At 48.6% G+C, this 56,010-nt stretch carries 61 protein-coding genes and 1 riboswitch; of the genes, 30 read left to right on the forward strand and 31 right to left on the reverse strand.

The features are described from left to right. Window positions 1–73 precede the first annotated feature (73 nt). The 7 genes from ACKFKH_RS05905 to ACKFKH_RS05935 all read left to right on the forward strand — a co-directional run bounded on the left by ACKFKH_RS05905 (window position 74) and on the right by ACKFKH_RS05935 (window position 5,746). Complete coding sequence (locus ACKFKH_RS05905) at window positions 74–541, forward strand: restriction endonuclease (protein WP_446857545.1); 468 nt, start codon at window positions 74–76, stop codon at window positions 539–541. Window positions 542–667: 126 nt separating this feature from the next. Then, window positions 668–997, forward strand: coding sequence for a DUF433 domain-containing protein (locus ACKFKH_RS05910; protein WP_446857323.1), 330 nt, complete (start codon window positions 668–670; stop codon window positions 995–997). Window positions 998–1,068: 71 nt separating this feature from the next. After that, window positions 1,069–1,344 carry a DUF5615 family PIN-like protein gene (locus tag ACKFKH_RS05915; protein ID WP_446857546.1) on the forward strand — a complete coding sequence of 92 codons (276 nt, stop codon included), beginning with the start codon at window positions 1,069–1,071 and terminating at the stop codon, window positions 1,342–1,344. A gap of 177 nt (window positions 1,345–1,521) precedes the next feature. Then, on the forward strand, window positions 1,522–2,943 hold the full coding sequence (locus tag ACKFKH_RS05920; RefSeq protein WP_446857324.1) for an amidohydrolase: 1,422 nt from the start codon (window positions 1,522–1,524) through the stop codon (window positions 2,941–2,943). A gap of 351 nt (window positions 2,944–3,294) precedes the next feature. Then, a complete protein-coding gene (locus tag ACKFKH_RS05925; RefSeq protein ID WP_446857325.1) occupies window positions 3,295–4,593 on the forward strand; it encodes a TIR domain-containing protein in 1,299 nt (432 codons plus the stop codon). 11 nt (window positions 4,594–4,604) lie between these two features. Then, complete coding sequence (locus ACKFKH_RS05930) at window positions 4,605–5,420, forward strand: tetratricopeptide repeat protein (protein WP_446857547.1); 816 nt, start codon at window positions 4,605–4,607, stop codon at window positions 5,418–5,420. A gap of 68 nt (window positions 5,421–5,488) precedes the next feature. Further along, window positions 5,489–5,746 (forward strand): hypothetical protein, encoded by a 258-nt coding sequence (locus tag ACKFKH_RS05935; protein ID WP_446857326.1) that lies wholly within the window; start codon window positions 5,489–5,491, stop codon window positions 5,744–5,746. A 95-nt stretch (window positions 5,747–5,841) separates the two neighbouring features. On the opposite strand, the gene ACKFKH_RS05940 is transcribed toward ACKFKH_RS05935, so the two are convergent. Both ACKFKH_RS05940 and ACKFKH_RS05945 read right to left on the reverse strand, forming a co-directional pair. Beyond that, the gene (locus ACKFKH_RS05940) at window positions 5,842–6,102 is read right to left on the reverse strand and encodes a type II toxin-antitoxin system RelE family toxin (protein ID WP_446857327.1); all 261 of its coding nucleotides are present in this window, start codon (window positions 6,100–6,102) and stop codon (window positions 5,842–5,844) included. Continuing rightward, on the reverse strand, window positions 6,099–6,317 hold the full coding sequence (locus ACKFKH_RS05945; RefSeq protein ID WP_446857328.1) for a hypothetical protein: 219 nt from the start codon (window positions 6,315–6,317) through the stop codon (window positions 6,099–6,101). Before ACKFKH_RS05945 ends, ACKFKH_RS05940 begins: the two co-directional genes overlap by 4 nt. A 222-nt stretch (window positions 6,318–6,539) precedes the next feature. On the opposite strand from ACKFKH_RS05945, the gene ACKFKH_RS05950 reads away from it, so the two are divergent. Next, window positions 6,540–6,701 carry a hypothetical protein gene (locus ACKFKH_RS05950; protein ID WP_446857329.1) on the forward strand — a complete coding sequence of 54 codons (162 nt, stop codon included), beginning with the start codon at window positions 6,540–6,542 and terminating at the stop codon, window positions 6,699–6,701. On the opposite strand, the gene ACKFKH_RS05955 is transcribed toward ACKFKH_RS05950, so the two are convergent. The 3 genes from ACKFKH_RS05955 to ACKFKH_RS05965 are packed head-to-tail and all read right to left on the reverse strand — an operon-like array spanning window position 6,698 to window position 7,493. Further along, on the reverse strand, window positions 6,698–7,045 hold the full coding sequence (locus ACKFKH_RS05955; protein ID WP_446857330.1) for a type II toxin-antitoxin system RelE/ParE family toxin: 348 nt from the start codon (window positions 7,043–7,045) through the stop codon (window positions 6,698–6,700). The genes ACKFKH_RS05950 and ACKFKH_RS05955 overlap by 4 nt on opposite strands. Beyond that, window positions 7,042–7,296, reverse strand: a complete 255-nt coding sequence (locus ACKFKH_RS05960; protein ID WP_446857331.1) for a hypothetical protein — start codon at window positions 7,294–7,296, stop codon at window positions 7,042–7,044. Before ACKFKH_RS05960 ends, ACKFKH_RS05955 begins: the two co-directional genes overlap by 4 nt. 32 nt (window positions 7,297–7,328) lie before the next feature. After that, window positions 7,329–7,493, reverse strand: a complete 165-nt coding sequence (locus ACKFKH_RS05965) for a hypothetical protein (protein ID WP_446857332.1) — start codon at window positions 7,491–7,493, stop codon at window positions 7,329–7,331. A gap of 7 nt (window positions 7,494–7,500) precedes the next feature. Between ACKFKH_RS05965 and ACKFKH_RS05970 the strand changes: the two genes are divergently transcribed. After that, window positions 7,501–7,674, forward strand: a complete 174-nt coding sequence (locus tag ACKFKH_RS05970; RefSeq protein ID WP_446857333.1) for a hypothetical protein — start codon at window positions 7,501–7,503, stop codon at window positions 7,672–7,674. 79 nt (window positions 7,675–7,753) lie between these two features. Here the strand turns inward: ACKFKH_RS05970 and ACKFKH_RS05975 are convergent, their stop codons facing one another. The 7 genes from ACKFKH_RS05975 to psaK form a co-directional block, all read right to left on the reverse strand. Then, entirely contained in the window at window positions 7,754–10,594 is a 2,841-nt protein-coding gene (locus tag ACKFKH_RS05975; protein WP_446857334.1) for a methyl-accepting chemotaxis protein, read from the reverse strand. 231 nt (window positions 10,595–10,825) lie between these two features. Then, complete coding sequence (locus ACKFKH_RS05980) at window positions 10,826–13,876, reverse strand: hybrid sensor histidine kinase/response regulator (RefSeq protein ID WP_446857335.1); 3,051 nt, start codon at window positions 13,874–13,876, stop codon at window positions 10,826–10,828. 168 nt (window positions 13,877–14,044) lie between these two features. Continuing rightward, on the reverse strand, window positions 14,045–16,846 hold the full coding sequence (locus ACKFKH_RS05985) for a methyl-accepting chemotaxis protein (protein WP_446857336.1): 2,802 nt from the start codon (window positions 16,844–16,846) through the stop codon (window positions 14,045–14,047). A 162-nt stretch (window positions 16,847–17,008) separates the two neighbouring features. Continuing rightward, window positions 17,009–17,506, reverse strand: a complete 498-nt coding sequence (locus ACKFKH_RS05990; RefSeq protein WP_446857337.1) for a chemotaxis protein CheW — start codon at window positions 17,504–17,506, stop codon at window positions 17,009–17,011. 4 nt (window positions 17,507–17,510) lie between these two features. After that, on the reverse strand, window positions 17,511–17,888 hold the full coding sequence (locus ACKFKH_RS05995; protein WP_446857338.1) for a response regulator transcription factor: 378 nt from the start codon (window positions 17,886–17,888) through the stop codon (window positions 17,511–17,513). 101 nt (window positions 17,889–17,989) lie between these two features. Then, on the reverse strand, window positions 17,990–19,009 hold the full coding sequence (locus tag ACKFKH_RS06000) for a response regulator (RefSeq protein WP_446857339.1): 1,020 nt from the start codon (window positions 19,007–19,009) through the stop codon (window positions 17,990–17,992). 1,554 nt (window positions 19,010–20,563) lie between these two features. Continuing rightward, window positions 20,564–20,824 carry a photosystem I reaction center subunit PsaK gene (psaK, locus tag ACKFKH_RS06005; RefSeq protein WP_446857340.1) on the reverse strand — a complete coding sequence of 87 codons (261 nt, stop codon included), beginning with the start codon at window positions 20,822–20,824 and terminating at the stop codon, window positions 20,564–20,566. Between the two features lie 150 nt (window positions 20,825–20,974). Between psaK and ACKFKH_RS06010 the strand changes: the two genes are divergently transcribed. Further along, window positions 20,975–21,265, forward strand: coding sequence for a DUF4365 domain-containing protein (locus ACKFKH_RS06010; RefSeq protein ID WP_446857341.1), 291 nt, complete (start codon window positions 20,975–20,977; stop codon window positions 21,263–21,265). A 47-nt stretch (window positions 21,266–21,312) separates the two neighbouring features. On the opposite strand, the gene ACKFKH_RS06015 is transcribed toward ACKFKH_RS06010, so the two are convergent. From ACKFKH_RS06015 to ACKFKH_RS06030, 4 genes are all read right to left on the reverse strand, one after another. After that, window positions 21,313–21,468, reverse strand: a complete 156-nt coding sequence (locus ACKFKH_RS06015) for a hypothetical protein (RefSeq protein ID WP_446857342.1) — start codon at window positions 21,466–21,468, stop codon at window positions 21,313–21,315. 62 nt (window positions 21,469–21,530) lie between these two features. Beyond that, window positions 21,531–22,745: a bifunctional phosphopantothenoylcysteine decarboxylase/phosphopantothenate--cysteine ligase CoaBC gene (gene coaBC / locus ACKFKH_RS06020; protein ID WP_446857343.1), complete on the reverse strand. Its 1,215-nt coding sequence runs from the start codon at window positions 22,743–22,745 to the stop codon at window positions 21,531–21,533. A 53-nt stretch (window positions 22,746–22,798) separates the two neighbouring features. Next, window positions 22,799–23,011 carry a protein IsiD gene (isiD, locus tag ACKFKH_RS06025; RefSeq protein WP_446857344.1) on the reverse strand — a complete coding sequence of 71 codons (213 nt, stop codon included), beginning with the start codon at window positions 23,009–23,011 and terminating at the stop codon, window positions 22,799–22,801. 134 nt (window positions 23,012–23,145) lie between these two features. Further along, complete coding sequence (locus tag ACKFKH_RS06030) at window positions 23,146–23,778, reverse strand: alpha/beta hydrolase (RefSeq protein ID WP_446857345.1); 633 nt, start codon at window positions 23,776–23,778, stop codon at window positions 23,146–23,148. Between the two features lie 268 nt (window positions 23,779–24,046). On the opposite strand from ACKFKH_RS06030, the gene purH reads away from it, so the two are divergent. Beyond that, a complete protein-coding gene (gene purH, locus ACKFKH_RS06035; RefSeq protein WP_446857346.1) occupies window positions 24,047–25,621 on the forward strand; it encodes a bifunctional phosphoribosylaminoimidazolecarboxamide formyltransferase/IMP cyclohydrolase in 1,575 nt (524 codons plus the stop codon). A 51-nt stretch (window positions 25,622–25,672) separates the two neighbouring features. Next, complete coding sequence (locus ACKFKH_RS06040) at window positions 25,673–26,143, forward strand: DUF4079 domain-containing protein (protein WP_446857347.1); 471 nt, start codon at window positions 25,673–25,675, stop codon at window positions 26,141–26,143. 272 nt (window positions 26,144–26,415) lie between these two features. On the opposite strand, the gene ACKFKH_RS06045 is transcribed toward ACKFKH_RS06040, so the two are convergent. Then, window positions 26,416–27,348, reverse strand: coding sequence for a manganese catalase family protein (locus tag ACKFKH_RS06045; RefSeq protein ID WP_446857348.1), 933 nt, complete (start codon window positions 27,346–27,348; stop codon window positions 26,416–26,418). A 770-nt stretch (window positions 27,349–28,118) separates the two neighbouring features. Between ACKFKH_RS06045 and glcD the strand changes: the two genes are divergently transcribed. Then, complete coding sequence (gene glcD / locus ACKFKH_RS06050) at window positions 28,119–29,582, forward strand: glycolate oxidase subunit GlcD (RefSeq protein ID WP_446857349.1); 1,464 nt, start codon at window positions 28,119–28,121, stop codon at window positions 29,580–29,582. A 45-nt stretch (window positions 29,583–29,627) separates the two neighbouring features. On the opposite strand, the gene ACKFKH_RS06055 is transcribed toward glcD, so the two are convergent. Beyond that, window positions 29,628–30,083 carry a hypothetical protein gene (locus tag ACKFKH_RS06055; RefSeq protein WP_446857350.1) on the reverse strand — a complete coding sequence of 152 codons (456 nt, stop codon included), beginning with the start codon at window positions 30,081–30,083 and terminating at the stop codon, window positions 29,628–29,630. 95 nt (window positions 30,084–30,178) lie between these two features. Here ACKFKH_RS06055 and ACKFKH_RS06060 point away from each other — a divergent pair, with 95 nt between their 5' ends. The 3 genes from ACKFKH_RS06060 (at window position 30,179) to ACKFKH_RS06070 (ending at window position 34,680) form a co-directional block, all read left to right on the forward strand. Then, window positions 30,179–33,856 (forward strand): tetratricopeptide repeat protein, encoded by a 3,678-nt coding sequence (locus tag ACKFKH_RS06060; protein ID WP_446857351.1) that lies wholly within the window; start codon window positions 30,179–30,181, stop codon window positions 33,854–33,856. A gap of 120 nt (window positions 33,857–33,976) precedes the next feature. After that, window positions 33,977–34,360, forward strand: coding sequence for a hypothetical protein (locus ACKFKH_RS06065; protein WP_446857352.1), 384 nt, complete (start codon window positions 33,977–33,979; stop codon window positions 34,358–34,360). Then, window positions 34,360–34,680, forward strand: a complete 321-nt coding sequence (locus tag ACKFKH_RS06070; protein WP_446857353.1) for a hypothetical protein — start codon at window positions 34,360–34,362, stop codon at window positions 34,678–34,680. The genes ACKFKH_RS06065 and ACKFKH_RS06070 overlap by 1 nt, the downstream gene beginning before the upstream one ends. Window positions 34,681–34,683: 3 nt before the next feature. On the opposite strand, the gene ACKFKH_RS06075 is transcribed toward ACKFKH_RS06070, so the two are convergent. The 3 genes from ACKFKH_RS06075 to ACKFKH_RS06085 are packed head-to-tail and all read right to left on the reverse strand — an operon-like array spanning window position 34,684 to window position 35,589. After that, window positions 34,684–34,821 carry a hypothetical protein gene (locus ACKFKH_RS06075; protein ID WP_446857354.1) on the reverse strand — a complete coding sequence of 46 codons (138 nt, stop codon included), beginning with the start codon at window positions 34,819–34,821 and terminating at the stop codon, window positions 34,684–34,686. Then, window positions 34,802–35,188: an element excision factor XisI family protein gene (locus ACKFKH_RS06080; protein ID WP_446857355.1), complete on the reverse strand. Its 387-nt coding sequence runs from the start codon at window positions 35,186–35,188 to the stop codon at window positions 34,802–34,804. The genes ACKFKH_RS06075 and ACKFKH_RS06080 overlap by 20 nt, the downstream gene beginning before the upstream one ends. Further along, the gene (locus ACKFKH_RS06085) at window positions 35,167–35,589 is read right to left on the reverse strand and encodes an element excision factor XisH family protein (protein ID WP_446857356.1); all 423 of its coding nucleotides are present in this window, start codon (window positions 35,587–35,589) and stop codon (window positions 35,167–35,169) included. The genes ACKFKH_RS06080 and ACKFKH_RS06085 overlap by 22 nt, the downstream gene beginning before the upstream one ends. Before the next feature lie 36 nt (window positions 35,590–35,625). Here ACKFKH_RS06085 and ACKFKH_RS06090 point away from each other — a divergent pair, with 36 nt between their 5' ends. The 5 genes from ACKFKH_RS06090 to ACKFKH_RS06110 all read left to right on the forward strand — a co-directional run bounded on the left by ACKFKH_RS06090 (window position 35,626) and on the right by ACKFKH_RS06110 (window position 37,446). After that, window positions 35,626–35,889: a hypothetical protein gene (locus tag ACKFKH_RS06090; protein WP_446857357.1), complete on the forward strand. Its 264-nt coding sequence runs from the start codon at window positions 35,626–35,628 to the stop codon at window positions 35,887–35,889. Continuing rightward, the gene (locus ACKFKH_RS06095; protein ID WP_446857358.1) at window positions 35,837–36,241 is read left to right on the forward strand and encodes a hypothetical protein; all 405 of its coding nucleotides are present in this window, start codon (window positions 35,837–35,839) and stop codon (window positions 36,239–36,241) included. The genes ACKFKH_RS06090 and ACKFKH_RS06095 overlap by 53 nt, the downstream gene beginning before the upstream one ends. Continuing rightward, window positions 36,231–36,566 (forward strand): type II toxin-antitoxin system PemK/MazF family toxin, encoded by a 336-nt coding sequence (locus ACKFKH_RS06100; protein WP_446857359.1) that lies wholly within the window; start codon window positions 36,231–36,233, stop codon window positions 36,564–36,566. Before ACKFKH_RS06095 ends, ACKFKH_RS06100 begins: the two co-directional genes overlap by 11 nt. Window positions 36,567–36,717: 151 nt before the next feature. Beyond that, the gene (locus tag ACKFKH_RS06105; RefSeq protein ID WP_446857360.1) at window positions 36,718–37,050 is read left to right on the forward strand and encodes a hypothetical protein; all 333 of its coding nucleotides are present in this window, start codon (window positions 36,718–36,720) and stop codon (window positions 37,048–37,050) included. 9 nt (window positions 37,051–37,059) lie between these two features. Next, complete coding sequence (locus ACKFKH_RS06110) at window positions 37,060–37,446, forward strand: hypothetical protein (protein ID WP_446857361.1); 387 nt, start codon at window positions 37,060–37,062, stop codon at window positions 37,444–37,446. Between the two features lie 226 nt (window positions 37,447–37,672). Here ACKFKH_RS06110 and ACKFKH_RS06115 read toward each other — a convergent pair whose 3' ends face one another. From ACKFKH_RS06115 to ACKFKH_RS06125, 3 genes are all read right to left on the reverse strand, one after another. Beyond that, window positions 37,673–37,810 carry a hypothetical protein gene (locus ACKFKH_RS06115; RefSeq protein WP_446857362.1) on the reverse strand — a complete coding sequence of 46 codons (138 nt, stop codon included), beginning with the start codon at window positions 37,808–37,810 and terminating at the stop codon, window positions 37,673–37,675. A 12-nt stretch (window positions 37,811–37,822) separates the two neighbouring features. Then, window positions 37,823–38,149 carry a DUF5678 domain-containing protein gene (locus tag ACKFKH_RS06120; RefSeq protein ID WP_446857363.1) on the reverse strand — a complete coding sequence of 109 codons (327 nt, stop codon included), beginning with the start codon at window positions 38,147–38,149 and terminating at the stop codon, window positions 37,823–37,825. A gap of 198 nt (window positions 38,150–38,347) precedes the next feature. Beyond that, complete coding sequence (locus ACKFKH_RS06125; protein ID WP_446857364.1) at window positions 38,348–38,728, reverse strand: nuclear transport factor 2 family protein; 381 nt, start codon at window positions 38,726–38,728, stop codon at window positions 38,348–38,350. 120 nt (window positions 38,729–38,848) lie between these two features. After that, window positions 38,849–39,042: riboswitch (cyclic di-AMP (ydaO/yuaA leader) on the forward strand. An 89-nt stretch (window positions 39,043–39,131) separates the two neighbouring features. On the opposite strand from ACKFKH_RS06125, the gene ntrB reads away from it, so the two are divergent. The 7 genes from ntrB (at window position 39,132) to ACKFKH_RS06160 (ending at window position 43,886) form a co-directional block, all read left to right on the forward strand. Further along, the gene (gene ntrB, locus ACKFKH_RS06130) at window positions 39,132–39,980 is read left to right on the forward strand and encodes a nitrate ABC transporter permease (RefSeq protein ID WP_446857365.1); all 849 of its coding nucleotides are present in this window, start codon (window positions 39,132–39,134) and stop codon (window positions 39,978–39,980) included. 298 nt (window positions 39,981–40,278) lie between these two features. Then, window positions 40,279–41,682 carry an ABC transporter substrate-binding protein gene (locus tag ACKFKH_RS06135; RefSeq protein ID WP_446857366.1) on the forward strand — a complete coding sequence of 468 codons (1,404 nt, stop codon included), beginning with the start codon at window positions 40,279–40,281 and terminating at the stop codon, window positions 41,680–41,682. A 246-nt stretch (window positions 41,683–41,928) separates the two neighbouring features. Continuing rightward, complete coding sequence (locus ACKFKH_RS06140) at window positions 41,929–42,765, forward strand: ABC transporter ATP-binding protein (RefSeq protein WP_446857367.1); 837 nt, start codon at window positions 41,929–41,931, stop codon at window positions 42,763–42,765. A gap of 42 nt (window positions 42,766–42,807) precedes the next feature. Further along, entirely contained in the window at window positions 42,808–43,083 is a 276-nt protein-coding gene (locus ACKFKH_RS06145) for a hypothetical protein (RefSeq protein ID WP_446857368.1), read from the forward strand. Between the two features lie 15 nt (window positions 43,084–43,098). Next, on the forward strand, window positions 43,099–43,299 hold the full coding sequence (locus ACKFKH_RS06150) for a hypothetical protein (RefSeq protein WP_446857369.1): 201 nt from the start codon (window positions 43,099–43,101) through the stop codon (window positions 43,297–43,299). A gap of 44 nt (window positions 43,300–43,343) precedes the next feature. Beyond that, window positions 43,344–43,640 carry a hypothetical protein gene (locus ACKFKH_RS06155; RefSeq protein ID WP_446857370.1) on the forward strand — a complete coding sequence of 99 codons (297 nt, stop codon included), beginning with the start codon at window positions 43,344–43,346 and terminating at the stop codon, window positions 43,638–43,640. Window positions 43,641–43,655: 15 nt separating this feature from the next. Then, window positions 43,656–43,886 (forward strand): hypothetical protein, encoded by a 231-nt coding sequence (locus ACKFKH_RS06160; RefSeq protein WP_446857371.1) that lies wholly within the window; start codon window positions 43,656–43,658, stop codon window positions 43,884–43,886. 99 nt (window positions 43,887–43,985) lie between these two features. Here the strand turns inward: ACKFKH_RS06160 and ACKFKH_RS06165 are convergent, their stop codons facing one another. Beyond that, a complete protein-coding gene (locus ACKFKH_RS06165; protein WP_446857372.1) occupies window positions 43,986–46,796 on the reverse strand; it encodes a DNA methyltransferase in 2,811 nt (936 codons plus the stop codon). 363 nt (window positions 46,797–47,159) lie between these two features. On the opposite strand from ACKFKH_RS06165, the gene ACKFKH_RS06170 reads away from it, so the two are divergent. Next, on the forward strand, window positions 47,160–47,309 hold the full coding sequence (locus ACKFKH_RS06170; protein ID WP_446857373.1) for a hypothetical protein: 150 nt from the start codon (window positions 47,160–47,162) through the stop codon (window positions 47,307–47,309). Here the strand turns inward: ACKFKH_RS06170 and ACKFKH_RS06175 are convergent. The 4 genes from ACKFKH_RS06175 to ACKFKH_RS06190 form a co-directional block, all read right to left on the reverse strand. Next, window positions 47,306–47,545 (reverse strand): hypothetical protein, encoded by a 240-nt coding sequence (locus tag ACKFKH_RS06175; protein WP_446857374.1) that lies wholly within the window; start codon window positions 47,543–47,545, stop codon window positions 47,306–47,308. The genes ACKFKH_RS06170 and ACKFKH_RS06175 overlap by 4 nt on opposite strands. A 658-nt stretch (window positions 47,546–48,203) precedes the next feature. Beyond that, window positions 48,204–50,432: an alkaline phosphatase family protein gene (locus ACKFKH_RS06180; RefSeq protein WP_446857375.1), complete on the reverse strand. Its 2,229-nt coding sequence runs from the start codon at window positions 50,430–50,432 to the stop codon at window positions 48,204–48,206. A 293-nt stretch (window positions 50,433–50,725) separates the two neighbouring features. After that, complete coding sequence (locus ACKFKH_RS06185; protein WP_446857376.1) at window positions 50,726–52,243, reverse strand: UDP-N-acetylmuramoyl-L-alanyl-D-glutamate--2,6-diaminopimelate ligase; 1,518 nt, start codon at window positions 52,241–52,243, stop codon at window positions 50,726–50,728. 35 nt (window positions 52,244–52,278) lie between these two features. Then, the gene (locus ACKFKH_RS06190; protein WP_446857377.1) at window positions 52,279–52,593 is read right to left on the reverse strand and encodes a glutaredoxin family protein; all 315 of its coding nucleotides are present in this window, start codon (window positions 52,591–52,593) and stop codon (window positions 52,279–52,281) included. Between the two features lie 120 nt (window positions 52,594–52,713). Between ACKFKH_RS06190 and ACKFKH_RS06195 the strand changes: the two genes are divergently transcribed. Continuing rightward, window positions 52,714–53,049: a hypothetical protein gene (locus tag ACKFKH_RS06195; RefSeq protein ID WP_446857378.1), complete on the forward strand. Its 336-nt coding sequence runs from the start codon at window positions 52,714–52,716 to the stop codon at window positions 53,047–53,049. Between the two features lie 228 nt (window positions 53,050–53,277). Here ACKFKH_RS06195 and ACKFKH_RS06200 read toward each other — a convergent pair whose 3' ends face one another. Together ACKFKH_RS06200 and ACKFKH_RS06205 are read right to left on the reverse strand one after the other, a co-directional pair. Beyond that, entirely contained in the window at window positions 53,278–54,036 is a 759-nt protein-coding gene (locus ACKFKH_RS06200) for a hypothetical protein (protein WP_446857379.1), read from the reverse strand. 9 nt (window positions 54,037–54,045) lie between these two features. After that, a protein-coding gene (locus ACKFKH_RS06205) for an IS1 family transposase (RefSeq protein WP_446857380.1) occupies window positions 54,046–54,737 on the reverse strand; the annotation gives its coding sequence in 2 pieces (ribosomal slippage) (window positions 54,046–54,413 and window positions 54,413–54,737; 693 coding nt in all). Window positions 54,738–56,010: the final 1,273 nt, after the last annotated feature.

Genomic DNA, 56,010 nt, shown 5'->3' on the forward strand with positions numbered 1-56,010 from the left:
AGGGAACTCTTCTCCCCTAGAATGACCGGGATTCTATTTCTTGGCAAGTCCCTAAGCTATTCGATCTGAATTAATCGTTCTTTATCAGGAGAGTGAGACCAAGAAGCGAGGGAAGCAACTAGAAGTAATTTTGAATAGCCTGTTTGAGAGTGAGGGAATTTTGATCAGAGAATCTTTCACTATAAAAGGTGAAAACAATGAAGGAGTAATTCAGCAAGTTGATGGAGCTATTGAGGTGAACAGCCATCTTTATCTTGTTGAAATGAAGTGGTGGAAAGAAGCTTTGGGTGCTGGTGATGTTGCACAGCATGTCATGCGCCTTTTTGAGAGGACTGATGTTCGCGGTATCTTTATCTCAGCTTCTGGTTATACTGATGCAGCAATCATCAATATTCAGAAGGCACTTAATCAGAAAATTATTGTGCTTTTTACCTTAAAAGAACTTGTTCTTCTTTTAGAAGGAGAAAACTCTTTCGAGTCTCTTTTGAAGTCCAAGGTTGAGGCTATTCAGCTTGAGGGGAAGCTTGTGTATGACCTTTAAAGAGTGGATTTGCTTATTCTCTAAGTCATTGGAGGCAAACTAAAATATGCCCTAAAGCCGGATAAACGTCATCGTCAACTTTGTCAGGTTCATCTATGATTTAGATAGTTGAGTCAAAGCCAATCTATGCCAGTCTTAGCACCAAAATCTTATGTAGAGTACCGAAACGAGAGTTACTGGGTAGAAGGAACTCGGATTTCTCTTGACTCGATTGTCTACGTTTTCCAGAAAGGGTTATCACCTGAAAGTATTGTTCAGTCTTTTCCGTTGTTAACCCTTGAGCAGGTTTATGGTGCGATCGCCTTCTATCTTGCCAATCGTACTGAGATTGACGCTTACTTGGCAGCAGAGGAGGAGGCGTTTGACGCTATGTCCCAGCCGCTACAAACCACTGATCCTGTTTTGTATAACAAGCTTATGGCAGCGAAGGCAGCGAAGCGGCAGGTAGAATTGTGACCATACGTTATCAGGCTGATGCTGATTTGAATCAGGCGATTGTAACGGGTGTTTTACGGTGAGAACCTACAATTGATTTTCAAACCGCTTTTGCTGCTGGATTGGAAGGTGTTAAAGATCCAGAAGTGTTGGCAATCGCAGCAGAACAAGGGCGTATTCTCGTCAGTCATGATCGCAGAACGATGCCATTGGAGTTCGCCACGTTTATTACCAGCAGTCAAAGCTCAGGAGTTATCATCGTTTCGAGAAAACTATCGATTGAAGTTGTTATTGAGGAATTGCTGCTAGTTTGGGCAGTATCCAGTGCAGAGGAGTGGGTAAATCGCATTGCAAAGTTACCCCTTTGACGCAGGCTAACAACCTTGGTGCAGCGGACGGTATCAAGATCTTGTTGGTGATACAAAGGTGATCTGCCGCCGCTGACTAGGAACGGTAGCAGACATAGCGGATGCCCGATCGTTCCCAAGTACAAACTATTCACGAGCTACATTCGACACCTCCTCCCTCCTCACCTCCTTCCCTGCATGACTTTTACCATTCAAAACGCTCTGATCCCAGTTGACCAAGGCTATGAGACGACAGACATTTACATTGAACACGATCGCATCCAAACGATCGCGCCTCACCTTGAACCGATCGGCACCCTGATCGACGGGCGCAACAAATTACTCCTTCCTGGCTTTGTCAATGCTCACACCCACTCTTCAGAAATGTGGCAACGGGGGATCATTCCTCCCACACCGTTAGAGCTTTGGTTAGCCGAACTGTATGACTTCTCACCACTCGATCCTGAGCAAGCCTATCTGAGCGCCGTTGGCACCGCCGTCGAAACCTTGCTGACTGGGGGAACGAGCGTTGTCGATCATTTGGTGTTGATTCCGGGGAAGGAGTTGGAGACGATCGCGGCTGCGGTTCGGGCTTATCGTCAGGTTGGAATTCGGGCATTTGTGGCCCCGCTGATTCAGGATGAGGCGATGTCGAGCGGCATTCCCACGGGGGGCGGTGAGTCAGAACGCGAGACCTATGTGCGACCGACGGAGGCGACTTTGGCCTTGATGCAAGAAGCCGTGACGCAGTTTCACCGCCCGGATCAGGGGGTCAATATTCTCGTCGCGCCCACGGGCACCCAGCTTTGTTCGGATGCGTTGTTTGAGGGCTGTATTGAGTTGAGCGATCGCTACAATCTTTGTCGTCACGCGCACCTACTCGAAACCAAAGCGCAGCAGCTTCTCGCTCAAGAAAAGTATGGCTGTAGCGCGGTTGAACATCTGAAAAAAATTGGCTATCTCAGTCCTCGCACCTCACTGGCTCACTGCGTTTGGCTAGACGATGCCGATATTGAAATCATGGCCGCTACGCAATCGACCGTGGTTCACAATCCGCTGAGTAACTTGCGTCTGGGCAGTGGCATCGCTCCCATTCTCAAATATCGTCAGGCGGGGGTGAATGTCGCGATCGGCTGTGACGGCTCCGCCAGCAACGATTCGCAAGACTTGTTAGAAGCGATCAAAGTCGGCTCAATTTTGCACAATGTGACTGACCTGGATTATCACCATTGGATCACGCCGAGGGAAGCGATCGCAATGGCCGCGTTAGGCGGTGCGAAAGGTTTAAATCTAGCCGACGACATGGGATCGTTAACGGTTGGCAAGAAAGCAGATTTAGTGTTGTATGACTTGATGAGTCTATCGTTGTTACCGCGAACTGATCCAATTGGGTTACTGGTTTTAGGTCGTCCGGTCAACGCTGTCGCACACGCCTGGGTGAATGGGAATCTAATTGTCAAAGATGGCGAAATGTGCAACGTCAACGTCAACGAATTGAGACAAAATTTGTTCCATCGCAGCGAATGGAGTACCAAACGCCAGGCTCCCTCGGTCGCTCAAATCGAAGCCAAGTATCGATCGGTCATGGGGTTACCCAGCGTCACACAGGGCTACTCCTAATTGACTTTCAAGACAATCGCTACAGAAGTCAATGTTATTTGGTTTTCGTTCCTAAGACTCACTTCTTAACGTCAGTTCGATGAGAGTGACTCGCTTCGTTCCAATCGGCTTCAGCCCCCTAAATCCCCCACAAGTGAGGGACTTTGAACGAGAAATATTGTCTCAAAGTCTCCCAAAATTGGGGGGTTGGGGGGCAGAAGTGCTGAATAACGAAGTGAGAAAACTCCATCGAATTCACGTTAAATCAGGACATCTTCTAACCGTCAATGAGTCAACAGGGATGCGTAGTTTTCCTTCTGGTAAATCTTTCTGTTAATCTGGGCACAGCGATCGCGTAAAGGAAACACGGGCATGAGCGAGAGTGCCGTTTTGATCTCCGGTTCTGCTAGAAATCGAGTTGACCATGATGTGTTTATCTCCTACTCGCGGCGAGATGGTGAGTTTGCTCGGCGGTTGCTGGGGGCGCTCAAGGGTGAAAATCGGGATACCTGGGTCGATTGGCAGTCAATTCAGGCGGCGGAAGATTTTTGGCAGGCGATCGAGACGGGCATTGAGGCGGCCAATACGTTCATTTTTGTGATCAGTCCCGATTCGGTGGCATCTGAGTATTGCAACAAAGAAGTTGACTACGCGGTTTTGCACAAAAAGCGGTTGATTCCTGTGGTGTGTCGAGAGGCAGACAATGTTCATTCGGCACTGCGATCGCTGGACTGGATTTTTTTGCGAGAACAGGACGACTTTGAGCCTGCGTTTGCGCGATTGGTAAAGGCGATCGACACCGATCTGGAGCATACGCGATCGCATACTCGATTATTGGTGAAGGCAATCGAATGGAACAAACGGGGACGAGATGACAGCTTTTTGTTGCGAAAAATTGACCTGACAGATGCAGAATATTGGCTGACGGCCAGTGCAGAAAAGGAGCCGATTCTGACTGAGTTGCATCGAGACTATATTACTACCAGTCGTCAGGTTGAGGATGACTATAATCTACTGCTGGCAAAAGGGGAACGCGCACAGCGATGGGTGAAGCTGGCGGCGATCGTGGTGCCTGTTGCGGTGGCGATCGCGACGATCGCAGGAATTTATGCCTTCTCTCAAGCTCAAAGTGCGAAAGATGCAGATCAGAAGGCGACATTTGCAATTCAGAAGGCGGAAGGTGCAGAAAAAAGGGTGACATTTGCAGATCGGAAGGCAACGTTTGCAGATCGGAAGGCGAAAGATGCAGAAAAAAGGGTGACGGTTGCAGATCAGAAGGCGATCGTTGCAGTTCAGAACGCGAAAGATGCAGTTCAACAGGCAGATCGCGCTAAACAGGCTCAAATAACGATGCAAGAACTGCTGAAGCGACAAGAAGCAAAGCTCAACACGACCAACACGAACTTAGCCGAAAAACAAAAGAATATTCGAGATGTGTGGCAGTTCAGCGATGCCTTAGCTGAAAGCGCAAAGGGAAATTACGACAGTGCCTTAGATATTCTGAAAAGAGTGATTGATAAAAATTCTCGCAACACGTTCGCCTTAATGGGTCGCGGAGTTGTCTATCAGCAGAAGAAAGATTACCCAGCAGCCGAGGCAGAGTTCTGGCGGGCGATCGAGATCGATCAGAGTGATCCAACTGCCCGGTATGGCTTGGGCAATGTGCTATAAACCAAAACAAGCTGGATGAGGCAGTCAGTGCCTACCGCAAAGCTATTGAGCTTGACTCCAAATATGCCGCAGCTTACTACAATCTGGGACTGGCGCTGTATAACCAAAACAAGCTGGATGAGGCAGTCAGTGCCTACCGCAAAGCCATTGAGCTTGACCCAAAATATACCAAAGCTCACACCAATCTGGGCACTGTGCTATCTGACCAGAAGAAGCTGGATGATGCAATCATTGCCTACCGCAAAGCCATTGAGCTTGACCCAAAAAATGCCTTAGCTTACAACAATCTGGGCAATGCGCTGAGGAACCAAAACAAGCCGGATGATGCAATCATTGCCTACTGCAAAGCCATTGAGCTTGACCCCAAAGATGTCAAAGCTTACTACAATCTGGGCACTGTTCTATATAACCAAAACAAGCCGGATGATGCAATCATTGCCTACCGCAAAGCCACTGAGCTTGACCCCAAAAATGCCAAATCTCACTACAATTTGGGCATTGCGCTGGGGAACCAAAACAAGATTGATGAGGCAGTCAGCGCCCTCCGCAAGGCCACTGAGCTTGACCCCAAAGATACCTTAGCTTATACAGGTCTAGGCTATGCGCTGTATAGACAGAACAAATTGGAGGAAGCGATCGTAACTCTCAACCAAGCCATCCAAATCAATTCCAACTATGCACTGGCTTATGCCAATCGGGGGTTAACTTACTTCAAAAAGCAGCAGTACGATCGTGCCCTTGCAGATCTCGATCGTGCGATCGGACTTGGCTACAAAGAAGATTGGGTGATGAAGTTGCGAGAGCGGGTGAGAAAACAGATGAAATGAGGAGCGTTTTGAGTTGGGGAGGATGAGGAGCGATCGGCTGCTCTCGGTATAGGTGTTAGGGTAAAATCATGAAACCAGCAGAAGGAATTTTAGTCATGTCGTCTCCAACGATCGCCACCGTAGTCAAGATGATGGAATCTCTGCCTGAGAACCTACAAGAGCAGGTTATCGATCATCTTCGCGAATACATCGACGACCTGCAAGACGAACTTCAGTGGGATGACTCATTCAAGCAAACTCAGACAAAGCTCATCGAAGCGGCTCGACGTGCCAAACAAGAGATTGCTCAAGGGCTTTCTAGCCCACTAGACTACGACCAGCTATGAACTCGACAGCCCTGCCCTCTTTTTGGGATGCCTATCAACCCCTTGATGAAAAGACCAGGCGCAGCGCCAGAACTAATCTCAACCTTCTTACGGAATCAACCATAAACTTCTCGTCGATGCCTAATCCGGTTGATAAAAATGACTCTTTCCTCCTGGCTATATTCATAAATCACTCGGTAATCACCGACTCTTAGTTTAAAGAAGCCCGATAGATTAGCGGTCAAAGGCTGTGGCGTAATTTGGTCAAAATTCTCAGCCAGCCAATGAATCTTACTAACGATTCGCTCTCGAAGTGTCTGAGTTAGCCGCTCTAAATCAGCAAACGCTTCTGACTCATATTCAACCCAATAGCTCATTGGCGACTCAGTCCCAATTTTTGCATCACCTCATCTGCTGGAATGCCACGAACTCCCAACGCTCTACGCTTGCGAATCTCCAAAAGCTCTTGTTGAAGTTCCTCTTTAACCGTTGCGCCTTCATCGGGGTCTGGCAAAAACTCGTCCAAAGCTTCCATGACCGTTTCTCGAATCAGAGTTTTCAGTTCGTTAATCGTAAGGTCTTTAACTTGCATAGCCGTTCCATCTAGCATTGCTCATTTAGTTTAAGCGATCGCCCCACTTCAGAGAACCCTACACTCAACGATCGCGCTTTGACAAAGGTTCGATCGACCATCCGTGAAGCGTTAGACTAAACTCAAACAATTCTGAACGGTATGAGAACGACCCCTTGCGGGTAACTCGAAGAGATCGAAGCTACCGCAACAATCACCGAAGATGGGCAACTCATTCTACAAGTGCCGCCTGATATTTCTCCCGGTCAGCATCAAGTCGTGATTGTGATTGATGAGCAATCTGCCTCTACTTCACAGCGATCGTCCCTGCAATTTTCAACCTATCCTGTTGGGTTAGCTTCCCCTGATCTAACCTTCCGTCGAGAAGACCTCTATGGCGGTTAAGTCGCTTTGGGTTCTTCTGGATCTTCACCAAGCGTCTGTTGTGTGCCGTGTCGAATGTGCAAAATCCGAACGGTAGAAACTTCTTGCCCTTCTAAAATCGTAAAGATAATGCGGTATGAGTTGCGTCCACGACCGTAAAGCAGTTGTCGAATTTCTTGACTAAAATACTCATTCTCACGCGCAGGGGGGCAGCGTCTTGGCATTTGAGATAAAGAAGCGATCGCTTGCAGCAACTCTGAATACCATTGGCTTGCCCTCCTTAGATCTGTAACTTGAGACAACCGCAGAAACGCGCTATCTGCTTCAGCTTCTGCCAAGCTAGAAATCTCAATGCGATACTTCATAGATCAGATGACAGACCATACTTGCGGTGTTGATCTTCTGCAAACTCCCGAAACGATCGCGATCGACCCGCCTCAAAATCATCTAGGCCCTGCTGAATTCCAGTCTTCGCTTCTTCCAGGTCTTGCGCTTCCCATTCCAAAACGCTTGCCAATAGCTCAGATGCAACAAGATTGACATTTTGACCTTGCCGAGCAGCCCGCTCACGCAGCAATGCTTCTAAATCTGGACTCAGGGTGACAACAATCGCCATAGTCTGCCTCGTTATCCTGTAACGTCGCTCATCTAGTCTAATCGATCGCCCGACCTCAAAGAACCCCGCGCTGCGCGATCAGGCATCTCTGAAGCGTTATGGCTTGCCCTCCTTGGGTCTGTAACTTGAGACAACCGCAGAAACGCGCTATCTGCTTCAGCTTCTGCCAAGCTAGAAATCTCAATGCGATACTTCATAGATCAGATGACAGACCATACTTGCGGTGTTGATCTTCTGCAAACTCCTGAAACGATCGTGCCTTTCAGATTTCGATCGCACGATCAAACTTGGCTACAAAGAAGATTGGGTGATGAAGTTACGAGAGCAGGTGAGAAAAGAGATGAAATGAGGAAGAGCGATCGCTTGCAGCAACTCTAAATAGGGAGCGATCGCCACAACGCAACTCAATTCATTAGCGTCACATCAGCCATATACTTCTCGACGATGCTTAATTCGATTAAATCAATCTCTCATCCCTCCCGCTCCCCACCTCAAACATCCCCACCGAAGACTGCAACTCCTGAGCCACCTGCACCGTTTCCCGCAGCACGCCAGAGACGCGGCGCGACGAATCAGAAGTTTTGGCAGAAGTTTGGGCGACCTCTTGAATCAAACTCGTCACCGATCGCGAAGTCTCCACTTGAGAAACCGTTGCCTCAGAAATTGACTGTACCAGTTCATCAATCTGGCGTGACACATGCACAATGTGAATCAAACTTTGCTTGGCATTTTTGACCGAATGGGCACCCTTGACGACCTGAGCCGTCCCTTGCCCCATGACTTCGACCACCGATCGCGTCTCCAATTGGATCGCCTCCACAATCTGCCCAATTTCTCGTGTGGCCGCCGCCGATCGCGCCGCGAGTTCTCCCACTTCTGAAGCCACGACCGCAAAACCCCGCCCATGCTCCCCGGCACGAGACGCTTCGAGACTGGCGTTGATAGCGAGCAGGTCAGTTTGGACAGCAATCTCATTGATCAGCGACACAATTCTAGAAATCTGCTGAGACGCTTCGCCCAATTGTTTGACTTTTTTAGCAGCTTCTTCGATCGTTTCTCGCAGCTTGAGAATATTTTTCACCGTTAAATCCATTTCAGACTCACCCAGTTCTGCGACATTGGAGGCTTTGCGGGCGACTGTAGCGGCCTGAGTAGCGCGTTCGGCGACCGTTTGAATCGATCGCGTCATCTGCTCTACTGAGTTGAGAATGCGAGTCGTTTCCTCTGTTTGCTGAAGGGCGTTTTCGGCTAGTTGTTTCATTTCGCCTTCATTTTCGCCCAAAAGACGACTGACCTGAGTAGCAGACTGCTTGACTTGAAGAACGATTTGGCGCAGATTTTCGACGATCGCATTAAAGAAATCGGCCACCGTGCCAATGTCACCGGATGTCACTTCGGCGCGCACCGTCAAATCGCCCCGTGATGCCCCTTCTACCTCTTCAAGGAGCGCGACAATTTGAAGCTGAAGCGACTCTTTGAGCGTCTCGGAAGAGTGCAGCGCAGCTTGCTTTTCTTGCAAAAGTTGAGCTTGATCCAGCGTGTACCCAATTTGCGGCGCAAGCTGTATCAAAAAGTCAGTTTCAAAGCGTTGCCATTGGCGAGGTTGAGAACATTGGTGAACACAGAGTAAGCCCATCGCCCGCCCGCCCTGCCAAATCGGAACCGCCATCTCTGCCTTGACTTCAAACCGTCGCAGATAATCTCGACGACGTGGCCGAATATCTTCTCGATCGGTGTCGTTGACAATCCAGTTAGATTGCGTCATGTATTGCTCAAAGTGATCAAGATCCAGTGGATTATCGACCACACTTGTAATAATCTTTGCGTACTCAGATAAAACTGATTCAGCAATCACACTCGCATTTAATAAGTAATCTTCAAACCGATAAATAACGACGCGATCGGCTCTGAGAAAATCACGCGCTTCTTCAACCGAGGTTTGTAAAATCTGATCAGCATTCAGCGATCGTCGCATTCGTTCGGTAATGTTACTCAGCGCTTTCGCTTCTTTGGCTTGCTGCTCTTGACGAGAGGCTTCACCCGACAGCGCAATTTCTGAAGCCGAGAGATTGTCTGCCATCTGGTTAAACGCGATCGCCAGTTGCCCCACTTCATCTTGAGAAAAAACCTCAGCCCGCGCCGACCGATCGCCCTGAGCAAACTCCTGAGTTGTCTGCTCTAAGTGTTGAATCGGTTTGAGAACCGTCCGCCGAAACAGCAGGCTCCAGCCGACAATCAGCAATAGAGAAATCGCCAGCACGATCGCTTCTTGCAGCAAACTTTTAGAAATCAACTGATTCAGGGTCTCTTCGGGCGTGCCCCGCACCAGAATGGCGATCGACTCATCGTTATAAACAGGAGACGGCCCCTCCGGAGTTTCGACGATCCGATTGGGGACGGCTTTTGCAGCAACGGTATAAGTTTGGCCGCCCACCTCCAATCGCTGAGTGACCGCTTGCCCTTTGGCGCGGACTGCATCCGTCAACACCGATGTATCTGTAAGGGACACAGGTTGAGAACTGTTCTGGTCGAGGGCGGTTGCCAAAGAAAAGTCTCCCGTCGATCGCCGCAGATAAACCGCACTGTATCCACCGTCAAATGCCTTAAGCGTACTTTCTACGATCGGCAATTTGCCATTGACCACATCTCCAAAAATCAGCGCACCAATCACTTCTTGATTCTCAGGATTTCTCACCGGAGTCACCACATAGCGAATCAGCCCATCGTCCTTAATTTCCTGCGGGAGGGGAGGGGCTTCTCGGCTCAGTTCGTCTTTAGAAATCGTCTCGCTGGCTTTGATTTGTTGTCCGCTGGCGATCGACTGTTTGACCAGATCGGCTAAGTTGGGAGCGGTAATTTTTTCATTAGAACGATTTTTATTAGCATTAATTACAATTCGCAGATCCTTACTGACCAGCGTTGCATATTCTATTTTTCTCGCCTTGACTTCATTTTGCAGAATTTGTTTAACTTGATTCCGCAGATCTTCAGGAATGGGTTGTCCTTGCTGTTGATTTTTTGCTGCGTTGAAGATCGCAGGGTTATCAGATTGACCGCGTGAGCCAAATCCCATTTGATTCACTTTGATGTTGTAGTTTGTCTCCGTCACAGCGACTTCTGACTTGGCTTGCGCCTGTATCTGCGTGCGTAAACTACTGGTGATCACTATCGTTGAGCCGACCCCCAACGCCAAAATCGGAACCAATTCGCAGACAATCAGCGCGATCGCTTGTTTGCGTCCGATCGACAAATCACTAAACCACTTCAACCCAGAGGAACGATCGCCTCGAATTTCCACACCCACACTCCTTATTGTTGATAAAATTACTAGTGAATCATAAGTTGGACGCTGGAATCTAGACGTTGGACGTTGGACGCTCGACAGCGCAAGCGTTTGGTGTAATGTGAGTCTGAGTAGGCTCTTTCGCTTCGTTGTTTGAATCTTCTGCCCCCCAACTCCCCAATTCTGGAGATGAGAACGTCTTTCATCAAATTCACACCCATTCGTCTAAGGTCTAAAGTCTCCCCGCTAATTTAGAGCACTACTTTCAATCAGTTGCGCCAATGTTCGTAAAAGCACCTGCTCGTTATAGGGTTTTGAAAAATAAGCGTTTGCACCCAAATTTGTAGCGATCTGACGGTGTTTGTCACTGCTGCGTGAGGTGAGCATGGCGATCGGCACCCGTTCTAACGTCGGATTCGCCTTCATTTTGGCCAGCAGTCCGTATCCATCTAATCGAGGCATCTCAATGTCGCAAATCACAGCTTGAATCAGCGTCCCCGTTTCCAATCGCTCCAGCGCGTCGAGTCCATCTTTGGCTTGCTCAACTCGATAGCCTGCTCGCTCTAGCGTCAGAGCCAAAAAGCGCCGCACATTAATCGAGTCATCGACCACCAAAATCGTTTGATGATCAGCACTCAGGCGAGGAGTCGGCGGCAGAGGCGGCAATTCGGGAGGGGTACTCCGTTCGTAGCTCGTCAGCCAGCGCAGCATCTCCGAAACATTCACCAGCGGCACCACGCGACCATTTCCCATAATCGTGCAGTTGCTAAAGCCCGCCGGAAGTGGCAGATTGCCCTCGACTCGGCGAATCGTCGCTTCTTGCTCACCCCAGCAGCGATCGATTTGCAGCCCAAACTTCTGAGTTCCCTGATTGACAATCACTACAGCAGGGGCAGCGATCGTCGGAACGGCTTCAAAACTGTAGCGCGATCGAGCGCAGTTAAAATTGAGCCAGCGCTGAAGACGAATTAGCTCAACGGGTTGATTTTGCCAGTTCAACACTTCGCTGCCTGCGGTTTGAATAATCTGCTCTGGTTTGAGCAAAAACATCTCTTCGATAATGTCGGTCGGAAAGGCCAGCAGCATTTTGTGACTTTCGACCAGCAGCACGCGCACCGTAGACAGCGTAAACGGAATCGACAGCGTAAAGGTGGTGCCCTGTCCAGCCTGCGTGTTGACCTTGATTTCGCCCCTGATTTGTTTGAGATTACTCCGCACGACATCCATACCAACGCCTCGCCCCGATAGCGTGGTTACTTGGTCGCGAGTGCTAAATCCCGGTTCAAAAATCAGTGACAGCAGTTCTTCATCGCTGGCCGCTGCTAAGAGAGTCGCATCTAAGCCCATCTGCTCGGCTCTGGTACGAATCTTATCGATCGCGATCCCTTCTCCATCATCTCGCACTGTGATCACCGTTCGGTTGCCCTGATGAAAGGCGCGAATCTCGATCACTCCCTCGGCTGGCTTGCCTTTGAGAACACGGGTTTCAGGCGTTTCGATTCCATGATCAAAAGCGTTGCGAAGTAGATGCATTAAGGGATCGTTTAGCGTTTCCAAAAGGTTGCGATCGACGAGTGTATTTCCCCCTATCACCTTGAGATCAATCTGTTTACCATACTGAAGTGACAACTCTCTCAAAGCACGAGGAAAGCGATCGAGAATATCCGACAAAGGACGCATTCTCAGTTGAGTCAATCCTGATTGCAGTTGTTTCGCTGTTTTGTTGAGATTGCGATTTACCTGCTCGGTATCATCCAGACTCAAATCGATATCTTCACTGACTTCTTGAATTTGTACCAGCGTTTCCATCACCTGTTGTGAAAGCAGATGGAGATCGCTATATCGATCCAGTTCTAAAGCATCAAAATCTGAAGTTTGAGATTTAAATTTTGTGCTTTGGGAATTGAGCGTTAGGGTATTAGCGTTACCATTCTCAGAAGTGTCATCAGAACCTGCACTCAGAAGTTTTACACCGCGATTAAGAATCGGAGAGCCAAAGTTAGAAACGGTGACTTTATCGTAAGCATTTCGCATTTCAGAATTGACGTGATCCAGGGTTTGGAGGCGATCGTGCAGCGTTTGAGCCAGACTGCGAAGCCGCTTGAGATAGAGGTCTAAACCATTGCGGTCGATCGTTAATTCGCCAAACAAGTCATTGAGTTGATTTAACTGCTTAACCGGAACGCGCACCGTGGAATCTTGATCGCTTTCAGGCAGCATTTCTGGCTCTGTCTGCGTCTCCAATACTTTAAAGTCAGACACCTTAAAATCAGCCTGGGCCGCTTGCGTCTGGGACTCTTTTGCAGGCTGCAATTCCGTAAAGCCCTCGTCATCTACAGCCACCGAATCCGACGACAAAGCCTCCAGATACCACGCAGGCTCCTCTTCTAAAAGCGACTCCGCCGCACTCTCTTGAGGATCACTTGCCGCAACCGCCTCCCAATCCAGCAAGGACTCCGAAGCCTCCAATCCATCGTCAGATAACAGGTCATTCAATCCCATATTGTCTGGCTCTTTGAGGCCCGGCTGCGTCATCAGCGGAATCATCCCCGGAATTTCGGCATACTGTCCCACGATCGCCAAGGCCTGCGCCCGTCGCCAAGTTTGCAACGCAGAACGAGCGATCGCTGCCACCTCGTGATCCCCCACTTCCAAACAGTAGGTCACCGACTCACACAAGCTGCTAAACGCCGGGAGTTGCAGCATTTCGCCCAACCCGCCTAGCTCCTGCGCCAAAATCGACAGTTCTTCTTGCAAACAGGGCTGATCTGGCGTTTCTAAGACGCTTTCTAACCGCTGCAAGCAGCCCTCCACCTCCGTCTCAAACAACATCGGAACGATATCCTGTCCTTCGTCAGATGACAGCAGCGAAGCAGCACTCTCATCTTGAGGATCGCCTAACTGCTGGTGGAGTTGCGTAAAAATCGGTTCGACTTCTGCCTCGATCCAATTAGAGTCAAGGGTTACACTCTGGCGATCGCACTCGATCACCTGCCGCAGACAATGCACGGCTCTCAGCAACAAATTTTCGAGCGCAGCACTAATAACGATCGTCTTATCAACCTTGAGCACTTTGAGCGAATCTTCGAGCCGATGAGCCAGATCACTGAGCATTTGAAAGCCCATCATGCCCGCTCCACCTTTAATCGAGTGAGCCGATCGCAGTGCCGCGTTAATTTTTTGAGCATCCACTCGATGGTCTGCCAACCCAATGAGCGCCGCATCCAGCGTGTCCAGATATTCCTGCGCCTCATCGAGGAACTGGCGGCGAATTTCGAGTTCCTTATCGTGTGACATAGTTTTTTAAGAAGGGAGGAGGGATGAAAGGGTGAGGAGGGAGGAGGGAGGAGGGAGAAGTGAGAAGACGGAAGACGGAAGACAAGAGACAGAACGGGAGACAGAACTAGACTTTTGTCCATCCCTCATCCCTCTCGCGAAGCGTGCCGCCAGCGGCAACCCCTCACTTCATCCCTCAACTTTGAAGGCTCCGACCGACGCTTGCAGGTCTCTGGCGACTTCTACGGTTTGGCGGAGAGACTGGGAGACTTGGAGAGACGAATCAGAGGTGCGACCTGCCACTTGTACAATGTCTTGCATCAAATTGGTGACAGCTTGTGAGGTTTCGACTTGAGACACGGTGGCATCCGAAATCGATCGTACAATCTGATCAATCTGGCGTGAAACCGTGAGAATCTGCTCTAGACTTTGTTTGGCGTTTTCGACGAGGCGCGTTCCTTTGACGACCTGGGTGGTGCCTTCTTCCATCGCATCGACCACCTCGCTGGTTTCGCGCTGAATGGTGGCGACGATTTGTTCGATTTCTCGTGTAGCGGCCGCCGATCGAGCCGCCAGTTCCCCCACTTCTTCGGCAACGACCGCAAATCCTTGACTTTCTTCTCCTGCGCGGGCTGCCTCGATCCCGGCATTGATAGCGAGGAGATTGGTTTGCAGGGCGATTTGATTGATCAGCGAGACGACCTTAGAAATCTGCTGAGATGACTCTCCCAGACGTTTGACTTTTTTGGCGGTTTCTCCGATCGTTTCTCGCAAACCCAGAATGTTCTGCACCGTCAGATCCATTGCTGTGCCGCCTTCTTCGGCTGTTTGGGACGCAGTGCGCGTGACCTCGGCCGCTTGACGGGCGCTATCAGAAACTGACTGAATCGATCGCATCATTTCCTCCATTGAGGCCAACGTGCGAGTGGTTTCTTCGGCTTGTTGAAGCGCTTCTACCGCCAGATTGCGAACCGACTGTTCATCACTGCCCAGCGACGTGTTGACCTGAATGGCCGCCTGTTTGACCTGGGTGACGATTTGCCGCAGACTCTCAACGATCGAGTTAAAGAAGTCGGCTACCGTTCCAATGTCGCCCGCCGTCACATCTGCCCGCACGGTGAGATCGCCCATCACAGCACCTTCCACATCACCCAACAGATTCAACAACTGGAGTTGCAGGTCTTCTTTTTGCTGTCGTCGCTCTTCTGAAAGCGCTTCGGCTTCGTGGCGAGCTTGCTGGGCTTGTTCTAATAAATAAGCTTGATCTAGTGCGAATCCGATCTGTGTACTCAGTTGTGCAAAAAAGTCGATTTCTTCCGGTTCCCATTTCCGAGTACTAGAGCATTGATGAGCGCAGATTAATGCAATCAGAGATCCATTTCGCAAGATGGGGCCGACCATGTTGGCTTTGACTTCTAGACGGTCTAAGATCTCACAGTGACAGCGTGTTAGATCCCCATTGTGGACGTTTTCGGTAAACCAAATTCTGCCGCTGCGATAGCGATCGATATCCCCTGGTTTCAACGGATCTTCGATCGTCTTGCCCATCGCCCGAATCCAGCCCGACCCAACCGACTCGGCGGTAATGGTGCCACTGAGCCAGTCTTCATTAAATCGGTAAATCACGACGCGATCGACCTTGAGAAAACTGCGAATTTCATCGACTCCGGTTTGCAGAATGTCATCAAAGTTGAGAGATTTACGAATATTCACCACCGTCTCACTGAGAATCTGCGATCGCTGGGCGCTCAGAGTCTGACGATAGAGCAGGTCTTGTAGCTGATCCGCCATCTGGTTGATATTGGTACTCAACCCCGCTAATTCGTCTTCTCCCTGCACTTCGACCCGCGTATTGAGCGCGCCCTGTCCCAATTGTTCGACGGCTTGCGTCGCTTCCAAAATCGGACGGGTGACTCTACGTGCGATCGCCGCCGCCAAGATGCCGACCCACAGCGCTGTGATAAATGTCCCGATCGCCAGCGTCGTCAACAGTCCTCTTTGAGCCGCAAACGCCACATCGGTATCCGCCGCCAACATCACTTCCCAGTCAAGAGCGGGCAAGCCTTGTAGCGTAGTTCCCGGTGCGTAGCTGACGAGTTGTTGAGTGCGATCGAGTTGATTGGTCGAGACAAAGGTGCCTGCTTTCTTATCGGCTTGCAGTTTGTCTAACCCCGGAAAATCTTGCTTTGCGTCTCGTCCGACTTCCTCCTTTTGGGACGCGATAAAAAACTTACCCGTCGAGTCGAGCAAAAAGTAGTCTCTCGCCGAAACCTGATAGTCGCGGATTACATCCTCAATCTTTTGCAGGGTGACCACCGTGCGAACAATGGCGATCGTTTTTCCGCTTACGCTATCCCGCACTGGAGCCGCAAAATAAAGGGCAGAATCGTTGGCAGTCGAGGAAGAGACCACCCGTTCTACATAAGGATTATTGCTCCGCAACACCGATTGAAAATAATCCTGATCTTTCTGATTAGATAGCTTTGATCCGCGAGATTGCAACTGCACATTGCCATCGAGATCCAACACTGCAATATTCTGGTAGCTGCCATAAACCTCTACAAACTGGTCAAGAACCGCTTGCTTTTCATCATTCGAGGTGTTTTCTTTGATTTTAGAGTTGCTCAAAATGGGCAGCCGCGACAACACCTGAATATCTCCATACCGCTCCAGCATAAAGCGATTGAGCTTGTCAGAGAGTCCCGCTGCCGCTGCTTGTTGAGTGGTAATAATTTCTTTTTTAACCGCCTGATCCGCAATGTAGTAAGCGATTGCGCCGATCCCCAATACCGGAAGCGTGCCAATGGCCAGCGCGATCGCCGTTGCTTTGGTTTTCAGGCTCATCCGCCGCAGTTGGCCTCTCAGAGTTTGAGCTTTTGAGACTTCTGGCACAGGAGAAAAGTGGGTCTCGATCGCCATCCTATCCGTCGGACTCAACGGCAAACGAGACGAGGAGTTGGAATCTTTGGTTGCATTAATTTGATCGACCATAAGACATTCTCAAGCAAGTAAGGGGGTGAACACGGCATGATGCAGGGCTTCCTGAGTGTGAGGTGTGAGGTGTGAGCGATAAACCAAAGGGTTCAGTTCTGTCTCTTGTCTCTTGTCTTTTATCTCTTGTCTTTTGTCTCTTGTCTTCCGGCTCTTATCGCCTCACTGCCCCTGAAAAATAGCGGACTGCAAGATCGACTCTGCGTCTAATACCAGCAGGAGTTCTTGACCCTGTAAGACACAGCCGCGCAGGAAAGGAATTAGGCTGACTGCAATGTGTTCTGGAGGCGGCTGCACCGATTCGGGATTGACCCAAAGCAGACCATTGACTTGCTTGACCGCAACAGCGATCGACCCGGCACTCGACTTCAAAATCACCAGATCATACTGTTGAGGACTGCTATCTAGTGCGCCAACCTCTAGCAGATTTGCCAGGTCAGCCACCCACAGCACACGACTGCGACGATTGGTGAGACCAAGAATACAAGCAGGCATATTAGGCATCGGAGTCAATCGCTGCGGCGATAACACCAACACTTCCTGAACTTGCTTCATGCCAAACATGACCGGAATTCCCTGGCCAATTTCAAACTTGAGGTAGGACTCTCCGATCGCTTTTTGAGGTCGATCTTGAAGTAGCGTCAACGCAGACGTTTGCATGGGGTTAGCCTCCAACCGATCGCACAGCACGAATCAATTCTTCTCGCGTAAAGGGCTTGGTGATGTAGACATCGGCTCCCTGTCGCATTCCCCAGAGTTTGTCGATTTCTTGACCTTTGGAGGTGCAAATAATAATCGGTACTTTCTCAGTTTCAGGATTTTTTCTGAGGCTCCGACATAGCTCATAGCCACTCATTCCGGGCATTACAACGTCGGTAACGATTACATCAGGCTTGAGCGCGATCGCTTTATCAAGGGCATCTTTCGCGGTTACGGCACCAATCACTGCATAGCCACTTTCTCGTAGATAGTGACTGAGCAATTCCATTTCCGAAGGGGTATCTTCTACGACAAGAATTGTCCGCATTAGTGTTAAGCTCATGTTTCTCTTTGCGCTTTTAGTCGCTAATCGATCGGGTTGTAGCTAGTATTCGTCGGTTGATCCGCTGTCTGGATCAGTTTACGTTTGTCTTGCTGACTCTGTTACGTCAAAAACTTAAACATCATCTTGAGCAATTCTGATTGGGTAAATGGTTTTGTGAGATAGCCCGAAGCCCCGACTAGCTTGGCTCTGGCGCGATCGATAAAGCCTGTATGTCCAGTTACCATGATGATCGGCGTGTTTTTAAAGCTGGGATGGCGACGCAGCAAAGAACATAGCTCGTATCCATCCAGGTTAGGCATTCCCACGTCAAGCAAAATCACATCTGGTTTATTGCGAACGACCTGCATCAGCGCTTTAACCGGATCATTGATCATCAGCACTGAGAAGTTCGCATCATCCAGAAAGGTGCTAATCGCCTGCAAAATGGTAGGACTGTCATCAATACAAGCCACCGTATAGCACGTTTTAGCCACAGGCCCAGCCGCAGGAGTTGCCTTCATCCCATTCGTTACGGCATGGCTCAATTCGGCGACCCGTTGAGACCCTTGATAAGTCGATGCTTCGCGGGGCACTGAAGGAACGGTAGCGGAGCTGGTTTGTCGTTGGCGATGACACTGCTCGACGAGCGGACGCAAATCAAGCTGGCAAATCTGGGGATAGTGGATAAAACTTTGCTTGTCGATCACTTCATACATTCCCTCAGTGATGCCGAGAAAGGGCGTAATCACGTCTTGAGCGATCGCCGCAATCAAGGTAGCAGCTTGAGTTGTATTGAGAAAGCGTTGCTCAACAAGCCAACAAATTGCTTGATAATCAGCGCTGGTAGACGGGTAGTTTCCTTCTGCATTTTCGTACAGCAGGCGAACCTGGCTCCGCACTGTGCCGATCGCCGGAATGGAAGCACTGAGTTGATGCAGGTGTCGATCGAGCCGCTCAAAAGGAGCCTGAGAACTGGTTGCAAAGGTCAACCTTCCTTGATCGAGATAGATCAACCAGGATGAAGACCCACTGACAACCTGTAAGCAACCATTTGCCTGGCGGTTGATTAATTGGGCTAACAAACTCAGGGGATGCAGACGTTGAAAGGGTTTGTGGCTAACCATAGAAATGGTGTTCATTGAGGAATCGTCTCTATTTAGTGTGGGTGATGACAAAAAGAATCAACTTTGGGCAACAGCGCACACACCGGGTTGATGCAAAACTGAACGTCAACGGAGTATCCGTAGAAACACTAGCTTTTTAGTAGCCTAACAGCAAGTAAAAAATAGAAAGCGTCTTGACAAGAACTTGATAGACACTTAACAAACTTATGAACAAGTCTTGTATTACTCAGAGGTTAATCAACTGACCACACAAGTTTATTCAACCTTAAAAGAATTTAAGGATCAGCGTGAAATAAATGAGTGACCTCTACTGATACAAGACTCAGGTGTTAAATCAGCACTTTTAGCAATACTGGTGTGAATGACAAAAGCAATGGGTTCGCACATTTGCGATCGCAGATTTTTTTTGCAGCACAAGCGGAGGGTTACTGTCATCAAATGACCACGTTTTATTTGTTTAAATAATTTTGGCTAACCTCCCTAGATGAATGATTTGGGTTACGATCGACCCGGTTTTTTGTAGTTGACGCGGTTAGGTTAAAGATGTGCCAGCACCCCAATTAATCAAACTAAAGCCTTTATTCTCTAATCCTGACACTCTGACTTTGTTCAACTCAGCAGTCAATAAAAGGCTGCAAAGTTAGTGACCAATTACTCAACTTTGAGCGTATGAGATGTCAGTAGAGTAGTTGATCAATAGAGTACTCGCTACACTCATAAATAACAAGCTCTCGAAAAAATAATAGCCAGCTAAATGTGACTTGGTATACCAAGCTTGAAGCAGTTATTAATAACTTTGTTCGCGAAGAATTGCTGTCTACTGCTCCAGATGTCACTCTGTAGGTGATATCCAGCAGCCTTGTAATATCAAATGATGGTTAATGAGACTCCTAAAGCTGCTCGATCGAGAAAGCTAATTTTCAAACTGAACGTATTAGTTAAAACATCAATTTCTGAATTTTACACGTAATTTACACAAGGCATAATGCAGCACAGCGGCTCATAGATATGGACTGTACTCCTCTAGAATGTGGATAATGACTAGTGATAAACTATACTTGATTTGAAAGAAAGCGGCGATCGTTATTTTCTCTCACAATCACGCCTAACAAATTCAATTCATCCCGCTTCAAAGCCCCAATCAACCTGTCAGCAAATTGGCTGAAAAAATTCATTCAAATGACTTATGAAGTTTGTCCACAAAAGTAGCGTTGGTCAAGCATATTTTCATAAGATCATGACAGCTTTGTTGGAGACCTGCTCAAAGACTTTGAACCTGTTTTAACGTGAATTCGATGAAATCCTTTGCTGTGGTTATCGCGCCGGGCAGCCCCCTAAATCCCCCAAGTTTGGGGGACTTTGAGCAAAAAATCCCGTCCGGAAGTCCCCCAGATTGGGGGGTTGGGGGGCGAAAGTGCTGAATCACGAAGCGAAAAAACTCTGTCGAATTCACGTTGTTTTACGTCTCGCATCTTTCGTCTTCCGTCTTCTGTCTCCAATGTTCAAAAAAAAGCCAGAGATCAAAATCCCTGACTCAAGTAAATCGATCAAACGGTGGGTTAAGTCGCTCTACAACACGCCCATGTTAGACAATCCCAAAATCACGCCTGCGCCCAACACATGACCAAAGCTGGTAGCCCCCAAGACCGCAGGCAACCCAAACCCACCAAACAGATTAGAGGAAGGCATGGCAGGCGGCGCACTGGGGTTCTTCATCGTGTATTTAGCAAAGGCGATCGCCAGAATATTACAGGCAATCATGACCAAAGCTACGTTAGGGTTCCATTCGAGCGTTCTGGGAGCGGCGGTTAATAAGAGTGAGGTCAACATTTGATTTCTCCTTACAGCTTTTTATCGCTTGTCTTCAGGTCAATGAATTTCTACCAAAAAACTGTAACCTACTGGGTCAAATCGCATTAATCATTCACTTTTCTACAATTTTCGACATAAAGACCGCGATCGTCCCGTCTGCCTGCCCCCTTGCGGATCACTCCTCACCCTGAGGAATCTAGAGGCAACCCGGATTTGCAAGAAGGTGTAATGCCCTGGATTTTGATTGTGTACGACGCTCAAACAGACGTAACCTACTGGCTGTACGTGCAAGCCTATTTTGAGCAGCTAACCATTTCTGATCTTCCTCAAACAGGGGAAACGGTCACTGTGTATTTGAGCAAACAGAATATATTAGATCAAGAAGCCATCAGGACGTTTGCTCGGTACAGAGACATCGTTCTACAACAGCTACAGGGAGTAATACACCACGATGTCTGAGGATGTAACTTTCGCAGATTTAGAAAAACTTCTGTTAAGACTGGGTTTTATTTGCCGTCAAGCGGTTGGAACTCACCAGGTTTTTCAACACGCCGCATCAAGTACTCTGATCGTCCTCCCTGGATACAAACCGCAGGAACTTCTTCGACCTGTTCATCTGGTTTCCGTTCGGAAAATCCTCGCAGAGAACGGTCTGATGACATCGGCAGCGTTTGATGGATTTTTGGAAAAAGTCAATCAGTAAAAGCGGCTTCTAACGCACTTCTCAGGGCATCTCGCCTACAAAATCTAGTAGCTGGTGCGCCATTTGCAGTTTGCTGCTGAGTGGAATTTTGACCAAACGGCCAAAGCGATCGATTAACACTGCCTGATTTGTCTCGCTACCAAAACCGCTCTTGGGCTGATCAATCGGATTGGCGGCGATCGCATCCAACTTTTTACGCTGCATTTTCTCTAGGGCGGGTTTGATGATGTCTCCCGTCTGAGCAGCAAATCCGATTAGTTTTTGGTGAGGCTGCTTGAGCTTAGACAAATCCGCCACAATGTCAGGCACATTCGCCAAAGGCAACTGATCGGGCAACTTGCGCTTGGGCAACTTTTCGGCACTAAATGTCGCAGGCTTGACATCCGCAACTGCCGCCGCCATGATCACCCAATCCGCATCGCTGACGCATTCCCCCATCGCTTGGTGCATCTCAGCCGCATTGATTACAGAAATTTTGCGGACATTTTGTAAATGAGCCAACAGAGGACGATCGATTAGCCCATGTACCAACGTCACGATCGCTCCCCGATGCACCGCCGCCTGAGCCAGGGCTACTCCCATTTTCCCGGTCGAAGGGTTGCCAATAAAGCGGACGGGATCAAGATATTCTCGTGTGCCTCCAGCGCTGATCAAAATCCGTTTGCCCGTTAGATCGCGCTTGCCGTGGGTGTAGAGTAGCGATCGAATCTGAGGTAACAATTCTTCAGGCTCGGCCATTCGTCCCGCTCCGACGCGATCACAGGCCAGCATTCCCTCTCCCGGATTGGCCGCATGGTAGCGAGAATCAGACTGGAGCGATCGCCAATTGTGCTGTACAGACTGCTGTTGCCACATGTCTGTATTCATCGCTGGAGCCAACAAGACGGGACAAGTCGAAGCTAACACCGTATTGGTCAGCAAATTATCCGCGAGTCCGTAAGCGAGTTTGCCTAGAGTGTTCGCGGTGAGTGGCGCAATCACAAAAACTTCTGCCCATTCACCTAACTCGATGTGTAGCGGACGAGGGTGAATCGGTTGCCAAAAAACACTATCAGTATAGGCTGGATGACGACTAAGCGTCGATAACGTCAGAGGCGTAATGAACTGTTGAGCAGAATTCGTCAAAATGACTCGAACACTCGCCCCAGATTTTGCTAACGCCGAAACCACTGCACAGACTTTGTAAGCAGCAATGCCACCGCCAACCCCTACTAAAACTCGTCTGCCTTCAAGCATAAATAGTTAGCGAACAGGGAAAATCGAATCGTAAACTTTCCCTGGTTCCTAAATCAAGCTTCGTCAAAGGATTCTAGATCCAGCAGATGGAGATAAGGTTCGACGAGTTCGGGGCGCTGAAAGGCGATCGCTCTCAAGTAATGCCAATCTTTTAGCCCATCAAACACGTTTGCGTAATTGTCTTGTTCTAGCCGGGAAGCCAGATCCGCTACTTCTGCTTCGGTCAGCTTCGAGATATTCAGCTTCTCAAGATCTACAGTCGTCATGGCTTGCACCTCCATTAAATTTCTACCGCACGTTAACTGACTTTAACGCTGCAAGTAGAAGACCCCTGTCGAAAGTTTACTCCAGCTTGCGCGGCTCCTGCCAATCGTAAAGCTTTAATTAACGTGAAGTCGGACTAGTTCAACGTTTTCTGAATGAATTGCTGCATTTCGTTAAGGACTTGAGGAGAGATTTCGTGTCCCATATCAAACTCTTGATACTGAAGGGGTGCGCCCAAAGCGGTGAGACGATCGCGGGCAATCTGAGCGGCCTTAAGCGGAACGATCTCATCTTGTCGCCCATGCACGATCAATAGGGGAGGAATGGCCGTGTCTAACGGAGGAATCGCCCCATGCAGATAGCCACTCAGTACCATCAATCCCGCTAGTGGCAGCGACAGTCCGACATCCAACGTCATTGCGCCGCCTTGAGAAAATCCGCCCAGAATCGTCCGATTTAACGGAATGCCCGTCTCGGATTCCAATGATTTGAGCCAATCGGTGAGCAGTTGGCGACTGGTGAGTAAGTCTTGCTGCGTTGCAATGTCGGCTCGAAAGTTCAAATTGTCGGATAAGTCGTACCACATTTTTCCACCAATGCCATAGGGGTGAGGAAAGGGCGCATCCGGCACTCTAAACTCGCAGTTGGGCAATTCTAGCAACGAGCAAAGATAGGCGACATCTTGAGCATTTGCGCCCCAGCCGTGCAGAATGACGATCAATCCTTGAGATGCTGATTTAGAGGGGATGGCGATCGCACTAAGAGACATGGCCTGACCTAAAATTCGTCGCTCTTATCATACGTGAGGGGTGAGGCGTGAGGCGTGAGGCGTAAATTCAAAGTTCTCTTCCAGTTATCCTTTCTCAAGTTCCTCTATCCTAAATACAGCGATCTTATTTGAGTTGTGAGAATTCGCTGGTCAGTTATTAGTGGTGAGTTAGTGGCTAAGAACAAATCACTAAGAACCCGCTATTTCAAGATTGTCACAACTGATTTAAGACTGCTAGAGATGTGAATATGACTGGGGATTTTGACTCATGGCACGTCTGGCGCTGCTTAGTGTATCGGATAAAACAGGACTGATTGATCTGGCTCGTAACCTGATTGAGGAATTGGGCTTTGATGTGATCAGTAGTGGGGGCACCGCCAAAGCGCTCAAAGACGCAGGGTTGCCTGTGACCAAGGTTTCTGACTACACCGGATCGCCAGAAATTTTGGGGGGACGAGTCAAAACGCTGCATCCTCGTATTCATGGCGGCATTCTGGCTCGGCGAAATTTGTCTGAAGATGTGGCTGATCTGGAGGCGCAAAACATCCGCCCGATCGACCTGGTGGTGGTCAATCTTTATCCGTTTGAGCAAACGATCGCGAATCCAGATGTCAGTTTGGTGGAGGCGATCGAGCAGATCGATATTGGCGGGCCGGCGATGTTGAGGGCGGCGGCTAAAAATTTCGCGCATTTGACGGTTCTCTGCAATCCTGCTCAGTATGAATCGTATGTTCAAGAACTGCGCCAAAGTGGAGAAGCGTCTTCTGCCTTTCGACAAGCCTGTGCGCTGAGAGCCTTTCAACATACAGCAGCGTACGATCGCGCCATCGCCAACTATCTCGAACTGCGCGCATCAGAACAAGACCAGCTTCCTAATTCCTGGACACTCACGGGACAGAAACGACAAGAACTGCGCTACGGCGAAAATCCTCATCAGCCCGCCGCCTGGTATCAGACTGGAGACAGCGCGATCTCTTCGAGTTACCCGCAAGGGGTCGGATGGGCTGCCGCCACCAAGCTTCAGGGCAAAGAACTCAGCTACAACAACCTGGTTGACCTCGAAGCTGCCCGCCGAATCATTGCCGAATTTGCTCATCCTGAGAATGATCCGGCCGCGGCAATTCTTAAACATACTAATCCGTGTGGATCAGCGATGGGATCATCTTTGTTGGAAGCTTACGAAAAAGCCTTTAACGCGGATTCGATCTCAGCATTTGGGGGAATTGTCGCCTTGAATCGATCGATTGATGCCCCCACGGCCACTGCTCTCACCAAAACCTTTTTGGAATGCGTGGTGGCTCCGGGTTGTGATCTTGAAGCTCAGGCAATCTTGCAGGCAAAATCAAAGGTGCGGGTGCTAATCCTGCCCGATCTGTTGACTGGCCCCAGGCAGACTGTCAAAGCGATCGCCGGGGGCTTTTTAGTTCAGTCGGCAGACGATGTGATTGCTGACCCTGACCAGTGGCAAGTCGTCACCCAAAAGCAGCCCACGCCCGCCCAACTCGCCGAACTGCTGTTTGCCTGGAGAATTTGTAAACACGTCAAATCCAACGCGATCGTCGTCACTCAAAACCGCACCACGATCGGGGTCGGAGCCGGACAAATGAATCGAGTCGGATCGGCCCAAATTGCCTTAGAGCAAGCCGGAGAAAACGCAAAAGGGGCTGTTCTGGCTAGTGATGGATTTTTCCCGTTTGATGATTCTGTTAAGACGGCAGCCGCCGCAGGAATTGGAGCGATCGTGCAGCCAGGAGGCAGTCTCCGAGATCAAGAATCCATCATCGCTGCTGACGAACTTGGATTGGTCATGGTGTTTACCGGGATACGACATTTCTTGCACTAGAAAGCTATGCTAAGTTTTATGACAATCTTCGCTCATGTAACAGAGAACACTATGTCGATCGAGATCCCGGAGTCCGTTAAGGTTTACAGCCAGTTTTTTCACCCCGCCTTGATGTGGGGATTGCTGGCACTGTCAATTTATGCCCTTTATTTAGGCGTTCAGATCCGTCGCACCCGTGCCGCAGAAGGCGATGCCAAAAAAGAATTGATCAGAGGTAAGTTCAATATCAAACATTACCAAATGGGGTCAATTTTATTGGCGCTGATGGTGGTGGGGTCGATCGGCGGTATGGTTGTCACTTATATCAACAATGGCAAGCTGTTTGTCGGCTCTCATTTGCTGGCTGGCTTGGGGATGACGGGCATCATTGCGGTGTCTGCTTCCCTATCGCCGTTTATGCAAAAAGGACAAGACTGGGCACGATATACCCACATTGCGCTAAACGTTGGACTGTTGGGACTGTTTGGTTGGCAAGCGATCACGGGTGTACAGATTGTGCAGCGCATCATCAGCAAAATGTAAGCCGATATGCGAATCGTCTAAGTCTTTTCTTAAGGGAGTTGGGGAGATCTTTCCGATAGGCAACCTCACAGTGAGATCCCCGTAGCTCCCTTAAAAGCCTGACTCAAAAATCTGAATTCGATGGAAGTTTTTGGCTTCGTTGCTTAAGTCCTCTGCTCTCCAATTCTAAGAAACTTTAAGATAAGGCTTGTGGCTCAAAGTCTCTTACTGTGGGAGATTTGGGGGCATTCTTGAATCTGTAACCAGGGCAAATAGACTTGCCGAACCTTTAGTTAGAGTGGCTTTTGGTTAGAGAGAGAAGCTTGGGGTGAGGGAGTCTTGTAAGCCGTACGATCGCTTCTCGATTGACCGTTTCCGTTTGTCCCGTGTAGACGGGGGTCGGGTTGCGGCAGGTGTGGCTCGTCGCCCAACGGCTGAGGATCTTCGAGATATTTGAATTCTCCTTTGCCGTCCATTGAGGGCCCTTTAGCCCAACGACCTTCTGCACTCTCGGTGCCTTCTGATTGGTTCCAAAATTCGTAGGCGTGTTTTGACTTCTCCAAATCTTGGGGGAAAGAACTGGGCACGGGCGTATCATCCAGTCCGTCTGAAATGATCTCTTCGATCGCAGCTAACCATTGATTTTGGTGCATCGTGTCACGGGCAATCATAAAGCTGAGAGTGTCGCGCACACCTGCATCAGAAGTCATTTCATACATGCGAATGGCCTGCAAACGGCCTTGAGATTCTGCATGAAGATTAGAACGGAAGTCAGCCAACAAATTACCACTTGCGATAATAAATCGACCATTCCAGGGATACCCAACACTATCACTTGGGGTTGCACCCAGACCAGATACGATCGCGTGTTGCGGATTCATGCTGGCCATGATGGTATCGCGAGGGTTGGTTCCTCCCATCACAGAGGCGATGATCGGATCGTTGTTAACTGCATCTTCTTGAGCCTTGAGGGGGGCTTTGTCAAGCAGGTGTGCAATCATTGCTGCCAGCATTTCGACGTGACCGATTTCTTCGGTGCCAATGTCTAGCAACATATCACGGTATTTTGCAGGCCCTCGGCAGTTCCAGCCTTGAAACAGATACTGCATCATCACCGTCATTTCACCAAACGGGCCGCCGATTAGCTCCTGAATTTTTTTGGCATAGACTGCATCAGGCTGATCCGGAGGCGTGAAATACTGCATTTGCTTTTTGTGAAAAAACATTCTGACTCTCCTGGTATTTTTGAGAATGGTTGAGGTTTTGAATTAACGAAGACTTTGCGATCGCTGGTTAGCTAATTGAATTGGATTTAGCTTTAATGCAGCACAGATGCTTCTGTTGTAACGTGGGAGAAATTGTGCATACTCCACCAAGGGGAGGAAGCTGAAATCCTCATATTTAGGGAGCGATCGTCTTCTCTGGGGGTAAGTTTTTTTAATTAGAATTCGCTAATAAATCACACGCAATTTTTTGTGAATGATCAAATTGATCCAGAGCATTGATCTAAGAACGAGATGAACAACTTTGCTGTAATTACAAACTCAGAAGCCTCTTATTTCTTCTGGAGCGAATATGAATTCAATAAAGGTTTTTACTTCGTTGCTTAAATTCACGTCAGTTCGATGAACGCTTCGCTTTGCTTTTGATCCAGGAACGCCCCCTAAATCCCCCACGAGTGAGGGACTTTGAACCAGAATTCCTCTCTTAAAGTCCCCCAAAATTGGGGGGTTGGGGGGCAGAAGCTGTGAACAACGAAGCGAAAAAATTCTCATCGAATTCACGTTAAATTCAGACTGATATTAGTGAACTGGGTTAATGAACTGGGTTAATGATCTGGAGAGATTAGCTTTAAGGCTATTTCTACGAAGGAAGTGATCAAACGTAGGGTGGCAGTGGTGAAATCAATTGAGCGATCGTGTTTCAGTGAGCAGAGCGATCGTTCTAACTTCTCGGAATGCGGGATAATACAAACAGAACCCGACGCTGAAACACCATGATTGCTCAAGACATTCGAGACTGGCAACGAGTCGCCAAAGCCTTTGAGGGCGTGTTGGGTAAAGAGGGAGTCGTTCGCAAAAAGGAAGAACTGCTGGTTTATGAATGCGACGGACTGACCAGTTATCGTCAACGTCCCGAAATTGTTGTCTTTCCGCGCACCACGGATGAAGTGGCCGAAGTGGTGAAGATCTGCGATCGCTTCCAGATTCCTTTTGTGGCAAGAGGTTCGGGGACGGGGCTATCGGGGGGGGCACTGCCGATCGAGGGCTGCGTGTTGATTGTCACGGCTCGAATGAATCGCATTCTCAAAGTAGACCTTGAAAATCAGCGCGTCGTCGTTCAGCCAGGCGTGATCAACAATTGGGTGACGCAAGCCGTGAGCGGGGCGGGCTTCTACTATGCGCCTGATCCGTCGAGTCAGATTATTTGCTCGGTGGGTGGCAATGTGGCAGAAAATTCGGGTGGGGTGCATTGTTTGAAGTACGGGGTGACAACGAATCACGTTTTGGGGTTGAAGCTGGTCTTGCCGGATGGGGCGATCGTCAATGTCGGCGGTGAGCTTCCCGAAATGCCAGGATACGATCTGACGGGTGTGTTTGTCGGTTCGGAAGGCACCCTGGGCATCGCCACCGAAATCACGCTCAAAATTCTCAAAACTCCCGAATCGATCCGCGTTTTGTTAGCCGACTTTACCAGTGTCGAAGCGGCTGGGGCGGCCGTCTCTGACATCATTAGCTCAGGCATCATTCCAGGTGGGATGGAAATGATGGACAACTTGAGCATCAATGCGGTCGAAGATGTCGTCGCGACGGGCTGCTATCCGCGAGATGCTGAGGCGATTTTGCTAGTCGAAGTAGACGGGCTAGAGGTCGAAGCCGAAACCTACAGTCAGCGGGTTGCTGAAATTTGTAAGCAAAATGGGGCGCGAAATGTCGCTGTTGCCACCGATGCCGACCAGCGCTTGAAACTTTGGAAGGGACGCAAGGCCGCATTTGCGGCGATGGGTAAGCTCAGTCCTGATTACTACGTGCAAGATGGCGTGATTCCGCGCACCAAGCTGGAGTACGTTTTGCGGGAAATTGCGTCGCTGGGTGAGCAGTACGGCTACTTTGTCGCCAATGTGTTTCATGCGGGCGATGGCAATCTGCATCCGTTGATTTTGTACGATAATGCCGTTCCGGGAGCGCTGGAGCAGGTGGAAGAACTGGGCGGGGCGATTCTCAAGCTCTGTGTGCAAGTAGGCGGCAGTATTTCTGGTGAACATGGCATCGGGGCGGACAAGCGCTGCTATATGCCCGAAATGTTTACGCCAGCCGATTTAGAAACGATGCAGTATGTTCGGCAGGCTTTTAACCCCAAAGGGTTGGCTAATCCAGGGAAGATCTTTCCCACGCCTCGCACCTGTGGAGAAGCGGCGAAATCAATGCCAGCGGAGTTTGCCAACGTCGATCGCTTTTAGCCCTTCCTGAAGCAGGGAACTGCTTGGAGTGGAACACAAAACTGGTCAGGAGTCGGCTTTGGAGGGAGGGGAAGACCATTCGCAAAAAACATCAATGCCGATGTGAAGGATGTAGAGCGCAACGGCGGTGGCGATCGCAGAGTCGATCGGCAGCGGAACCCCAGAGAGATTGACCAGGGCAGTGATCATTCCGGTGACTAAAGTTGCGTTGGCGGGATTCTTTTTGGCTCCCTGGATTAAGCTGCGGAGGCTGTCATTTTCGCCGCAAACTTCTTGCTGGACTCGCTTGAGAAGCAGTTGCCAGAGCGACCCCTTGTGGGTAACTCGAAGAGATCGCGTTTCGTCACCAAACGTTCGGGGTTGGCCGTAGCGATCGACATAGAGTTGGGCAAAGGTGGCTTCAAAGTCCTGGGTTTGTTCTAAAAGATGCAGGGCTTGTGGGTCGGCGGCGGGAGATTGACGGAACTGGTTGATTTCTTCGAGAGTGGGAAAAGCGTTCATGATCTTTTAAAGGATTTTCTACCGTCGCAGACTGGTTTCCGGAGATTTTAGGAGACAAGTGTAGTTTGTCACAAGCCTTCTACTGATTTTGTATCATGCCGACGATCGAGATTCGACAAACAAGTGGATTTGAGGCGATCGTGGCGATCGCGGGATCAGAGTTTGAGATTGCGGTGGGCGATCCGTTTGCCGAACAAGATGAGAAGCAGTTGGAATGGTACTTTGAGGAGTGGATCAAGTTTCCATTTTCGGATGAGACGATCGCGAAACAAGTGGCGGAAAGTGTGCGATCGTATGGCGAAAATTTGTTTCAGCAGGTGTTTGGCGATCCAGAGGCTTATGCGGCTTATAAAAGTTTAAAGGTCAGTGAGTTAGAAATTCTGATCAAGGGATCGCCAGAGTTTCAAGGGTTGCACTGGGAAGCGATGCGAGATCCGAAGGCGGCGCATCCTTTGGCGATCAATGGTGTGATGGTGCGCCAGAAACGGGTGCAGGGCAAGGCGATTACGAGAGCGATCGAGCCTTCGACGGTGCTAAATTTGCTGATCGTCACAGCGCGACCCAATGAGGAGAAAGATGTCGGGTATCGAACGATTTCGCGCCCGATGGTGGAGGCGATTCGAGATGGGCAGTTGCCTGTGAATGTGGAGATTGTCCGACCGGGGACGTATAAGGCGTTTTTGGATCATGTGGAGGGGAAGCCGGAAGGGTTTTATCATGTCGTGCATTTTGATTTGCATGGCGGATTAATGGCGTATGAGCAGTTTCAGAAGACGGTGCCAACTGGGGAAAAGTATCTGTTTCAACGCGGGCCTCGATTAGAGAAACTGCCGGAATATGCAGGGGTGAAGGCTTTTCTGTTTTTTGAAGGGGATGAGTCGGGGCAGGCGGTTGCGGTGACGGCAGACGAGATTGTAGGAGAATTGCAGGATCGAGGGATTCCGGTTTGTATTTTGAATGCTTGTCAGTCTGGGAAACAAGTTAGAGCGAATGGGGATGCCGATCGTATTGATGAACGCGAGACCAGTTTGGGCGCACGGTTGATGGATGCGGGGATGCAGATGGTGGTGGCGATGGCGTATAGCGTCACGGTGGATGCGGCCAAGGTGTTGATGCAGCGAGTGTACGGGGAGTTGTTTGCAGGGGAAGCGCTGTCTAAGGCGGTGAGGGCGGGGCGACGGGAACTGTTCGATCGCAAAAGCCGATCGGTGTATTTCAATCAGCAGGTGGATCTCGAAGATTGGTTGTTGCCTGTGGTGTATGGCAATCAGCCTGTAAATTTTGGGCTGCGGGAGATGACGTTTGCGGAGTCGGATGCGTATTTTGCAAATCAGGGGACAGAGTATCGGTTTGCGGGGGCGACGTATGGGTTTGTGGGGCGGGATTTAGATATTTTGAAGCTGGAGAAGGGACTGCTGCGGCATGGGGTGATGCTGTTGCAGGGGATGGGCGGCACTGGGAAGACGACGCTGCTGCGCTATTTGCAGGACTGGTGGGTGCAGACGGGGTTTGTGGAGCGGGTGTTTTATTTTGGCTATGACGTGAGGGCCTGGACGCTGGAACAGATGATGTTTGAGATCGCGTCTGTCATTTTCTCGGATGTGGAGATGCGGCAGTTTCAGGCGATGCGTTTAGAGGCGCGGGTGGGGCGACTGGTGCAGGTGTTGCGGAGTCGGCGCTATGGTTTGATGTTGGATAATTTGGAGTCGGTGACGGGGCAGGCGTTGGCGATTCAGAATACGTTGCCTGGGGAGGAGCAGGGGCGAATTCGGGAGTTTCTCGATCGCATCGCAGGCGGAAAGTCGATCGCGCTTTTGGGGTCGCGCAGTCGGGAAGAGTGGCTAAAGTCGGCGTATCGAGACAATCGCTATGAGTTGCGCGGGTTGGATCAGGAGGCGCGATCGCAGTTGGCCAAAAAGGTCTTGGAGCGGCACGTTTTGGATGGGGCAAAGCGGAAGGCGATTTTGGCGGATCGAGAGTTTGAGCGGCTGATGCGGCTGTTGGCGGGGTATCCGTTGGCGATCGAGGTGGTGTTGGCAAATTTGGGGCGGCAGAGTGTGGCGCAGGTGTTGGCGGGGTTGGATGCGGCGGATGTGAAGTTGGATCGGCCGGGTGAGAAGACGGAGAGTATTTTGAAGTGTGTGGAGTATTCGCACAGCAATTTGTCAGCCGAGGCGCAAAAGCTGCTGCTGTGTTTGGCTCCGTTTAGTGGAGTGTTTAATCGTTTAGTTTTGCCAACGTATGCAAAACAGTTGAAGAAGTTAGAGCCATTTCAGGAATATCGATTTGAGCAATTTGATGAGGCAATTCAAGAAGCTGTCAGTTGGGGTTTGCTATCGCCAATCCCCATTGACAATCCAAACTTGCTTGAAATTCAGCCTGTATTTCCATATTTCTTGAAAACAAAGCTGGATCAACTGGATGTAGGAACTTGCGAAGCAATATCTGAAAGCTTTAAGAACCTCTATCAAGAATTAGCAGAGGCTTTCGATCAATTGATGAACTCGAAGAAGCCACAAGATCGACAGCAAGGCATCGACTGTTTTAGATGGGAGTCTGAAAATCTCTTCAAAGCTCTAAAGATCTGCTTGGAAAAGCAAGAATGTATTAATATTTCCTTCTGTTTGGGAAATTACTTCGACGTGATCAATGATTCGAGAAGCGAGTTGGAACTATCTACGATTGTTTGCAATGCTATTGATACTTATTCAGAATCATTCCTTAGCAGTAACCTGGGCTATCAAGCAGCATGGGACTATACAAGAAGAGCAATAGTCTCTACAAAGTTCAGACGGTACTCAGAAGCAAAGAGGCTTTATGAGAAAGCAATTGAGGTTCTTGACTCCCTAAGCAATATACAAGAGCGTAAAAAGCAGCTTTGGAAAGCAGACAATTACTACAATTTGGGCTTCAATTTACAGGAGATGCGGCAATACGGAGAGGCACGGCACAATTATAGGAAAGCCTTGCAAATCTATGTTGAATACAACGACTGTTCTAAACAAGCCAATATCTACACAGGGTTAGGTACAGTTGCGCGGGAAATGCGAGAGTACGAGGAGGCACGGCACAATTATCGACAAGCATTGCAGATTTTCATTGAGTTGAACGACCGTTACAACCAGTCTGGTACACATAACAACTTAGGCGTAGTAGCACAGGATATTCAGGACTATGAGGAGGCATGGGACAATTATGAACAAGCTCTGCAAATCCTTGTTGAGTTCAATGATCGCTACAAGCAAGGCTCCATATATGCCAATTTAGGCATTGTTGCGAACAACAGTCAAAAGTATGAGAAGGCATATCACTGCTATCGACAAGCATTGCAAATCTTTATTGAGTTCAATGATCGCTATTCCCAAGCGCGAATCTACTACAACCTAAGTACTATGGCGCGGGAGATTCAGGAGTACGAGAAAGCAGAGCATAACTGCCGACAAGCATTGCAAATCTTTATTGAGTTCGGAGATCGTCACTCCCAAGCACTCACCTATTACCAGTTAGGCAGAGTTGCACAGGAGTTGCGCCAGTGTAAGGAAGCTCGCCATATCTATCTACAAGCGCTCCAAATCTTCATCGAATTCAAAGATCGGTTTTACCAGGCACGTATCCATAACCAGCTAGGATTATTGGCAGAAGCAGAGGGGGATGTTTCTGGCGCTAGAGCGTATTTGCAAACAGCAATGGGAATGTATGCTGAGTTGAATAATAGGTATTACATAGCGATGACTCAGATGACTCAACGGAACCTCGATCGATTGTCGGAGTGAATGCGATCTGTTTAACTTGGCAGTGCGATTGCAATCAAATAGTTAGAGGATTGGTGATGCGATCTCTAGCCTATGACAAATGCAATACTCAACTATAGAACAGATGCTCACTTAGGCAGAATGGCTCAAATTCTTTCAGAAGAGTTCAAAAGTTCACTCATTGCGGCAATTGATCTCGCTAGAGGTCAGATCACTTGGAAACCTGGTAAAGCCGAACCCCACCTCGCCAAACGAATTCGTTTGAAGCATTTGCCAGCAACCTCATCCTTATCAGATTACGAATTGCGAATTATCAACATTCTGAATCGGCTTGATGCAAGCGTCTATGTCTATGAATTTAATGAGGTAATTTACCCAACCGTCATCGCCCAAGTCGATTTAGACCGCTGGTTGGTTATGATAACAATGAAAGGTGTATTGGAAACAGCATTTCCACCTGATGACCCAGAAGAATATCTGAGTAATCCTAACTTTTCATATGTTGGACGACTAGGAGAACTGTGATGAATGCTCTACTCAAACAGTATGCAGTGAGTACAGAATTTCCAGAAATTAGCGGCGCTGAACAGCTAGAGATGTTGCAAACGCGCGATCGACTTTTAGAAGTAGAATCCATTCTTTCTGACCCAGAAAAGAAACAACTCAGCCAAGCCGATCGCCGCCTCATTCAGCAAGCACCCCAAGTGCTTCTAGAACTTTCGCAGTTTGTGGATTTAGCCGCAATGCGACGAACCCAAGATATCTCCGCAGAACGGTGGTGGTGGTATTTAGACGTGTTGGCACAGATTCAAGAGAACGTTGCACTATCAACCGCATTGACGTAATTTCTAACTCCCCGATCGCCCAACAGCACCTCGATCGATTGTCGGATTGAAGTGCGATCTGTTTAACTTGGCAGTGCGATCGCATTGAGTTGTACGATCGGATTTAGAAGTGCGATCGCAGCTATTCGATCGCGTATTCACTAAAACGCCGCAAACTTGGAGAATGCAAACCTAGTACAATGTCTGATGCCTTTACACCCCATTCCAGCAGAGCTTTCGCCAAATCAATATCGGTGACATTTTCTTGAATCCAAATCTTGCCATCCAATAGCTCTAAATGAATCACAGGCTGAAAGATGCGATGACCCGCTTCATCCCAACCGATATCTAGAATCTGATACTGATGATGTGTCTCATCAAAAACTGGGACGGTTCGCACTGGCCCCGATACTTGAGATCGCTCAACAATCTCCTGCAACACATCCAAAATAATATTGCGATAACGTCGATCGCTCATCCATTGGTCAAGCGTCTCATCTGTGCCATTTATAGAGGTTTGGGTATCCATTGTTTTACCTCTTCGAGATCTGGATCGACTAACAGTAACCGGACTTGATTCTCCTCTAGGCTATCGTGAAAAAACGGAGTCAGGAAAAAACGGTGATGAATTTCATCAGGTAAAGCCAGATAAGGAATACGATTGGGCTGAGTTTGTCTTAAAACCATTCGATAGTGGATGTACTGCCCAATTGCTTGATGAAACTCATACACAACACTCGCTGCCGAAAAACTTTTTACCTCAATTGCAATTTGAACGCTGTCCTTCTGTGCGACTAGGACTTGTTCCGCTCCTAAGTCAACTTCTAATTTTGTTGCGCCATATCTCAAGGTGAGCGGAGCAACATTCACCCAACTATCCTTTACCAAGGCTTGCTTAACTGTTTCATGAAAGGAATCTCTTGCTGACATTAAAATTTACACCTGCAAAACTGTCCCAGACGAAGAATGACTTACATTCACAGCGATCGTATCAAGTATGAGCGCGATAGTCATTCAGTAGCGGTAATCGTAGGATTTAATCAGCAGTCTACAAAGTGCGATCGCTATGAGCAAGCCAGTACCTATGGTCAATTAGGGCTGTTAGCAGCGGAGGGAAATGCTTTGGAGGCTGGAGCTTGTTTGCAAACCGCAATGGAAATCTTTATGGAGTTTGGCGATGAGTATCATATGGCGATCACTCAACGGAACCTCGATCGATTGTCGGATTGAATGCGATCTGTTTAACTTGGCAGTGCGATCGCCTGTTGTTGAAGCGATTTCACTTGAATCACGTAAAATGGGGGAAAGCGTTATCTTCGGGACAGCCAATCTGCCTGTTTATCGTCTTATGTTAGAAGCAACTCAAATTCAGCAAGCTGTTCTCGACAAACTTCGCCAGCTTCCTCTGGAAAAACAGCAGGTCGTTCTTACCTTTGTCGATTCTCTAGACACTTCAGATCCCTCTTCAGAGCAAGAATGGTCACTGTCCGCGATCGCTGCTTCTGTCCACGACTTACTGAACGATCCTGAAGAAGATATTTACACCTTAGAAGATGGTGAACCGATCGCAGATGAAGCGTAAGATTGTCTTGATCGAGTTTCCCTTCGACGATCTATCAAATAGCAAAATTCGCCCCGCGTATTGTCTAACAAGCTCAGTTGGAGAAAATCGTCATATCATCTTCGCGCTCATTACAAGTCGAATCCCAACCCAACTCCTTTTAACCGATCTAGTCCTAGATCCTACCAACCCAGACTTCGCAACAAGTGGACTCAGAAAACCTTCCACACTCAGACTCAATCATCTGATCACATCACGAAGATCGATGATTCAGAGACAACTTGGAAAACTGTCCCCAAAAACTCATGAGCAACTGCTCGAAAAACTTTGTGAACTAATTGAGTAGCGCGATCGTTCAACAGCACCTTGATCGCTTATCGGCTTGAATGCGATCGCTCTATTTGAGAGGCACGATCTCTTCGAGTTACCCGCAAGGGGTCGCGCTTCATTTTTTGCGACCTGCTAAAATCTGGAACACTGACTACGACTGAAACAACATGAGCGATCGCTCTAGCTCAGAATATCCAGAACTTCCGAACCAATGGCAAGCGATCGAGGTGAATAAAATTTATTGCTTCAACAACGATCGACAAGTTTCATTCAGTCAATCTCAGATCGAACTCGGTACTTTGTATGATGGATTAGGCAAGCATCTTAAAGCGATCAAGAAAGGTGTCGTTCCGCCCAAAGGAAATACTGGGCTGGTTCCCTCAGAGGAACTCGATTATGATTTCAAATCTAAAATTTTGGGAAAAGGTGGCAACCGTCGATTTCACGCCAAAATAATAGAAGAAGTCCTCCATTTCCCAGGCAAAATGACCACTCATTGAATAAGCTCTGTGAATACAACACTCAAAACTCATCCAGTTTGGCAAAACTTCACTCAAGCTCTAGTACAAATCGATCCAAATCAAATCGCACACCAACATCTACAAGATTGCCAAGCTGAAATTCACGGCTATTGGGACGAAAACGATCGACCTTACGAAACGATTCGATTTAAACAACTGCCTACTCCTCAACTGATTAGCAGTTCTCTAGGCGTAACTCCAAATCAAACAGAAACCGCGCATTGGCTTCAACTTAGATATTTACTCCTCGTTCCTACAGGCTTACCTGTGGGCGAGTTACTTCTAGTTCTAGACGACAGCCTAGAAGTAATCGATGAGAACTGGGTGATCGATGTTCACTCGCCTCATGTTGTTGCGATCGCTGATCCAAATTGATGCCAGCGCTCAACCATTTCCAGATAGCGAGATCGTAGCCGTTTCTAGCACGTTGAAATTAGACCATTATTGTGAGAGCGGTGTTATGAACCTTCAGGTTGTCTCTCAATCCTCACCCGATTTCACCTTACACATTTTGCTAAAGCAGCAAGTCATATCTGGGCAAACGTTCCAGATCAACCAAACTGTACAGTCGAGCGATCGCTATTCGCAAACCAGCATATGGTCAATTAGGACTGTAAGCCGCACCCGAATCGACATAAACCTCAATCCATTCCCAACGATCTCCCAACTTCACACCCATTGGAATAATCGGTTCAAGATTTCCTCGCTTTTGAAGATAGGGAAACCGAATCGGAGCCACAAGGTACACCTTCTAAATCAACAAATCATACGATGTCTCTGGGTGAGGAACATCAATGACTAAGGGCAAAACTTCCACCCCTGCCTCAACAAAAGGACGGCAAACCTCTTCTCTAGTATCCGCAACGCCTACAATCTGCCCACCTTCAATCGCAACCACTCTACCAGGGTATTTTGCAATTAGCTCGTCATAATGCGTAGCAAGCCACTGACTATCTGACGCAAGAATATCGGCAAGCATTTGGACTTCCATACTCTCAGCCTCATTGACAATATCCTCAATTTTAACAACATCAATGCGATCGCTTAACGAAAGACTGTGAAGCGCGATTGCAGCCAAGGAAAAAGCGAGTGAGATGCGAGCGCTAACCTAAGCTGATTGCCTGGAAGTGCGATCGATCGTTCTTCCTTTCCTGCCCGCAAGCCTCCTCACAGTGACCACAATTCTCGAAAATCACGATCAAATCAAGTTTGCAGCCGATCCTATTGAATTGTGTGACAATCAAATCGAGCTTGCAGTCGATCGCCGTGAAGTACTTTATTGGGCAACCATTCCAATGTGAGCGGCGACGATTTGCCAGGTTCCGTTGGGGGAGACGGCCCAGACGCGGGTAAAACGAAAGTCACCGTTTGCGGGATTGCTATTGTAGGTGCCAACTATTTGCATTCTGACGAAGACGATCGCGACCTCTCCATACAGTCGAATCTGCCGTTCGGAAGGGGTTAGCTCGTAGATCTTAATCAAGCCAGATTTGTGTGCAGCGAGATCGTCTTGTTTGCTAATGATTTCTCCGAGATGACTGGTGGCGACGAGTTCAGGGGCGAGTAGTTCATCCAAGACGCTGACATCAGAAGTCAACATTGCCAGTCTAAGCCGTTCTTCGGCCTCAATAATTTGAGTTTCAACTGTTTTATTCATCGTGTCACCCCTATAAACCAAAGTAATTCTGATATTCACTATCCTCCAGCTTTGTCCATGCACCCTACGACAAAAGATGGATTGATACATTTGGCGGAGAATGGTAAAGTCTTTAAAAGTCAAATCGGTCAGCTTAATCTGGTGAGTTTCTAGTAAGTGACTTACTGGAGCGGAGGAACCAAAACATCGGGGCTTGTCTTCTGTGAAAGGTCGATCGCAAACGATTCAAACTTGAGTCGGCGACCAATACCAGAGAAGGGCATCTCTCAGCCCTCGCCCGTCAGCTAACTCCGTCGGCATTTGAGAGAGGACTGTAGAGTTTCAGCATTTTGCTTTAGGCTCATCAGTGTCTCTAATTTAGGTCGAACATTTAGTTTGAGTCTTTGAGCTTGAGGTGTTGACGATGATCCTTCAGCTAAACTTGGCTGCGATCGTGGCCGTTGCGAGTCAGACTACTTGGCGAAAAGTGCGTCCCGCGATCGCTCAAGAAGCGGTGTGGTTGCCTGCGATCGGGTTTTTGGGTGTGATTGTGCTCTGGTGGGCGATCGCGCTGTTCAAACACGACGTGATGCCGACTCCGCCAGAAGCGTTAATGGCAAACTTAGATTTCATTTTGCATCCCTTTTATCGGCGTGGGCCGGGGGATCTCGGAATTGGCTGGCTCCTGTTGGCGAGTTTGCGGCGGGTGTTGATTGGCTTTGGTTTGGGGGCGTTCGTCGCGATTCCGATCGGCTTTCTGATTGGCATGTCTAGACGAGCGATGTTGGCGTTGAATCCAGTGATTCAGATCTTTAAACCAGTGTCTCCATTGGCGTGGCTCCCGATCGCGTTGGCGATTTTCAATTTGGCCGATCCCTCTGCAATTTTTGTAATCTTTATCACGTCACTTTGGGCAACGATTATCAATACCGCGCTTGGTGTTTCTAGCGTTCCACAAGATTATTTAGACGTGGCAAAAGTGTTAGAAATGCCGCGCTGGAGACGAATCACCAGGATTATTTTGCCTGCTGCGTTGCCATACATTTTTAGTGGTTTACGAATTAGTTTGGGTGTGGCGTGGCTGGTCATTGTAGCAGTCGAGATGTTGACAGGTGGCATAGGAATTGGCTTTTTTGTCTGGGATGAATGGAGCCGCCTCAACTTAAGTTCAGTGTTTTTAGCCGTTCTAGTGATTGGTCTAACAGGATTGCTCCTAGACTTTGCCATCACCCAACTCGAAGCGTTTGTCACTCGTCAGCGGCGATCGACCTAAAAAAGCTTTAAGTTCTCCGCTAAACCCAGGTGAATTCAATCTTTTCACTAATTCAATCTCTTCACTGCGGTTATGAGAGAAGCCCCCAAATCCTCCACCCGTCAGAGACTTTGAATTAGAACTCTTGTCTTAAAGTCCCCCAGAATGGGGGCAGAAGCGCAGAACACCGAAGCGAAAAAACTTAATCGAACTCCCGTTAAACCAAACATCCCTCATCCCTCTCGCGAAGTGTGCCGCCAGCGGCAACCCCTCATCCCTCATCCCTTTTTTCCTCCCTCATCCCTATCCCTTCCCCGCTATGACTCAAGATTATTGGACGCGACGGAAGTTTATGCAACAAATGGGCGGAACGGCAACCGGACTCGTGTTATCGTCTTGTGCGATCGATGCCAATCGTGCCCCTCAGTCTCTTTCTCAAGCGGCTTTAGCGATCGACCAGATCATCAAACCCGAAAGTTTGGAGAAGCCAAATCTAACGATCGGATACGTCCCCGTCAATGACTGTGCGCCGTTTGCGATCGCCTGGGAGAAAGGCTTTTTTCATAAGTACGGTCTTAACGTCAAACTCAGCCGAGAAGCCAGTTGGGCCACTTCTCGCGACGGCATTATCTTTGGACGATTGGATGCATCGCCTGTGGTGTCTGGTGCCGTAGTCAATGCTCGAATGGGAGCAGAAGGGGCCCGACATGCCCCGCTTTGTGCCGCAATGACGATTCATCGACACGGCAACGCAATGACCATGAATCGAGCGATGTGGGAGTCTGGCCTGCGTCCCTGGTTTGAATACAATGGCGACTTGGAGACATTTGGACGAGATTTTCGGCGCTATTTTGACAACTTGCCGTCTGAAAAACGAGTCTGGGCGGTGGTTCTCAGTTCTGCAATTTATGAATACTTTGTGCGCTATTTGTCGGCGGCGGCGGGAGTCAATCCGATTCAGGAGTTTCGCGTCATGATAGTGCCTCCGCCTCAGATGGTGGTGAATGTTCGCATCGGGGCAATGCAGGCTTATATGGTGGCCGAACCCTGGAACACACGAGCCATTTCAGGCAATGAAGGAATCGGGTTCACCTTTGCTCAGGGTAAAGAAATCTGGCACGGACACCCCGATCGCCTTCTCTGTGTCACGCAGTCTTTTATTGATGAGAATCCCAAAACCTATCGATCGCTGCTCAAAGCCATGATCGAAGCCTGTCGCTACTGTGGCGATCCCAACAATCGAGAAGAGGTCGCCAAAATCATTTCTGCGCGATCGTTCACCGGGGCAAAACTCAACCTGACTCGGCCTGCGATCGTCGGTGACTATAACTACGGCGGATTCGATGGCAAAGATCGCACCGTGAAGGCAGACGACACGACTGTTTTCTTCGACCTTCCCTCAAATGTGCCGCAAGTGCCGAATGCTCACTCGACGTTTATGTGGCGATCGCACAGCATTTGGCTAATGACGCAAGCCGCCCGCTGGGGACAAATTAAGGAAATTCCTGCCAATGCTCACGAAGTCGCCGAAAAGTCCTGGAAGACTGAAATCTATCGAGAAGTCGCGGCTGACCTGGGAATTGCTTGTCCGAGTGATGATTACAAGATTGAACCTGCGGAAGTCTTTATCGACAAGAAAGCGTTTGATCCGAGTGATCCGGTTCGCTATTTGGAGAGTTTTGAGATTCGAGCCAATGCTCCTACCAAGATTTATCTAGCGTGAATTGGATGGAGTTTTTCGCTTTGTTCTTCAGCGTCTCTGCCCCCCAACCCCCCATTCTGGGGGACTTAAAGACAAGAGTATCTAATTCAAAGTCCCTCACTCGTGGGGGATTTAGGGGGCTGAAGCCTCAAACAACGAAGCGCAAGAATTCTATAGAACTGACCCATAGAACTGACCTTTGAACTGACCTTCATTGAGCCGGGAACCGATTCGCTAATTACAAAGTTCTCACCTAGGAGATTTATCATGAGTCAATCGATACCGACGATCGACATGCCTGACACCAACGCTCATCCAACTGGATTTTTAGAAATCGAGAACCTGCACAAGTCTTATAAGGCTCCTAATGGGGGCGAGTCCGTTGTGCTGAAGGGGATTAATTTGACGATCGGGCAGGATGAATATATTTCGATCATTGGTCACTCTGGCTGCGGTAAATCGACGCTGCTCAAGATTGTGGCGGGGCTGGAGAAATCGACTTCTGGATCGGTGAGACTCGACGGGCGAGAGATTCGCAAGCCGGGAGCCGAGCGGATGATGGTGTTTCAAAACTATTCGCTGTTACCGTGGTTGACCGTTCGAGAAAACATTCGGTTAGCAGTCGATGAGGTGTTGAAGGATCTGTCTGCGGGTGACAAAAAGCAGATTGTGAATGAACACCTGGTGATGGTGAATCTGACGGCGGCGGCGGACAAATACCCGGATCAGATTTCGGGCGGGATGAAGCAGCGAGTGGGGATTGCTCGTGCGTTGGCGATTCGTCCCAAAATGTTGCTGATGGATGAGCCGTTTGGGGCGTTGGATGCGTTGACTCGCGGCAAACTTCAGCGTCAGGTTCTCGAAATCTGGGAGAGCCACCGTCAGGCGGTGATGATGATTACGCATGATGTCGATGAGGCGATCTATATGTCCGATCGCATCGTTCTGATGACCAACGGCCCGGCGGCGACGATCGGTGAAATTCTAGAGGTGCCATTTAAGCATCCCCGCGATCGCCAACAGCTTCGAGCGTCGTCTGAATACTATGACCTTCGCAATCATGCCCTCAATTTTCTCGATCAGCATTTTGGCAGCGATGAATGAGTCTCTGGTAAAATTCATTCACGTTGAAGATGGTGAGGGGTTATGACGCAACCGGATTTTACGATCGGCATTCAGTATGAACTCAGACAGTTGGCAACGGCCACAACAGAGCTTGCTGAAAAGATTGATCACCTGACGGGTCGAATGGACGAACGGCTAGATCGTCTGACTGAGGTGGTGACAACTGGCTTTGAAGAACTCAAGCAAATCACTCAACAGCAGGCTGATACGGCTCGAATGCAGATGGAAAATTCACGAATGCAAGCTGAGAGTATCAATCGTCTGATCGCACTGCTAGAGCGCAAAGAGGGAAATTAAAAGAAATAACGTGTTATGGGTATTCAGTACGAACTGAGACAGTTGGCAACAGCTACAACAGAGCTTGCTGAAAAGATTGATCACCTAACTGAATTGGTGACGACTGGCTTCACCGAAATTAAGCAAATCACTCAACAGCAAGCGGATACGGCTCGAATGCAGGCTGAAAGTGTCGATCGGTTGGTGGCTTTGCTAGAGCGGAGAGAGAGAAGTTAGATTGTGCTGGTAAAATTTATTCACGTCCAAGATGGTGAGGGGTTATGACGCAACCGGATTTTACGATCGGCATTCAGTATGAACTCAGACAGTTGGCAACGGCCACAACAGAGCTTGCTGAACGCATTGAAAACACGAATGAGGGAATCGATCGCCTCAGAGAAACCATTAATACTGGCTTCGATGAGCTTAGAGAGCTGGTCACAACTGGCTTCACCGAAATTAAGCAAATCACTCAACAGCAAGCGGATACGACTCGAATGCAGATGGAAAATTCACGAATGCAAGCTGAGAGTATCAATCGTCTGATCGCACTGCTAGAGCGCAAAGAGGGAAATTAAAAGAAATAACGTGTTATGGGTATTCAATATGAACTCAGACAGTTAGCAACGGCCACAACAGAGCTTGTTGAAAAGATTGATCACCTGATGGATCGAATGGATAAACGGCTCGATCGTCTGACTGAATTGGTAACAACTGGCTTCACCGAACTCAAGAAAATCACTCAACAGCAAGCTGACACGGCTCGAATGCAGGCTGAAAGTGTCGATCGATTGGTTGCTCTACTAGAGCGCAGAGATACGTAAGTTTTAAGTTTGAGATCTCTAGTTCAAAGTCCCCCAATTTTGGGGGATTTAGGGGGCTGCCCAGATTTGTAGCCACAGCAAAATTTTGTCGAATTCACATTAAGGCTGGCTGTCGGTGGGTGCCCACGGGCCGATGATGGGTTCGCCCTGGGTTTCTTTGTGGGCGAGTTGTTGGTTGAGGTCGAGTAGTTTGGTCAAGATGTCGTCGGTTTTGCTGAAGCCGTATGCTTTGAGAACGAGAGCGTCAAGTTGGGTGTGATGTTTGGCGAGTTGGCTGCTGGGTTCGTGAAAAAATTGGTTGTATAGCTGAGTGATGCCCCATTGTTTTTTCTCCATCTGTTGGGTGCGGTATTCATGAAGAGCGATCGCTGCATTACGAATTTGATCAATTAGCTTTGCGCTGGGCGATTGCGGAAATGGAAACGTTTCAAAACAGGTGTTGTGAGTGTAAGCAATTCTATCTTCCAAAGTTGATTTTTGTGCATCCATCCAAGTGCGATGAACATTAGAAGTCAGAACACCAAAAACATAAAAATCATCAGAAACAACCGCTTTTGTTTTATTTCCTGGTAGCCAATCGCAAGGACAAGGAATAAAAATAGCCCATTTAGAAACTTCTGGAACAGCAAAATATTGAGATAGAGGAGCGATCGCTTTCCTCATCTTCGGAGCGTTTTCACCAAATTTCCACCAATTGAGCCTTCTAGTGTCTCGTCTATTAGTATCTCGCTCCGGTTTGACATGAGTTCTAATATGTTGAAATGGCAATGTGTATTCAATAGCATCTTCAAGGCTCATCTCATTAAAATCAATAACCCAACGCTCCGGTTTGCCATGAAGATTTTTAGCTAGATTTGCCCCCATTGAGAATAGCTTTAAAACTTTTTGATTTTTAATGTCAGCTTTAATCCAGTCTTTGGACTGCTGTTCTGTTACGATGAAACCTGCTCCCAGAGGGATTACACCCTGAAAGCATCGATTAAGGTTGACCTTAAGGCGTGTGGCGTGAGAGACATCAATTTCTGCTTTGAGTGAGGAGTTAATGAACAGAACAGATTGGCTATCAAGATATACCTTTATGTCATAGTAAGCCGCGACCTGAGCAAAAATGCCACCGCTGCCGCAAGCAGGATCAGGTACGCTTAAAGTAGGATAAATTTTAATACTTTTCTTAATCCAATTCACCAAACTGACATGAACGGCTGCTTCGCCTGACCAGGGCTGTGTAGAGATTGCTTCATGAATATAGCCATTGTTTTGAGTAATGTATTCTAAACTAGCTTTTCTACTTTTACCTTGACTAATTGAGTTTGTGCCAACCAATCCGGCTCTACCATTTTCGTCAAGATGATCATGAGCTAAACGAAACCAATAAGAACAAAAATCTACCGAGTCTTTTACATCTGGAAAGCGCTGAAACACTTGATTAACATATTCATCACTTAAATTAAGTCTCATATGTTTTCCACCCAAAAACGGCGGATTACCGATGATCGCATCTGCTTTTTCCCACTCGCTAAACAGAGCATCTTTGCAGACAATATTTTGATCCAACGTATCCAACGGTAAGGCAGGCTCAAACAAACCCAGTTTATCAATGGCAATCTTCCGCCCGATCATCATCGTCACCCGCGCCAACTGCACCGCAAACGGATTCGTATCCATCCCAAAAAACTGATTGGGAGTCACATAGCCGATCGCCATTTGCCCCGTGTCCGATCGCTTCCGTTCTGCAATCTTGTCAATCAACAGCTTCTCCAGCCGCTTTAATTCTTGATACGCCACATACAAAAAATTGCCCGACCCACACGCCGGATCAAGCACCCGATAAGCCTGCAACTCTAGCTGAAGCGCATTCAACTCAGCGATCGACCCCGCCCCATTAATCCGCTCTTCCCAAAAATCACTAATCGTCGGCCTGACAATCTGCCGAATATCCACCTCACTCGTAAAGTGAATCCCATGTGCATGACGCTTTGACTGATCGATCGCCCCCTCAAAAATGTTGCCAAAAATCGACGGACGTACATAAGTCCAGTTATCTCGCGCACAGACATCCAAAAACTTCAACTCCTCATGCGTTAGCTCGATCGGGTCAACGATCGCAAACAGCCCCCCGTTAAAATAATCCACCCCTTGATAGCGGCCCGCAGGCGTTTTGCCCCGCCGATTCATCTCGCTAAATAGCCCCCCAATCAAGTCATACGTGCTGCCCCCCGACATACACTCTTGAATCAGCAACACAAAAATATCACGCGGCAACAGCCCCCGATCTTCTGCAAACATCGCCAACACACACTGCAAAATAAACCGCTGCAACTGCTCCTCACTAAAGCTGTCAAACCCATTGTGCTTACCCCGCTCATACAGCAATTGATAAAGCTCTCCTAGCCGTCGCGCCGATCGATCCGTCACCTCCACCTGATTGTTATGAAACACCGGCCGCATCCCGCCGATCTCCATAAAAGTCAACGCGCTCGATCGCTCCGGCAATTGCTCTAGAGAAATCTTGTCTACAGGCTCATCGACCTGATTTTCAAAGTCAAAAATCCAAAACTCATCAAAATTGCACAACATCGCATACCGAGGCCTATTGGGCGTAATCCGCATCCAATAGCGCTCAACCTGGGCATAGTGCTTGCTCAGATCTTCGCCCCGCTTCTTCATCTCAATGAGAACGCCCGGAACATATTGGCGCGATCGCCACACCAGATCCGCAAATCCCGTCTTTCCTTTAGCACTGGACTTCTTGAGCCGATCCTCAAACTCCGCGCCTGCCTCGATCGCCCCCTCATGCCCAAACGCCCTAAAAAAACGATCCAAAAACGTCTGAGACTCGCCTTTCTCATCCCCCTTCAAACCCTGGCAAAAACTAACAAACGCTTGAAGGCTGGCAGGAGTCGCTGACATATCAAATCTTCTCGTAGGGGGCTTCTCTATCAGTATTCACACAGAGTCGTCAAAATCACGATCGTTGTTTGCTTAATCACAACTGTCGCCCAATTAACGTGAATTTAACGAAAAATTTCGCTGCGGTTACAAATCCGGGCAGCCCCCTAAATCCCCCACCAGTGAGGGACTTTGAACGAGAAAGCCCATCCGGAAGTCCCCCAGATTGGGGGGTTGGGGGGCAGAAGCGCTCACTACCGAAGCGGAAAATTCTATCGAACCTACGTTCAATTAACCGCCAAACTCAAATTTCGCTCAAGGGCTTGCTCATAGAAAAGGAATTCGCTATGCTGATGACACGCTTTAGACACTATTTAGACAAACATGAAACCGAAAGTAATCATCGATCTGTCAATTGTCGTTGAAACCGTCGTTCGCCTCGACCCAGAGAAGCCAGACGAAATCGATGAACAAGTCCGAATGTTAGTAGACCTGCTAACTGACCTAAAATCTTTGGTAGAAGGCAGAACCTAGCCGCGTGACTCGATCGCTGCCACCCGCGCCTCCAAAGCTGCAACTCGTGCCTCCAGACTATTCTCAGACTCCATTAAATATGCGCGTAGGGCATCATTGACGATCGTGTTGACGGGTCTGCCTGTTGCCTTTGCGTGATTTTCCAATAGCTCCCACACATCATCGTCATATCGGATTGTTCGCCTTTCTCTAGCCATGCCGTCTATGCGATCGTGGGGCGTGTTTGATCGTACCATCGGTCAGCCGCCAAGCAAGATTCTCAGCACTGATCTAAAGTCTTCCAGAATTGGCAATTTGGGGAGCAGAAAATGCAAACAACGAAGTCAAATAACTTCATCAAATTCATGGGGCTGTTTTTTGACGATCGCATCCCACCACATCCGTCAGTGTGTAGACCTGCCACCATTGGGCGTAATGCTGACAAATCGAATTCAGGTAGGACTCAAAAAATCAGGTAACAAATGGAGACTCATGGGGCAACAAGCATTGGATGCTGAACGATCACCGTTGATCGTTTTCCCCATGCTAATCACCCCCCAGAGGATTTAGTAATCTTGACGGCGAAAAGGCAAGAAATAACCAAGTCAAATTGACGCTAAAAAACGTCAGTTCGATGAACGCTTCGCTTCGCTTTTAGATCCAGGAACGCCCCCTAAATCCCCCACGAGTGAGGGACTTTGAACCAGAATTCCTCTCTTAAAGTCCCCCAAATTGGGGGGTTGGGGGGCAGAAGCCGTGAACAACGAAGCGGAAAACCTCTTATCGAATTCACGCTAAAAAATAGGCTGTAGTGGAAATCCGCAAAACTCGATCTTCAAGAGTTAAGTGGAGTGTCTCAACCACAGCCTTTGATAGTCAGCAATCAGTATTCAGAAATCTCAAAATTCAGAGAACTCAGGATTTGAGCTTCAAAGCTTGTCCCTGAACAGTGGGTGCTGATTCGATTCCGAGCAGACGATCGATCGTCGGCACTACGTCAATATTGCGAACTTGCTTCAGACTGCCCTGATCGATATCTGGCCCCGCCGCAAAAAACACCGCACTCATGTTGAGCTTCTCTGGATTGTAGCCATGTGCGCCATAAAAGCTGGGCACCGAAAGGAAGCCAGTCACCGAGGAATTATCCCCCAGTCGTGGAATCGAAGGGGTTTGTGTTCCGTCAAAGTTGTAGCCTTCAGCCATTGTCGCAAACACATCGCCGCTGTCTTGAGCAATGAATTCGTTGGTGCCCAGACCAAAGGGGCGATCGCTACCATCTTGGGGCAACGGACGTGGGTAAATCTTGTCAAAAATGGGTTGGTTTTTGGCGTAGTTGGGATTCGTGTCTACCAATTCTTGAAGCGCTTGCACAAGCTGCTGTTGAAGGGTGACATATTCTTCACGGCTGACGGTGCCATCGGGTTCGCGTCCCTGTAGATTGATGTAAATGTTGGTCGCTGGGCCCGACGTGATTGCCCGCACTTTACTCGGATCAAATCCTTTACTTGCCAGGTAAGGCGTGAGATTGACCGAGGTGTGAAAGGGCGAAAACCCGTGATCCGACACGACAATGATGTTACGGCGCGGAATGCCCCCACGAGTCCCGACAGCTCGAATCACTTGCTGAAGCGCTCGATCGGCGACTCGATAAGCCCTCTGAACATAGGTCGCATAGCGGGCAACCTTGGCAGCATCTTGTCCCCCGTTGATCGAGTTGGGATCAGTGGGATCGGTTGCCTGTCGCGGGTCGATCGTCAAAAATTGGTGTTCTGAGCCGTCGGGTTGTTCAAAGTACAGCAGCACCAGATCGGCATCAGGGTTCTTGGCGATCGCTCTCAGGGCGACACGGGTTTGATAGTCGGTAAAGGTTTGCACCAGGTCTTCGTAAATGTCTTCGAGTTCTCTGTCAGGAAAGGCATTCAGACCGACTGCCGATCGCTGAGGAATCCGAAAATCAGGTTGGGGTGCCCAAAATCCAACATTGTTATTGATATCGTCTACATCCGCCAACACAGCAGCGTTGCGAGGAATGGCATTAGCCGAATAGCGAACGAACCGCACCGTGGACAAATCAGGCGTAAGTCTGCTGACATAAAAAGCCGTTCCCGCTTTATTAGAACTGCCTTCAAAGTAAAACGGACTCGATTTTTTGAGTTTTGCCTGCACAAATGCCGACCCTGTAGCGGGCAAGCTGCCACCCACTTGAATCCCCAATTTTGCATCAAAGAAAACAATCGTGTCGTAGTTAGTCTGGCGATCGTTGCTGGTGTCAAGTGCCGCCGCTTGCAGATCAAAACTGGCTCCTCCGACGGTGACCTGCTCTAGCGAAGTTTGCAAAACGGGACTGTAGGAGACTTTGTTGACGGCGGTGAGTTGAGCAATCGTCGGCTCTGAGGCAGGCTGAAAGTCAGAACGAGTCAGGCTAAACCCTCTCGCAGACAGTCCTGCAAAGGCTCCAAATGGCACGGTGTAATCGACGGTGCGTTCTTTAGCAGATTGCAGTAGCGGACTGGTCGGCGCAGTGGTCAGACGAATATCAGCACCATCGGCACCCGGAAAGGTGGCAGCGACGACTTTTTTACCGTTTTGTCGCAGTCTGATCCAGATGGGTTCTGCGGTGGGTGTGGCGCTTTGACTCACGCCGTTAGCGTCGATCGAGTAGCCGCCGATCGGGGCTGCAAACCCGCTAATATTTTGCCGAAACGGACTGGCAACCAGGTGAAAACTGTTAGCGACTACATTGGTTTTGGCCGTCGTGGCCCCGGCTCCGATCGAGACGTGGCAAGCCGCCGTCAGTGAGGGATTACAGGTGATGTTACGCTCGGCAACGACTCCCCGACTTTTTAATAATCCCAGGCCCTGGTTCGGTTTGAGAATGCCTTTTTGTAGATACTCTTCAACAAATCTAGGCGTTGCGCCATCTAGAGAAATCAACACAACGGGCGATTGTCTAGTAGCACTTTGAGCAACCGTTGTATGAATACCAATTGCAATCAAAAAGGTGACGATCGCAAATGCCAAAAGTCGTCTAAATAAGCGAAAATTTGAAGGTCGAACAATGCTAGATAGAATCACCCTGATATACCGAGAGATTCTCTGAATGATTGAGGAAGGATTCAGATTTTCCCAAAAATGGTTATTCATCAACGTGCCTGGATTGGATTAACTGAATTGCTGTGTAGTCTACTACCAGGATGTTAAGCCCAGACTATGTTTGGATTAACGCGATCGACAAATTATCCATCTCAAACTAGCAATCATCTTAAGCGGTACTCTAACCCACACCTTTAGACTGCTGAATCCCTTGTACCAAATTGATCTTTGAGTGCTACAGATCTTGGAAGCTTCTACAACACTAAATCGAATGAAGGTTACATAGATTGATGAATCTTAGATAAACAATTCTGTCGTATCTGCTTACCACGAATAATGCACCATTAGGATTGCTTGCCTCGTTCGATTAGGGCTGCTCTTGCTTGTTCACGATCGTCAAAGTGAATTTTCTCCGTTCCCAAAATCTGATAATCTTCGTGGCCTTTGCCTGCAATTAACACGCCGTCTCCTGGTTTGGCTTGCAGAATAGCGGTGCGGATTGCGGTCGCTCGATCGCTCACCACCAGAGCCTTGACAGATTCAGGAATACCCGCCACAACATCTCGGAGAATGCGATCGGGATCTTCAGTCCGAGGATTGTCAGAAGTCACGATCGCCTGATCCGCCAGCGTTGCAGCAATATTGCCCATTTTGGGACGCTTGGTACGATCGCGATCGCCGCCACAGCCAAACACACAAATCATCTGACCCGGAATAAACGGCCGCGCCGCTTTCAGCATGTTTTCTAAGCTGTCAGGCGTGTGAGCATAATCGACAATCACGCTGATGTCCTGATCAGGTTTCACCTGCACTTGCTCCATGCGCCCCGGTACACCTGTAAAGTTGGGCAGCGTGTGGGCCATTTGTTGTAAATCGAGTCCGAGATGCAGACCTGCGCCGATCGCCGCCAACAAATTTGCCAAATTGAACTGACCCACGAGGGGCGATCGAAATTCAATGTCACCTTTGGGCGTATGGAGAAGTCCGCTCACATTGTCTGAACCGTAAACTAAATCGCTCGTCCACAAATCGGCTTTTTGCTGTGTGCTGTAGCTCCAGACGGCTGTAGCGTTTTCTTTTAGCTGCTCGATCAGGCGTTGTCCATAAGTGTCATCCAAATTAACGATCGCTCGACTGTTGAGATAAGACTGGCTAAACAAGAGCGCCTTTGCCGAAAAATAATCCTCCATGTCTTTGTGATAATCGAGGTGATCCTGCGTCAAATTGGTAAACACCGCCACCTCAAACGGACAGCCCAACACGCGACCCTGAGCCAGCGCATGAGAACTCACCTCCATCACGCCCACCTGACAGCCTGCGGCGATCGCGTCTGCAAACTGACGCTGTAAATCGACAGGAAACGGAGTGGTATGAGCCGCCGTCTGCTGAAAGCCTTTCCAGCGGGTGTAGAGTGTGCCAAACAGAGCGGTCGGTTTTTGCGCCTCGGTTAAAAGAAATTCGATCAAATGGGTGGTCGTGGTTTTGCCATTCGTCCCGGTCACGCCGACCAACTTGAGCTTTTGGGCTGGGAATTCGTAAAAAGCGGCCGCGAGTTGAGCGCACACCTGCATCATGTCGATCGCCGGAATCACCAAAGGCGGCCGTTCAGTCAAAAATACCGGATCGCCCATCGCCTTACTCGCCGCTTGAGAAGAGACGATCGCTGCCACCGCGCCGGATGCGATCGCACTTTGCCAAAAATCGCCACCATCGACTCGCGTTCCGGGCATCCCAATAAACAGATCGCCTGCCTGACATGCAAGAGAATTGGTCGTCAAGCCTTTTACATCCGCGTCTAGTGCCGGGTGGTCGGGCAATTCCCCTAATCCAGGCAGTTTCGCCAATAATTTTCTAAGCTGCATCGTTCACTCCTTTGCCAAAACGCTTGCGCCTATTATTAGCGATCGAGGCCCCCATATTTCTGTAGCATCTGTTCTAATTGGTGAACGGTAGCGCGAGGAGAAAGGCGGGGAAGCAGGGATGAGGGAGGAGGGATAAGGGATGAGGGATGAGGGATGAGGGATGAAGGATTTGCTCGATCGTCCACCAAAAAGAGAACGGGGATTTCGTACTGGTAAGCTTGAAACCAGTCGTCGCGGGTGGTGATGTCGCGGATTTCCAGGTCGATTTCCAGGGTTTGAATCTGCTCTAACTTCTCCTGTAATCCTTCACACAAATGACATCCCGGCTTGCTGTAAAGAATTAACTTCATTGTTTCATCCCTCATCCCTCATCCTTCATCCCTCAATTTACAACGCCATGACAAAGACTGTCTTGATCACCGGAGCCTCTACCGGAAATCGAAGGGGTTTCTGACTCGCTGCAATATGAATTGGAACCCTTTAATATTCGAGTCAAACTGATTGAGCCAGGGCCAATTAAAACTGATTTTTATGGGCGATCGCTCGACCTTGCCCAAAAGCCAGGACTGACCGCCTACGATGCTTTCGCCGCCAAAGTAATTCCCAGTCTCAAAAAAGCGGGAGAAACCGGATCGCCACCCCAAAAAGTTGCCGAAATCATCTATCAAGCTGCAACTGACAATTCTAAAAAACTTCGCTATCCCGCAGGCGGTAACGCTGGAATATTGCTTTTACTGCGAAAGTTTTTACCTAACAATCTGTTTAGTACAATAGTTCGTAGCGGCATTGTGAGTAAGAAAGGCTGAATCAATCGAGCTTTTGTATACACAGAGCATTTGTGTAGAACAATTTTGTCGTAGCTGCGGAGATCTTGGCTGATTGCTTCGCTTATATTGACAGCAGCCAGTTCTTTTGTTCTAGAGGACAGAATCCGTTAAGCAAGAATGAAACACATGACGGTCACGCAGTTCTTACATCATAAATATGTAACTTTGTGAAGGCTCTCTCATTTGCTGTGAATTGTCTGAAACCATCTACGGATTAGCAGAAGATTCAGACGATCGCTTCTTTAACTGTGTTCTGTATTCCTGAAGTTCCTTTGCTTCTCTGGGTGGGGCGTTTTTAAGCATTCTGTCTACAATTTCAATGGCACTGCTCCAGTTCTTCTTGTCTACCGCAATATATAGAGCATACCGAAGTTCCTCTTGAGTAGAACTGGATGAAATTAGTGGCACTTCTGTTATTCGGTTTATCGGTTCGCTGGCTTGACTTGGTTTTGAGCTAGAGTCAACTTTGGAAGGCGATTGACTCTGGGATTCTGAAGAGCTTGTAGATTCTGAGAGAGTTGTGGATGAGCGGTTACCAGCTAATGGAAGGCTAGGCTTGGGGGATGGTCTTAGCCTAAACTTTTTTCCTTCAGGAATCTCAAGCGACCAGGTGTTGGGTGAAGTTTCAAGCATACGAAATGCTCCTGATGCTCCTTGAGATTTGTCAGTCTTGATCTTCTTTGTCTTTTCATCAATTAAGACTTCATCAGCACTGACACCTCCAACAATCACTCCTTGCTTTTTAGAGGGAGGAAGCCCATCTATTTGCTCTCCATCAAGCGTGATGAAGCACTCTTCGGATTTGGGGTCATCTGATTTCAGTAAAAACCAACCACTTTTCGTTCGAGTTCCTGTTACGGTTGTTCTTTGCGGCTTCCCCCTCAAAAGATAGGAAATTTCCCCGGTAAAAACATCTTCAGAAGCATTTCTGATCTGTCTAATAGTAAATACGGCGTTGCTGAACAAAGGGATGAATCAAGTGAGTACGGGTATTGACCAATACTTTAGGTAATGGAGGAGCAATCGCAGCGAATGCTTTAGCATTTCGACCGACTTGGAGTAACACAAGGTCTTGCGATGCAATCGAGCTAAGTAGTGACGTAATCGGGTATTCTCGCCTTCGACTCTCGTCATATACGTCTTGCTCACAAGGTGGTCGCCTTCCTCAATAAAACCGGGATAAACCTTCCAGCCATCGGTGACATAGAAGTAGCAATGCCAGCAACAGACAATCTGCCACAAGGGTTTGAACGTCTCTGCGCTGTGATCTCCCACCACCCAAGCGAGAATGCCCGCCCGGAAATGGTTCACGGCTGTCCAGATCCAAATTTTGTTTTTTTTGACCCGACAAAGGTTTCTAGTTCGTCGAGTTCTCCCACCTCTGGAATCTCCGACTCCTGTGGGGCATCCGGCAGTTGCTGTCCGAGTTGCTTGACCCAATAAATCACCGTTGTGTGATGCACGCCAGTACAGCGCTCAATCGCGCGAAATCCCATGCCGTTGACGTAACGCATCAAGCAGTCCTGCTTGGTTTCCTCGCTGTAGCCTTTGGGTGGGTCATAGCCTTCAATAAATTGGCGACCGCAGGCGCGACAGATATGATTTTGCTTGCCTCGTCGTTTCCCGTTCTGGCGAACCTCAGTAGACCCACAGTATCGACACTGCATAGTACAACACCCTCATTCATCCCTCTATTATGCAACGCCGTAAATACTTCTGTTCCCTGTATTACACAAGGCGTTGCGTCAAGGGGCTTAGGTTTGAGAGGTTTGAGAGGAATTTTCAGTGATTCGCGTGAAGGACAACTTTCAGGAAAAAGGTGAGAATTAAGCCAGTTCAACAAAGGCACTCGCCCAAGAATTGAATCACGAAGGCAAGGATCAGGAATCAACCAAAAGCTGAGCAATAGTAGAGCAGCTACGGTGCCAACAGTAATTGGAGGTATGAGATGGGAGATTATGGGAACCGGGATCGGTGCCAACAGTCTGAGATTATGGCGAGTAACATTTGCACCATCAACATCTCCCAATGACTCTCGCAGGGTTAGTGCTTGCGTTAAGTAGGAACGGGCAGTAGTGTTATCTCCTAAGCACAAGGCGCGTGTACCAAGCTGATGTAATGCCCAAGATATAGACCGTCCATCGTTGAGTGCTTGTGAGGCTTGAAGCTCCCATTGCAAAATTCGCTCCCACATACCCCAAAGCCCGTTAAATGCAAGCGCGCCCTCAAACCCTTTACCCAGTTTAATCACATCTGCATATCGACCAGACTCAAAAGCCCATTCCAAAACATTTGAGATGGCAGCAGCATCTTGAAAAACCAAATCAGGTTGTGCCTGTTTCTGCCCAACTGTTTCTTTGAAGTAGCTCAGAGCTTTCTCTCTCAACTCGTTTAGATCTGACTCTTGACTTAAGATTTCGCCCATATTAGAGGTTAGCCTGTACTGAGAATCAGAAACTTGAATGAGATCCTGCCGAATTAATGAATTCAAATGCTGTTCAATATTGGGAATTTCAGCAGCATTAGAACGAGAGATAGCAATTAAAAGTACTACTCCTGCTGCGCCTAAAACAGATAGTAGATTTAGAATTAGGCGGGAGGGTTTTGGTAGAGATTGAATCCTTCGCCAAGTGATTGATGCTGTAGACGGGTCTTCCTTGATTTCCTCAGCAATATCTTCCAATGGTTTATTTTCATTTATTGCACACTTGACTGCTTGACGAATTTCCCAGGGATGCCCTTCGTATTTAGCTAGAAGGCTTTTAGCTGCTTGACGGTCTTCTTCACTCGTTAGAAATTCGCTCCACCGTTTTTCGCCTATAAAAGCCTTACGTTCTTCTTCAGTTAATGGTCGTCCAATTGCTTGCTCTTGGGCAACTAAATCAAATACTTCTTCTTTAGAAAAACCTTTCAGTTCAAATACTCGTTCACCTTCTTTGA

The organism is Phormidesmis sp. 146-20 (assembly GCF_052939475.1).

Coding starts and splice junctions, on each gene's coding strand:
- ACKFKH_RS05910 (WP_446857323.1), top strand. CDS start 668: ATGCCAGTCTTAGCACCAAAATCTTATGTAGAGTACCGAAACGAGAGT.
- ACKFKH_RS05920 (WP_446857324.1), top strand. CDS start 1,522: ATGACTTTTACCATTCAAAACGCTCTGATCCCAGTTGACCAAGGCTAT.
- ACKFKH_RS05925 (WP_446857325.1), top strand. CDS start 3,295: ATGAGCGAGAGTGCCGTTTTGATCTCCGGTTCTGCTAGAAATCGAGTT.
- ACKFKH_RS05935 (WP_446857326.1), top strand. CDS start 5,489: ATGAAACCAGCAGAAGGAATTTTAGTCATGTCGTCTCCAACGATCGCC.
- ACKFKH_RS05940 (WP_446857327.1), bottom strand. CDS start 6,102: ATGAGCTATTGGGTTGAATATGAGTCAGAAGCGTTTGCTGATTTAGAG.
- ACKFKH_RS05945 (WP_446857328.1), bottom strand. CDS start 6,317: ATGCAAGTTAAAGACCTTACGATTAACGAACTGAAAACTCTGATTCGA.
- ACKFKH_RS05955 (WP_446857330.1), bottom strand. CDS start 7,045: ATGAAGTATCGCATTGAGATTTCTAGCTTGGCAGAAGCTGAAGCAGAT.
- ACKFKH_RS05960 (WP_446857331.1), bottom strand. CDS start 7,296: ATGGCGATTGTTGTCACCCTGAGTCCAGATTTAGAAGCATTGCTGCGT.
- ACKFKH_RS05965 (WP_446857332.1), bottom strand. CDS start 7,493: ATGAAGTATCGCATTGAGATTTCTAGCTTGGCAGAAGCTGAAGCAGAT.
- ACKFKH_RS05970 (WP_446857333.1), top strand. CDS start 7,501: ATGACAGACCATACTTGCGGTGTTGATCTTCTGCAAACTCCTGAAACG.
- ACKFKH_RS05980 (WP_446857335.1), bottom strand. CDS start 13,876: ATGTCACACGATAAGGAACTCGAAATTCGCCGCCAGTTCCTCGATGAG.
- ACKFKH_RS05985 (WP_446857336.1), bottom strand. CDS start 16,846: ATGGTCGATCAAATTAATGCAACCAAAGATTCCAACTCCTCGTCTCGT.
- ACKFKH_RS05990 (WP_446857337.1), bottom strand. CDS start 17,506: ATGCAAACGTCTGCGTTGACGCTACTTCAAGATCGACCTCAAAAAGCG.
- ACKFKH_RS05995 (WP_446857338.1), bottom strand. CDS start 17,888: ATGAGCTTAACACTAATGCGGACAATTCTTGTCGTAGAAGATACCCCT.
- ACKFKH_RS06000 (WP_446857339.1), bottom strand. CDS start 19,009: ATGAACACCATTTCTATGGTTAGCCACAAACCCTTTCAACGTCTGCAT.
- psaK (WP_446857340.1), bottom strand. CDS start 20,824: ATGTTGACCTCACTCTTATTAACCGCCGCTCCCAGAACGCTCGAATGG.
- ACKFKH_RS06015 (WP_446857342.1), bottom strand. CDS start 21,468: ATGTCATCAGACCGTTCTCTGCGAGGATTTTCCGAACGGAAACCAGAT.
- coaBC (WP_446857343.1), bottom strand. CDS start 22,745: ATGCTTGAAGGCAGACGAGTTTTAGTAGGGGTTGGCGGTGGCATTGCT.
- isiD (WP_446857344.1), bottom strand. CDS start 23,011: ATGACGACTGTAGATCTTGAGAAGCTGAATATCTCGAAGCTGACCGAA.
- ACKFKH_RS06030 (WP_446857345.1), bottom strand. CDS start 23,778: ATGTCTCTTAGTGCGATCGCCATCCCCTCTAAATCAGCATCTCAAGGA.
- purH (WP_446857346.1), top strand. CDS start 24,047: ATGGCACGTCTGGCGCTGCTTAGTGTATCGGATAAAACAGGACTGATT.
- ACKFKH_RS06040 (WP_446857347.1), top strand. CDS start 25,673: ATGTCGATCGAGATCCCGGAGTCCGTTAAGGTTTACAGCCAGTTTTTT.
- ACKFKH_RS06045 (WP_446857348.1), bottom strand. CDS start 27,348: ATGTTTTTTCACAAAAAGCAAATGCAGTATTTCACGCCTCCGGATCAG.
- glcD (WP_446857349.1), top strand. CDS start 28,119: ATGATTGCTCAAGACATTCGAGACTGGCAACGAGTCGCCAAAGCCTTT.
- ACKFKH_RS06055 (WP_446857350.1), bottom strand. CDS start 30,083: ATGAACGCTTTTCCCACTCTCGAAGAAATCAACCAGTTCCGTCAATCT.
- ACKFKH_RS06060 (WP_446857351.1), top strand. CDS start 30,179: ATGCCGACGATCGAGATTCGACAAACAAGTGGATTTGAGGCGATCGTG.
- ACKFKH_RS06065 (WP_446857352.1), top strand. CDS start 33,977: ATGGCTCAAATTCTTTCAGAAGAGTTCAAAAGTTCACTCATTGCGGCA.
- ACKFKH_RS06070 (WP_446857353.1), top strand. CDS start 34,360: ATGAATGCTCTACTCAAACAGTATGCAGTGAGTACAGAATTTCCAGAA.
- ACKFKH_RS06080 (WP_446857355.1), bottom strand. CDS start 35,188: ATGGATACCCAAACCTCTATAAATGGCACAGATGAGACGCTTGACCAA.
- ACKFKH_RS06085 (WP_446857356.1), bottom strand. CDS start 35,589: ATGTCAGCAAGAGATTCCTTTCATGAAACAGTTAAGCAAGCCTTGGTA.
- ACKFKH_RS06090 (WP_446857357.1), top strand. CDS start 35,626: ATGACTTACATTCACAGCGATCGTATCAAGTATGAGCGCGATAGTCAT.
- ACKFKH_RS06095 (WP_446857358.1), top strand. CDS start 35,837: ATGAGTATCATATGGCGATCACTCAACGGAACCTCGATCGATTGTCGG.
- ACKFKH_RS06100 (WP_446857359.1), top strand. CDS start 36,231: ATGAAGCGTAAGATTGTCTTGATCGAGTTTCCCTTCGACGATCTATCA.
- ACKFKH_RS06105 (WP_446857360.1), top strand. CDS start 36,718: ATGAGCGATCGCTCTAGCTCAGAATATCCAGAACTTCCGAACCAATGG.
- ACKFKH_RS06125 (WP_446857364.1), bottom strand. CDS start 38,728: ATGAATAAAACAGTTGAAACTCAAATTATTGAGGCCGAAGAACGGCTT.
- ntrB (WP_446857365.1), top strand. CDS start 39,132: ATGATCCTTCAGCTAAACTTGGCTGCGATCGTGGCCGTTGCGAGTCAG.
- ACKFKH_RS06135 (WP_446857366.1), top strand. CDS start 40,279: ATGACTCAAGATTATTGGACGCGACGGAAGTTTATGCAACAAATGGGC.
- ACKFKH_RS06140 (WP_446857367.1), top strand. CDS start 41,929: ATGAGTCAATCGATACCGACGATCGACATGCCTGACACCAACGCTCAT.
- ACKFKH_RS06145 (WP_446857368.1), top strand. CDS start 42,808: ATGACGCAACCGGATTTTACGATCGGCATTCAGTATGAACTCAGACAG.
- ACKFKH_RS06150 (WP_446857369.1), top strand. CDS start 43,099: ATGGGTATTCAGTACGAACTGAGACAGTTGGCAACAGCTACAACAGAG.
- ACKFKH_RS06155 (WP_446857370.1), top strand. CDS start 43,344: ATGACGCAACCGGATTTTACGATCGGCATTCAGTATGAACTCAGACAG.
- ACKFKH_RS06160 (WP_446857371.1), top strand. CDS start 43,656: ATGGGTATTCAATATGAACTCAGACAGTTAGCAACGGCCACAACAGAG.
- ACKFKH_RS06165 (WP_446857372.1), bottom strand. CDS start 46,796: ATGTCAGCGACTCCTGCCAGCCTTCAAGCGTTTGTTAGTTTTTGCCAG.
- ACKFKH_RS06170 (WP_446857373.1), top strand. CDS start 47,160: ATGAAACCGAAAGTAATCATCGATCTGTCAATTGTCGTTGAAACCGTC.
- ACKFKH_RS06175 (WP_446857374.1), bottom strand. CDS start 47,545: ATGGTACGATCAAACACGCCCCACGATCGCATAGACGGCATGGCTAGA.
- ACKFKH_RS06180 (WP_446857375.1), bottom strand. CDS start 50,432: ATGAATAACCATTTTTGGGAAAATCTGAATCCTTCCTCAATCATTCAG.
- ACKFKH_RS06185 (WP_446857376.1), bottom strand. CDS start 52,243: ATGCAGCTTAGAAAATTATTGGCGAAACTGCCTGGATTAGGGGAATTG.
- ACKFKH_RS06190 (WP_446857377.1), bottom strand. CDS start 52,593: ATGAAGTTAATTCTTTACAGCAAGCCGGGATGTCATTTGTGTGAAGGA.